Source organism: Enterococcus pallens ATCC BAA-351, from assembly GCF_000407485.1.
Classification (GTDB): Bacteria; Bacillota; Bacilli; order Lactobacillales; family Enterococcaceae; genus Enterococcus_A; species Enterococcus_A pallens.
In genome coordinates, this window is record NZ_ASWD01000002.1 from 1153429 (window position 1) to 1211099 (window position 57671).

Here is a 57671-nt window from a genome sequence, read left to right on the forward strand (position 1 = left end):
TTTGAAAGTCCTCGCTATGGCAACTACTTCTGGGGAACAGGAATAAATAATGCCCACATCATGACCTTGGATGGATTCAATGAGAGTAACAATACGTATCATGTATCTGATCCTAATGCTGGAAAATATTGGGTATCTGGAGCAAAATTTGAAGCAAGCTACAACTTGAAAAAATTTGCTGTAGTCGTTCGTTAACAAATCAAAAAAAGACCTTTTCGCTATATAAAATAACGAAAAGGTCTTTTTTAGTTCGTTTGTATCATATAATAAATAGTCCCGCTGTTTAATCAAAATCCACCATATTTCCACGGAATCTCAGAGGCAGATGGCCCATTTGAACCTTGGGATTAGTTCGTTCTTTGATGGTTACCGCCGATAAAAAGGCTCGCCACTGGCTTTGGATTTCTTTTTCTTCGCTAGTTTCCTTGATAGTCGGGCAGTCGGTATCCTCAATTAGAGTTACTCGCCCATGATCGATCATTGCCAGCAAACGGTGAGTTTCATCATAGATTATCATTTGCTCATTAGGGTAGCGTTCGGCAAAATGCGGACAGATAAACGGCAAAGAATAATGCTTTGGGGCAATCTTACTAAATAGAATCTTACCGACGTACTCGAAACGAACAAAGCCAGTGAACAAATGAACTTCGCCCAATAGGGTTTTAATACTTTTGCGTACAGCCAAAACGGAAGGATGACCAATGTAATTCTCCAATGAATCTTTAGTCCCTAGGGCAATTTCAATGGCATCCAGCAGACAGCGTTCCTTGCCAGTTAAAGTTCCATAAAATCCAGTTTGAATAAATTGAAGATTTTCAGCAGTCAAACGCTGCTGCAAGCGGCGATAGATTTTTTGTGCTCTAGGCTCGTTAGTAGCAATCCATTCTCCCATAAACAAACTCTCCAAAGCTGTTTCGGGTGTGAGAATCAAGGCTGGAAAGGTTTGGCGAGAGAAGGCTTGGTCTACCAAACATAGAAACCCGTAAAAACTGCCATCGTATTCCCAGGTTTCCGCTACCTCTTTCATCTACTCACCACTCCCTTTAGCATGCTCAAAGCGTTCGACATCGAATAACGACAATTGTTCTGCTTTACTTTGGGTATTCAGCTGTTTCAGTGTCTGATATTGTTTGGAAGAAATTAATGATGTAATCACCCATTCAGGATCACGGATTAGTCCTGCGGGCGTTTCATGATTGCAGGCGATAAAATACTGCGCTCTTTTTATAACAATCCCCAGCTTCTTTAAATCACTTAAATGCAGGCGGTAATACTTCCGTGCCTTCACAATATTTTGAGCACTTTTCGGACCAATGCCAGGTACCCGCAGCAGCAGCTCATAGGAAGCCGTTTGGACATCTACTGGAAAACGATCATAATTTTGCACCGCCCAATTGGCCTTAGGATCTAAATATAGATTGAAATTAGGCTTGTCATCTGACAAAATTTCATCTGCTGAGAAACGATAAAAACGCATCAGCCAGTCAGCTTGATACAAACGATGCTCCCGCAGCAAGGGCGGCTCCGTCGTAACAGCCGGCAGCAACGAATCCTGATTCACCGGGATATATGCTGAATAATAAACCCGCTTCAACTCATAGCGCTGATACAAATTTTCGGCAATTTTGACAATTGAACGGTCACTTTCAGGACTAGCCCCGATAATCATTTGCGTAGATTGACCGGCCGGTACAAAGCTCGGACCTTTTCTGACAGCTGGTAAAAAAGCTTCTTCTTTTTTCTTCGTAGTAATTTGCTTCATCGGTTTATACAAAGCGTAAGGATCTTTATCTGGTGCTAACAGTTTTAGACTTTCACGAGAGGGCAGCTCCACATTGACGCTCATCCGATCAGCTAAAAAACCCAGCTCTTCAATCAGCTTCTCATCCGCACCAGGGATAGCTTTCACATGAATGTAGCCGCGAAAGCCTTTTTCCTCCCGCAAAATTTTCAAGGTTTTAATTAGCAGCTCACAGGTGTAATCAACATTTTTAATAATGGCTGAACTGAGAAATAACCCCTCAATATAGTTCCGCATATAAAAATCCATAGTTAAATCTGCTACCTCCTGCGGTGTGAAGGTGGCCCGTGGAATAGCATTAGATTTCCGATTGATACAATAATGACAATCAAAAATACACGCATTAGTAAATAGTAGCTTCAACAATGATACACAGCGACCATCGGGAGTAAATGAGTGGCAAATGCCTGATACAGCAGTACTGCCGACTGAGCCTTCGCGGGTATTGTTGGCCACTCCGCTGCTGGAACACGACACATCATATTTGGCTGATTCAGCGAGAATTTCGATCTTTCTTGTCAGTTCCATAGAACCCCTCCTAATTTATACGAACGTACGTTCTTATTTTAGTTGATAAGCTTAGGATTGTCAAAAATTGCTAGGGTTAAATAAAAAAAATCGAAGAAAATTTAAATTTCTTATTTACATCTCATTTTTCTCAGTGTATACTAATCTTCAATTAGAAGTTGGAGGTCATCCTTATGATGAACAGAAATCACTCACAACTGAATAACAGCTTTTTCTTTAGCTTTTTTAGATAGGTTTGTATTCATCAAGATGGATGCAAACGACCTACGTTTTGTATCTATCTATGATGGCTAAAGAGTTTTGACGTACCACCAGCCACGTAGAAGTAATCGAAGTGGCTGAAGAATTCTATTCTCGTATTCCCATCATCCACTTAGTTTACTGAGTGGATGATTTTTTTATGGAAAAGGAGAAAATAAAAATGAAAAAGAATGTATTGTTAGGATTAAGTTTAGTTAGTTTATTGGTATTAGGTGCTTGTAGTAAAGGTGATGCGGCAGATAACGACGTGAAAAAAGTCGGTGTCCTGCAAACGGTACAGCACGGTTCTTTCGATGAAGCTTACGAAGGATTCAAAGAAGGCTTAGCAGAAAACGGGTATGTTGAAGGAGAAAATTTGGAAATTTCTTACCAAAATGCCCAAAATAACCAAGACAACCTAAAGAGCATGAGCGAAAAATTAATCAAGGATCAGCCAGATTTATTATTAGGGATCGGCACACCTGCTGGGCAATCCATTGCTAACGGAACAACAGATATTCCAGCACTAGTTACTGCTGTGACTGACTTAAAGGCTGCAAAATTAGTAAAAAGCTATGACGAACCAGGTACAAATATGTCTGGGACAACCAACCTTTCACCGATCAAAAAACAAATTGACTTATTGCTGTCCGTTGCACCTGGTGCCAAAAAAGTTGGATTATTGTACAATGCTGGAGAAGTAAACTCACAAATTCAAATTGACGTAGCAACCGAATATCTGGAAGAGCTTGGGTTAGAAATTATGGTTAGAAATGCCACTTCAACCAATGATGTTCAACAAGCAACAACCTCTGTAGCCAGCGAAGTAGATGCGATCTATATTCCAACTGACAGCACCTTTGCTAGTGCAGCTACAGTGGTTGGTGAAGTGGTAAAAGAACATAAAGTTCCTTTAGTAGCAGGTTCAGTGGATCAAGTTAAAGAGGGCGGCTTGGTTACTTTGGGAGTGGATTATGTTTCTTTAGGCAAGCAAACAGGGGAAATGGCTGCCAAAATTTTAGATGGCGAGGCAGAACCTCAAACGATGCCTGTAGAAAGTGCGAAGAACTTAGCATTCTATGTTAACAAGGATATGGCAGAAGCTTTAGGTATTGATCCTGCCAGCATTAAAGAACCAAAATAAGCAAAACTTTATTTTAGAGCAACCAAACTGAAGTTTTTTATTGACAAAAAGTGGCAGCCTCGCGGAATCGAGACTGCCACTTTTTTCATTTTACCAAGGTAAACGGGTATCTACATGCTTGGTTAATTCAATGCTTTCTTGGCGTTTTTCTTTGCGAATAGCTCGACGTTCGTCATAGCCGGCGCAAATATATTTTTCTTCCTCAGATTCGGGCGTAATCTCCGGCAAGGTAATATTTCGCTCCAAACTGGTAAAGGTTAAAAAACTAGTGGCTGCTAAATAGCGCTGGCTTTTTAATAGATCTTCACCAATTACCTTAACAAATACTTCCATCGAGCGCTTGCCGGCACCAGAAACATAGGCCTCTAAACAAACCGAATGCCCTTCAAGTAACGGAAGCAAAAAATCCAAATGGTCCAGTGAAGCCGTGACTAAGCTAGTTCTGGCAAAACGTCCCGCCGCAATCCCAGCAGTCTCATCCATCCAATGCATCAGTTGACCACCATAAAGCGCCTTATGCATATTCATGTGAGGATACATAATTAAATGGGTCTGAACCGACCGTGTTTCTTTACAAGTTGGCATAGCTTTTCCATCCCTTCTGTGTCTTCTTTTTTAGTATACAAGAAAGTCGCCCAATAATGACAATTAGCGAACTAGAAATCGCTGTTTTAACTTTTGGACTTGTCGCGGCAAGCCTACTAGCGTATACATAATGGTGCCAATCCCAGCAATAATTATCGAAATAAGCAAGGCACCTGTTCTTGTTTCTACCATAATAATATTGTTCAGCTGTAAGTAAACAACTAAGCAAAGTAGACCCATTCCACCAGCAGCCAAGGTTAGCTGCTTCAGGTAATTCCTGACATAGTGTAAAGGCTGGATTTGATAATTGTTGCAGATTATTTGATAGCTTTGAATAGTAATGATTAGAAAAGCAGCTCCTGTTGCTAAATTTAAACCATAGCCTTTAGTCAGCCAAACTAGCGGAAATTGCAGCATCAGCTTAATCAGTAGCGCCCTCGTTACCAAAGCAACCGCCGCACGATGCAGCCCCACTGCCTGCATAATCGACAGCAAAATCGAACAAATACTTAGAATGGCAGTGGTCCCAATTGCTACACGCATATAACCAGTCGTTGCAGGATCATACCCGAAAAATACTGTGTACATTGGTCCCGCCAGTAAAAGCATGCCAATCGTTGCTGGGATTAAAAAGGTTAGTGCTAAGCGCAGCACATCTGAAATGCCTACCAGCAGATCCTGTTTTTCTCGCAATTTTGTTAATAAAGGCAGTGAAGTAACCGAAATCGAACCGATAATTGTAATCAGCAATACCGTCAGCTTATTCGGATTAGCGGATGCTTGAGTAAACAGCACCTCAACCTGAGCCAAACTCAACTGATGCGTTAATGAATGCAAAATTCCTTTTAAGGTTACCTGATCAATTAATTGCGCCAAAGAAATCGCTGATCCTACATAGATAAACGGCAGCGATTCACGAATTACCGAAAGAACCAGCGGCCGTTGTTCCTGTAAAAAGCTGTTTGGCCGAAAAACAAAGAATCGCAGCCGAAAATAATTTTTGCGTTTCCCAATAAAAATGAGGTACACAATACTTACCAGCCCACCAACACATGAAGCCATGGTGCTGATGACCACCGCGGAGAAAATACTGCCGTTTAAAATCATGCGAATGTAAAAGGTTCCCATTAAAATGACGATTACGCGGATCAGCTGCTCCAAAACGTGGGACACACTATAAGGAATCACATCACTGACACCTTGAAAATAACCGCGTAGGGCACTTAAAATTGGGATGACCAGCAGCGATGGACATAAGCTGCGAATGGCCCAAACAGCTTCCTGCACATCACTAACGGGACTGATGCGACTCAACAGCGGTGCAAAAACAAACATTAATACTGCTGAAACAATCCCGATGCCTTCCATAATCCCTAATGAACTTTTGAAAAGCAGCTGGATCTTTTGAGGATCGTCCTTTTCAGCGGCAATTTTTTTAGCAATCCCGCTAGGAAAACCAGCAGTCCCTAAAGTTAAGAACAAGGCATAAGGCAAGTAGGCCACGTTGTACAATGCTTGCGCCCGCAGCCCAGCCTCCTGCGATCCCATCATCAGCAGCCAAGGAATCAGATAAATAATTCCTAAAATCTTGCACAACAAATTAGCCGAAGACAGCCAAAAGGTACCCGATAAAAGATTCTTTTTCATATATTCACCTGTCGTTTTCTCAGTTTGTTCTTATTATAAAGGAGAATTTCAGCCGTACCTGATTGGATTAAAACCCTTAATGAATTGTTTACTTTCCAGCAGTAAGTTCGATGCCTGAAAAAAGCACTGCCGCAATGGACAGTGCTTCAATCAACTATTCTACAACTAACGCTTGATCCTTAGCTAAGAAGAAAGGCCGCAGGTAAGCTACTGTGTTGGATAATGGCAACACATCGTCAGAAAGTGAAATATTTAATTCGTTGCGCAGGTATTCCCGTCGTGTTTGAATTCGTGTCCATAGCTCTGGATACTGAGCTTTAATTTCAGCTTGCAGCGCTTCATCAGCTAAGACTACGCATTCCTCAGCGCTGGTTCCTTGATAACCGGCAATGGAAGGAATGATATCAATTTGGAAAATCATACCGCTTTTTACGATTTCTTTAGAGCCTGGATAAACAGGTGAGGACATCCATTCTTCATCTGCCACTAGATGCCCAGGATTTAATTCCCAGCCAAAAATTTCCTTTGGCAGCACTTCTTCAATGGCCTGATAAAGCTCTCCACCCGCTATACCTACTCTCGTTTTCTCCAGCCAAGTCGTCATCGCTTGGAAATAGGGATACACCACTCGGTCTAAATAATCTAGCTGACCTGCTGGCAATTGGTTAGCTTCTTCAATCACAAACCCCGAACGACTGGACAAACCGCCTTTGTAGCCGATTGTCAATGAAAGCGGCTGGCCCTCCTGCACCTCTTTATGGGTAGGATAAAAATTGGCTTTTTCAAAACGGGAACCGGCTGCTGCAATCGTCACGACTGAATTTAACTGGCCTTCACCATTTAAAATCTCACCCAGTTCACTTTCTTTAATGCCAGGTTTTACCGCATTCATAGCTTGCAGGATTCTTGTGGAAGCTAAGTTTGCGCCGTACTCGTAATGAGCCAGCTCGTTGGCATTGTTAACAGTCCGTGCCCCGTGACTGCCATGGATAAACAAATCGCAGGCATTGTGTAATTCAGCCTGACCTGCCGCTGCTTGCAGCGCTTGAATGATGAAATACGGAACATCCAGCATCCGTTTGCCATCAGCCTGTTTAGGGGTGAACATTTTCCAGCCGGCAACACCGATCTTGCTCCCGGTGTTTAGACCGATCTCCGTGAAAATGTCGCTTAACGGTCGTTCATTTTCCATGGGCTGATTAGGCAGTGAAAAATAAGGCGTATGGTACAGCTTCGTATCAATCCGAGCATGCTTAGCCATTTTCAGATTTTCGTTCCCTAAAACTAAAGAGGCTTCGCCAGCTTGGTTGAGAATTAGTAATCCTTCTTCAAAACGTGGATAAAAGCCGGTTAGGTATTCAAAATTGGAGCGATGCTCTTTGTCCGCATAGACCACCAAAAAATCGTACTCCGCAGCCGACAGCTGTTCTAAAATTTTTGCCTGACGCTGCGCCATCGTGTCATCGGTTAAAAAGACCGGGGCAACTTCATGATAAGTCGTTGGTTCTTTAACCGTGGTTAATTTGATTGTTTTCATTTCATCTTCTCCTTAAGTAATCATTAGTTCAACATTGTTTTCGGTCAAAGCGGTTGTAAATTCAGCGGAAGGTGTTTGATCAGTTATCAAGACGTCAATCTCACTTAAATCACAAATTTTGAACAATCCAGTAGTTTCCAGCTTGGTGTGGTCGGCTAGAGCAATCACCTGTTTACTTTGCCGAATCATTTGCCGTTTAACCAAGCCTTCTTCTTCCGTATGGATAAACAAGCCTTCAGCATTGATGGCAAATACACCTAATAATGTATAGTCCACTGAGTATTCGCTGATTTTCTGAACGGTCTCAGCACCATAAATAAAGAGCTGTTGCTTGTGAAGCTTGCCAGGCAGCATCCGGATTTCGCTATTGGCCAGTTGAGCCAGCAACGTTGCATGAGTCAAAGAATTGGTAATCGCCAATATCCCTTTACCTTGCAAGTAAGGAATGGCTGCTTCAACAGTGGTAGACGAATCCAAAATAAGAGCGGAATTGTTCTTAATTTGTTCGGCTGCCAGTCGCCCCATAGAATCCTTTAGCTGCTGATCGCGGCTGGATCGCTCCTGATAGTCGAAAATCAGCGCCTCTCGACTAACCAGCATCGCACCACCATGGATCCGTTTAACGATATTTTTTTGTTCCAGCTTAATTAAATCCCGTCGTATGGTATCCTTAGAAACCTCCAGCTCTGCTGCTAAAGCTTCTAAGGATGCACTGTTTTGCTGTTCTAAAATGCTTTTGATCTTATCTAACCGTTCTTCTATCAACATTGTTGTTCGCTCCTTCCTTTCTACCTTATCACCTTTTGCATAAATCTGCAATATGAAAATGCACATCGTTGCAAAATATTGCAAAAGGTTGTATAAATCTTTTCCTTTGAATATCATTAAAACTATGCTATTCTTATTCATACTATTTTAACGAAGGTGATGAATGTGATGCGTATCTACCAGTCAACCCGTTTCTTAACAGCAAACTGCCGTAACATGATGTGTCCATACGCATCATGTTCTTTGGCGTATACTCAGATTGCCGGATGCAATCTAGCCAGGGGACTTGATGAAAATCAAGTCCCCTTTTTCTTTTATCTAGAAAGGAGTTTTATGATGAATTTTCAACAATGCCGCTATGCTGTAGCGATCGCTAAAGCCGGCAGCTTTAGTCAGGCCGCGAAGGATTTATTTGTTACCCAGTCCAGCCTTTCTACTGCCATCAAGGAGTTGGAAACCTCCCTTGGCATCCGTTTGTTTCATCGTTCCAAATCAGGGGTTCGCTTAACGGAAGAAGGCAGTGAGTTTTTAGTGTCCGCACGCCGTATTTTGGCTCAGGTGGAGCTGCTGGAGAATCAGTATCAGCCCAACAAGAAAAAAGATTTTGTGATCGCTGCTCAGCATTACGATTTTTTGTCCCAGCCCTTCTTGACTGTCTTTCACCAGTTTCAGCAGGAGTGCCAGAGCTTTCATTTGATTGAAACCACGACCCAAAAAATTATTGAAAGTCTGCAAAGCTTCCGCAGCGAGCTGGGAATTTTGTATTTAACCCCTGCTAATAAACGGTCACTGGAGCGGCATTTTGCACAAGAGCAGTTGACTTTTCAGCCGTTGGGAAATTTTGTTACTCGGATTTTCCTGCGCAAGGATCATCCCTTGGCTGAAAAAGCACAGCTGACGATTCAAGATTTGGCTGACTATCCGCAAATTCGTTTTAATCAGGAGGAGTATGAGTTTTCTCACTTTGAAGAGGACCCGCTAGAGATTCCTACTGAGCAGGCAGTAATTTACGCCAACGATCGGGGTACCCTGCTGAATTTATTGTGCGGTTCAGATGCCTATGCTTCAGGCTTGGGGATTGTAGAAGGCTTTGCTAAGGACCAGATTGTCTTGCTTCCCTTGGCCGATTCCGATATCCATACACTGGGGGTCGTCTATCATCAGCAGCGCTCCCTGAGTGACATGGCCGAGCGTTTCATTAAGGAAGTTCAAATCGCTGTGAATCAGTCCACTGTATCTATTGAGAAAATCAATGGGTGACCATCAATAACAACAATTATCCAAATGACCTGGAACTTGGTATAGTTAGAAAAAGTTAAAACAAGGAGGAGAACACGGATGTTAACAGTCAATCATTCAGCAATCACAACTGAATCAATGAACATGGCTTGTCAATGCATGCCGTGTTCTTTAGCGTACCCTTAAAGGAATGAAGCTCATTTCAAAAGGTGCACTAAAGGACTTGATGCCTATTCAAGTCCTTTTTTCTTTGGCTTAGTTGCGAATTTTTTCACAAATTCGCTACATTTAAGCAATGATGCGTCGCTGCTATTCATCCCTTATGAGGGGTTCAAAACAAAAAAAGGAGTGTTTTTACATGTCAAAAAGAGAATTGGTTTTACGTGCACTGCATCAACAGCAAGTCGAAAGAGTCCCGGTCGGTTTTTGGTTTCATTTTATTACCAATGAAGAAGAGCTGCGGCAGCCAGTCCCAGCGGTTATTGAACGCAACATTGCTGGTCATCAAGCGTTTATCGCAGACTTCCAGCCAGATTTCGTTAAATTGATGAGTGACGGTTTCTTCTACTATCCCAATGATCAAATTGCCCAAGCTAAAACGATTGATGACTTGAAAAATATTCAATCCATCGGCAAAGATCATACCTGGATTCAGCAGCAAGTAGACTTAGTGAAGCAGCAAAAGGAACAATTCGTCGAAGATATCGCGGCCTTTTACAATATTTTTGCACCAGCGACTTATTTTAAATGGCAGCTGGCAGGTGGTGAAGCTCAATTTGCGGATTTTTTATTAGAGAATCCTGATTTGACAAAGCAGGTGTTAGCAGTGATTGCTGAGGATATTGCTTATCTAGTCACTGCCATTTTGAGTCAAACCGATATTGATGGCATTTACTTGAGTGTTCAAAATGTGCAGGATCCGCGAATTTCTTCTGATGCTTACGCTCAGTTGGTTCGCAGCTCTGATTTGCTTGTTCTGAAGGCGGCTAATACCGTCTCTGCCAACAACATTTTGCATATTTGCGGTTACGAAGGAGCAACAAACGATTTGTCCCTTTATCAAGATTATCCTTCCGCAGCGGTTAATTGGGCAGTTGGTCCTGAAGAGCTGTCGTTAGCCGAAGGAAAAGAATTATTTGAACGAACTGTCATTGGCGGCTTTGATAATACGGTGAACAGTGTGCTTTATCAAGGCAATCAAACCGATATCCAGCACACCGCCCAAGCCCTGCTGGAGGAGGCTGGTGAGACTGGGGTAATTTTAGGAGCTGATTGCACCGTGCCAAGTGATATTCCGCTGGAGTATTTGCAATGGGTTCGAGAAGTAACCTATCAAAAGGCTGCCAGCACTAGCGATAACTACTAGTTTGATAAAAATGAGCTAACAACAAGGAGGAAGTAAAATGAAGAAAATCATTATTGGTTTAGGCATTGTTTTAGTACTGGCTGGAGGAACCTTTTGGGTCAGGCAAAGCAATCGACCAGAAGCGGCTGATGAAAAGGTGACAACTATAAAAGTTGCTCATACCCAAAATTATGTTCCTTACGATTTCATCAATGAAAAGGGTGAATCCGATGGGTATGAGGTTCAGGTCTTAAAAGCAGTGGATAAAAAGCTGCCTCAATATAAGCTGGAGTACACCGGCACCAGTGACGACGATTTACTGATCGGCTTGGAATCAGGAAAATATGATGTAGGCGTTAAGGGTGCTTGGTACACCGCTGAACGGGCGAAGAAATTCATTCTGCCAGAAGAAAAAATCGGTGCCAGCATCATTGGCTTCACTATTCGCAAAGAAGACGCCGGAACCATCACTGATATCGACTCGTTTGCAAAAACAGGAGGCAAACTTGTACCGATTTCACCGCAAAATGCTCAGTGGAACGTAATCGAAGAATATAACAAGGAGCATGCTGATCAGCCGATTCAGCTGACTGCCGCCGAAGCTTTTAATGTCGCAGATGCCTATGCTTGGGTATTGGAAAAACGCTATGATGCCTTCTTTGATATCAAGCTTTCCTATGAAGAAGCCATCCAAAATGAAGACGGTGCTTATCATCAATATGCTGATCAGCTGACCTATGTGCCTTACAAAGGTATCCCTACCTACCCGCTGCTGCATCGCAATGAACAGAATAAGGAATTTGCTAAAGCCTATGAAGGAGCCATTCGTGAACTGGAAAAAGACGGCACGCTTCAAGCCTTATCGGAGGAATATTTTGGTGAGGATGTTTTCAAATTTATTGATGAGAATAACTAAGGAGGAATTCGATGGTCTCTTTTGATCCGGCACATATCGTTCAAGTATTGCCCGACCTGCTGGTACATTTGCCGGTTACGCTAGCTGTCGCTGGCGTAACTGTGCTTCTAGGAACCCTTTTAGGTGGCTTGGTCGCCTGGGGGCTGCTGACTTCAGATAAACATGTAAGAAAGATTGCCGAGAGCTATGTGTTTGTTTTACGTTGTACTCCGCCAATTGTGCTGCTGTTTATCGTATTTTACGGCTTTCCCCGCTTCCTTAGCTGGTGGCTGGGCATTGAAAGTGACGGCTGGTCTCGCGGTGTCTTCGTAGTTATCGCCATGACTTTATTGTTTGCGGCGATTATTTCTAAAGTTTTCACCTCTGCCTATCTGGCAGTGCCGAAGGGTCAATTGGAGGCGGGGTTGAGTATCGGGCTCTCGCCGTTGCAAACTTTTTACCGTATCTTGTTGCCTCAAGCTGCTAGAATTGCCTTGCCGAATTTTTCAACTGCCCTGCTTAATTTGATGAAGGATGCCGCCTTAGCCTATACGATTGGCTTAGTTGATGTTTTGGGTGGTGCAAACCTTTTAATCAGCCGCAATTTCGGCAATTATTCGCTGGAAACTTATACAGCGGCAGCGATTATTTATTGGGGCTTGGCCTTTGTACTAACCTTAGCCACTCAAGCTGCTGAACAACTGTTATCACCAGCAGGATTCCAGTTTCACCTAGCTCGCAGTCGCTCCAGCAAAAAATAGCTTAATTGTCGTTAGGGACCTTAAAACAGTGGACTGAACGTCGACTCAATTTTTCCAAGGAGAAAATAATAGCTTACTATAAAGGAGGAACGCTTTAAATGGATTGGCAGTTTATCATCGAAACCTTTTTTCTCACTTTAAAGGGTGTGCCTACTACCTTAGCTATCATGGTAGTAGCTTTTGTACTTAGTTTTTTACCAGCCTTACTGCTGGCTCTGGCGCGGATTCATCAGGTAAAGGGCGTTACGGCCTTTTCCATGGTTTATCTGGCCTTCGTGCGGGCAACTCCGCCGATTTTACTTATCTTATTTTTCTACAGCCTGCTGCCTAGTGTCTTAAATGTTTTCATGCAGCACATTGGCAGCTCGGTGAATGTCTTTGAATTTAATCCGATCTTCTATGCCTTTATCGTCTTTGGCTTTTTTACTACGGCCAGCTTATCGGAAGTCTTCCGCTCGGCTTTGATGACGGTGGACAAAGGACAGCTGGAGGCTGGACAGGCGGTTGGGTTAAGTACCTTTCAAACCTACCGCCGGATTATTTTTCCGCAAGCTCTGGTTTCAGCTTTACCGAATTTATGTAATCTGATGATCAATTTAGTTAAAGGAACCTCTTTAGTTTTTGTTATGACGGTACAGGATATTACCGCTATCGCTCGGGTACAAGCGGCTTACGGCTACCACTATTTTGAAGCCTATTTTGTCATTTTCGTGGTGTATTTACTACTGTGCGGAGCTATTCAAGGAGTGTTCTCGTTGCTGCAACGCCGTATTTTCCGACAATCCATTAGAAGTAAGCGAAAGGAGCAAGCCCATGTTAAACGCTACCCATATTCACAAAAGCTTTCAGCAGCAAGCAGTTTTAAAAGACGTTAGCCTGCAGGTAAATCAAGGAGATGTCATTGTAATCCTCGGCCCCAGCGGTTCTGGTAAAACTACTTTTCTCCGCTGCCTGAATGGTTTGGAGCAAGCCGACAGCGGCGAATTGGCTATTGCTGATGCCGCCTACGACTTAGCCAAAATTTCCAGTAAAGATATATTAGCTCTTCGTAAAAAGACCGCCTTTGTTTTTCAGCACTACAATTTGTTTGCCAATAAGACAGCCTTGGAAAATGTGTTAGAAGGCTTAATTATCGCCCGTAAGGTTCCAAAAGGCGAAGCTCTGAAAACGGCCCGGGAAGCGATTGCTAAGGTTGGCCTGTCCAGTCACGAAAATTATTATCCTCATGAATTATCTGGAGGCCAGCAGCAGCGAATCGGCATTGCCCGGGCAATTGCCGTGAAGCCAGACGTTCTGCTGTTTGATGAACCTACCTCCGCCTTAGATCCTGAGCTGATCGGCGACGTTCTGCAGGTGATGCGGCAGCTGGCGGAAGAAGGCATTACCATGGTGGTGGTTACACATGAGATGGGCTTTGCCCGCGACATTGCTAACCATGTAGTTTTTATGGATGAAGGTCGAATCATCGAAGAAGGTGCACCTAAGGAATTCTTTGCAGCACCGAAAGAAGAGCGGACCAAACGCTTTTTAGCCCGAATTAGTTAAAAAAGGAGAAACGCTGGTTGATTTTCAGCGCTTCTCCTTTTTATTATTCTAGCCAGTTTAAAAAGAATTCATTCAATTTGGTGGAAGCAATCGCCGGTCCTTTATCCATGCCTTTTACATAGCCGTTAAAGAAATTCAGCTGTTCTTCCAAAAATTGGTTCAGCTGCGGGATACAGGTTTCTATATCCAGCTCATCGCCTCGCTTTTTTCTCGCTAGCAGGTCATAGATAATTTGCAATAAATCAGCCGACAGGTTTGGCAGGGGCAACATTTCATCAAACAACACGGGCGGCCGTTGATGATACGTCTGAACCCACATGCAGGCCAGTACCGGACGCAGAACATAAAAATACTTCTTGATCCGAACCTGCTCTTTTTTCAAATACTCCCGATAGTTGCCTTCTGCCATATGCAAATAGTGATAAATCAGACGCTGCTCGTTGAGACTATCGGTGCTCAACTGCCGAAGCGCTGCGATAAACGGTGGATTCTCATGGTAAATTAGCGGCGAATTCAGCCACTCCAGCAATGCTGGATTACTTTTTTGCAGCAGCTTCAGGGTTTTGTCTAAATCCCAGCCGCAAATATCCAGCTGTTCATTGATGGGAATTTCTAAATGATCAGCAGTCTTTTCCAGTTTTAGGTACCAATTTTTCGGGCGGCGATAAATGAAGCGAACATCATAATCGCTGTCCTGCGAGGGGAACCCCCAGGCCCGACTGCCGCTTTCCACCGCATATAAAATTTCAATCTGCTCCTGCTGTTCAATTTCCCGCAGAGCTTGTCGGATTTTCTGCTCCATGTTATCCCTCCTTACAGTCTTGGGTCAAAGGCAGATTCCTTGTCCATTTCAAACAATAAATTAGCCAGTAGATTTAAATAATCCGGATTTTCCTTAGTTAATTTCGCTAGCGGCAGCCGCAAAAGATCTCTAGCCAGTTCGTATTCCTTGATGGAAGTACGCAGCTTGTGGGAAATATTTTTCCCCCTGATCAATCGTTGATAATAATGCGGACTGTGATAGGTAAAGCCATAAATCAGGGTCAGGTAGGCTTTGTTCCGAACCTTCAAGAAAGGCGCCACCCCTTTTTTCTGTATTTCCGGCTTCATTACAATGCCTTCCATTTGCTGCTCCAGCGTCATTTGGTCAAAATAGCGCTGTGCTTGGTCTTCTGCATCTGCTGCATTTAGGTCCAACAATAGAAATTCGTCCTTATTTAGGAATTGATAAATTTCTGAAGTAGGCTTGTCCACGACTTCCTCTCTATCCTGATATACTATCTTCAATAAGTCAAAGGCTTTAAAGCTCAGCGGTGCATCCTTGCCGTACAATTCAATTTGCTGCTGGTACAGCTGTAAAGCTTCTTTTTGCTCTGCCAATGGAACTTGGTGTGGCAAAGCCTTCAGTAATTCCCGAAACTGTCGGGTAAGATGATCTCCATATTTTTCGCTTAGCTGTTTCTTTGATAAATGATAACTGTCGGTGGTAAATTCCGTGGCATGCATGTTTTCAGTCAACTGCTGGAACTGTTTTGAAAACTGGCTTTGCTGTAAAAAGGCCAGCTCCACTTCAATCCCCTTAGCTACCGGCCAGTATTCGCGTTGGATTAAGTTTTCACCTAAAGCTCGCCAAGGCAGCAATTCTCCGTCTAGCAGCAGCATGCTTATTTGGTTTTCCTTCATATAAGAAGCAAATTGCTGCTGCAGCTGAGCAAAGACCTGCTCTATTTCGGGCAAATAAATTTTGTAGCCCTTACGAGAGATAGCGTAGCAGTCCTCCAGCTTTTCATGGAGATAGATGTTGGCGCGCGAGCCCATGTACTTAGGCTCCAGCACAACCTGCTGAACGCCTTGCTGACGGTAATAATTCAAAGCTTCCGGCAACGATTCCAGGTCATTTTCTTCTACATTTGCAGCAGCAGGAGCCATGGTTCCTGAAAGATACTGTACCTGATTGTTTGCCATCCGCAGCAGTCGCTTTTGTTCCTTTTCCGTCAGCTTTTCCCAAGATTGCAGCTTAGGACGACCGAAAAGATCTGGTAATTCTTCAGATGACTCATTCACTGAGGCAACTGACACCTTGGCGTTGCCCTTGGCAAAAATCTTTAGCGCGCTTAGCTTGTTGCCATAAACAGCGCCAGTATCAATCCCATGCTTATTTTTTATCCGGAAGCTGTCCTTAGCTGCAATATGTCCAAACACATGAATCGGCAAGTTGTACATGCTTTCGTCTTCCAGCCATTGCAGCTGCTCTTGTACTGGTTTTTCCCGATTCAAGCGGAAGTTGCGCTGATTACGCAAGGCAGCGCTGTCCATTTTCCCTAAAAATTGTTGGTGGCAAGGGGCATGGGTAACGATAAAGGATTGCTTTTCATCACCAATGCGGCGAAGAAATGGCTGACTCTGCTCCACCAACTGGTTAAATTTCATCAGGAGTTTCGGCTGTGCTTTTAGTGTACGAATTGACGTAAAATGCTGATCGATGATTTCTTGCTCGGCTCCTTTAATTTCGCCTTTTAAAAACCGATACACAAAATGCTCGTGGTTGCCTAAAACCAGCTGGAAGTGCTCGCGGTTCTTAAAAAGAAACTCAATCATTTCAGCCGTACGCTCCCCTTTGTCAATCCAATCCCCCAGCAAAATCAGCTCTAGCGGCTCCTTGCTGGAAATTTCCATTTTCGCTTGCTCCACTCGATAGCCTAGCTTTGAGATCAGCTTTTTCAAGTCCGCTACTGACTCGTGAACGTCACCAATCACCGCATAATCTTTTTGGTTGGACAGCAAAGTAGCCAGATAGGCGTCTTTATTTTCTACTTCAACAGTGATCTCCTGAAAATTCTTATGTTTGATTCGGTGCACCGCTGCATAATTCTCCTTCGCCAGCTTAGGCAAAACTTCCTTTTTCAGACGGTCCACATGCTTGGTAATTAATACCTTGGAGCGTTCAGAGGCATAGAATGCTTCGCGGGCATAGTCAAAGACGACTGCTTCTACACGATAATGATTTTTTTCAGCAATTTCCCGTACCTCCTGGCGAAATTCTTCCGCCAAGCCGATGGTATCCACCACTACAAATTCCGCATTCACCGGATAACTGGTTAAAAAGTCCAGCTTGGTCTTCAAATAAGGAAAGGCAATCCCCGAAGCCTCCATCATACTTGCGGCATATTTATCATAGTCCCGTCCCAATAGTTCCCGCCGCATGTCATCTGAAGACAGATGATGGTTATTGGTCCGGAAATTTTTCTCAGCCGCTTGAAAGGACAGCTGCGGCAGCAAAACTTCTTTAGTAAAGGTTGTCTTACCTGATTCCGTTGGTCCAATTAGCAGAAAAATGGTGTGAACCTGAGTAGTTATCTTCATGCTGGTTGCTCCTTTCGTTCAATCCAAGCTCCCTGAGTGGTGGCAATGCCATTCACTTGGTCACCGGTTGTAAAAAATTCTAGTGTAAATCCCTCACCGACAATTTCTGTCAGCCATTGCTTAAATGCGGCTGCTGTCAGCTCAAATTGATGATCCTCGTGACGTTTTTGCTCCTCGGTCATGCCATAAAAACTATTAAAATCCTTATTCGGCGTGGAAAGAATCAACCGATGGAAGGGCAGCTGCAGTAATTGTTGCAGCAGCTGCTTTGCTTCAGCCTGTGACATATGTTCAATCACTTCCATTAATAAAATATCCATTGAAGCGGGTAAGCTGGCCTCTTCCAATGATGCAAACAGCTGGATATTGGTCAGCTCCATGCGTTTACTTCGTTCCTTGGCATAGGTCAAAACCTCTGGGTCAATGTCAATCCCAATGTACTGGTCCACCTTCTCAGCCAACTGAAAATACGCGCCGCCACCGCAGCCAACATCTAAAATAGCCTGCTTTAAATCCAACAACTCCTTCACCTTCTCAATTCGGGAATAGCTAGTCCCCCGATAAGTAAAGGCAATCTGCTCCCGGCTGTTGGCCTCCAGCTGCGTTTGGTATTTCAAAAAGGCTTGCTTGCTGTATAAAAACTTGCGGACAAATAAATTGCGAATATAATAAGGCGCCTCAATTGCCTGCAGCGATTGAATGCCCCGTTGGATCAAGGAATCACTCTCATCCAAAAACGTGCTGCTCTCCTTCGCCAGCAGCAAAAGCAGCACATAGGTCCCATGCAGCAACTGATACAACGAATTCGTCTTCACAGTTAGGCGATAAAATCCATCCAATAGCAGCTCCTCCTGCACGTCAAACTCTGGCAGGACCCGCTGGATAGAATGAAACAGCTCCAGCTTTTTGATTTCCACCATTGAAATGGTCAGCTGATTGTCAGATTCTTCAGTTTCCGGCTCCTTCATGGCTGACTTTAAGAACTCGGTCATTAAGGCTAGGTAAGCCTGCGGAGCCGAATATTGTTTAACATTTAAATAGTGCTGCTGCTCTTCACGAGTAGAGCGAAACGAAAGCTTGGTGCCATAATCTTGAAAATATAAGCAATAGGTTTGGGGTGTTTCGTACCAGCCAAAGCTCGTGCCATTGCGAATACTCCGCAGCAGCAAGCCCCCTTCTGGATGCTTTTTAATTCGTTGGGTAAATTCTGGATATGTGGATGTTACCGTCATGATTGCCATGATTTTTTTCCTCCTGCTTGTTCTCCTGTGGTTTAACTGACTTTATCTTACCTAATCGGCCAAAATAGTTCTTTAAAAAAAGGGTGCGAACTTGATACAATAGGAGATAAATCAGTCTAAGGAGGCGGAGCAATGGCGAAAAAATTTCAGGAGCTGGTGAAGCAGTTCAGCACGCTGCGCAGCTATACCCGCGAATTTCTAATTTATGGGTTTAAAAGTCGGGAAGAAATTACCTTGTCCAGTCCGCGAACCTACGACAACGAACGCCGGCGGTTAGAAAGCCTGCTGCAGGACTATGTCGAAACTCAAACCATTCACAATAAAAAAATTTATCGGTTGGTTCTCCCCGCTAATCAGGCAGATAATCCGCTGCACTGCTTGTGGCAAACCAAATCCTTTACCCGTAATGATATTTTTCTGCATTTTGTGCTGCTGGATATCCTTGCCTCAGAAAACAAATTGACCGTTAACGACATTGTTCAACAGGTAGACAAGTATTTAGCCGTGTTTGAGGATGATTACTTGATTGACAGCTTGACTATCCGCAACAAATTGAATGAATATGCTCAGCTGGGAATTTTAACGAAGGAAAAAGCAGGCAAACAATGGCTGTACGCCTTGGAGAAAGAAATCCGCTTTACTCCTCAGCAGCTGCAGGCCATTCAGTTTTACAAAGAAACGGCACCGATGGGAGTCATTGGTGATCTGCTGCTAAAGCGGATCGACCCGCCAGCCTCTCCTTTTTGCTTCAAGCACAAATACGATAGCCAAACGCTGGACAGCGAACTGCTGCTCTTTGTGCTGCAGGCGATTAAGCAGCAGCAGAGAATCCAGCTAACCAAAGTCAACGGTGTCGAACTAAGTCTCACCCCACTAAAGGTTTATTCCAGCTGTGAAAGCGGCCGCCAATATTTAGTGGGGATTCATTCAGGCCGGCTGTATTCCCTGCGCTTAGATTATTTGGAAAAAGGCCGTTTGTTAGGCTCCGCGGAAAACTATCAACAAGGAGTAGCTAAATTAGCAGCAGCAGAAAAAACGGCCTGGAACTGCTCCTTCACCATGACTCGAACCGTCAATTATCGAATTGTCCTGCATTTGCCGGAGCATTATTTGTATCAGCGACTGCTGCGGGAGAAACGCCAAGGCACGGTGACACCTTTGGGAGATGCGTTGTATGAATTTTCAATTGATTTGATTGATCCTAAGGGGATGGAGCCCTGGCTGCGCACCTGGATTGGACGAATTGTGCAAATCAATTCACTCAATCGAACGTGGGAAAACCAATTTTGGGCCGACTTAACTGAAATGAACCGCCTGTACGGATTGGAGGAGTAGCATGGAGCTTTTTTCAGAAATTCACAGTCTCTATTATCAACTGATGACACAGCTGCTGCAGACGAAAACAGCAGCAGAACAGCGGGAGCTGCTAGAGCAAAACGGCTTTAAGGAAACTCCCTTTGAGATGTCTGCCTATTTAACTGAGGACAAGGACGGCTGGCATCTAACCAAGGACAATCGTCCCATTTTAAAGCATCCACCCAAGGCCTTTCCCCTGACTAAGCTGGAAAAAGCTTGGTTGGCTGCCATTCAACAGGAGCAGAAATTTGCCTGCTTCAGCGAGCCCTTTGATCTTGGAGATTACGAGCCTTTGTTTAACTGGCAGGACGTTCATTATTTTGATCAATTTGTTAGTGAGGACAGCTTTACTGGCGCATACGCGCAAATTATTCGCAAGCTGCTGCAAAGCATCACTAATCAGCAGGTAGTACAGCTAGAATACAAGGCTGCAGGCAAAAAGCAAGCAACCACTCACCTTTTTCAGCCCTTAAAGCTAGAATACTCGGCGAAAAATAATAAATTCCGAGTATTAGGGAAGCGAAAAACGGGTCGCAGCTGGAAAACAGTGACCTTTAATTGTTCAGACATCCAGTCCCTTGAGCCTGCCAAATACCTTCCGATTGAGGGAATGGTTTGGTCGCAGCCTAGACTTTGCAAAATTGTCTGCCACCTGATTGATAAACGAAGTGCTTTAGAACGGGCAACCTTTCATTTCTCCAACTATCGCAAAACAGTGGAACGGATAGGAGATAATCAGTATCGCTTAACGATTTTCTATGAGAAAAAGGATGAAACGGAGCTGTTGATTAATGTACTTTCCTTCGGTGCTCGGATGAAGGTGGTGGAACCAGACAGCTTTATCCAGTTGGTTAAAGAACGGCTGATTCGGCAAAAAAAGCTAAGTCACTTCTAAGATACCTGCGAAAAGGGCAGCGACGGACAAGCGTACTCTAAAGATATTTAGCTACAATGAAGACATCTTAACGGATGGAGGGATTTAGTATGTACGCATGGGAAGCGATTCAAACGGTCGTCGATTATCTTGAGGAGCATTTAGCAGAACCTCAATCTCCTGAGAAGCTGGCAGAAATTGCTGCGCTATCGCCTTTTTATTTTCAACGCTTATTCTCCCGACTGGTGAAGCGTCCAGTCAACGAGTATATTAAGCTGCGCAGATTGGCTAAAGCTTGCGAGAAGTTAGAGGATACAACACAACGGATTTTGGATATCGCACTGGCTAGCGGCTTTAACAGCCATGAACATTTTACCAAAACCTTTAAGCATGCATTTGGAATTACCCCAGAAGAATACCGTAAACATCCGGTTCGGCTGAATCAATTCATGAAGCCGGATTTAGCGATTGGTTATACACAGATTGATGAGCATGTTCCTTTAATTACTGATAGTATTATATTGGAAATTTCTCGCCGCACCTTAAACACTTCCGAACGCTATATTGGTCTTTCTGGAAAAGTAGCTGCAACTCAGCAAATACCGCTGGGAGAAACGACCGGCATCGATACCGCTGGACAATTATGGGATAGCTTTCATCGAAAAAAATCCAAGCTTAAAGGGTTGATAGACAACGAAATCGAATTTGCTGCTTCGACAATGACTGCCAGTGAAGGAGAGACCTTTGACTATTTTGTGGGCGCACTAACACAGTCAAAAACTGTGGCCTACGATGAGTTTGTTCTTTGGGAGCTTCCTGCAGCTGAATACATCGTTTGCTCCTTTGAAGCTGAAAGCTTTAAAGAGCTAACAACCTCAGCTCTTGGAAAAAGTATTAATTATTTATTCAATATCTGGCTACCTAAACATCAGTTGACCACCCAAGCATTTTTAGCCGAAAAGTATTTAAGTGCTTCGGAAGGATGGTACCAAATGGAGCTGTGGGTGATTCCCATTGAATTAATAGAAGAAAGCAGGTGAAAAAATGCAGTGGAGCGACTTATATTCAAAGGAAAATGAACCGACAGAAGAGCAAATCCGCCAATTTGTTGCTGTGCCTTACTGGAATGAATTGACCGTTTATTTGCAACAAACTTATCAAATCCAACCAAAATTATTTTATAGCGGCTGCCGGATGGATGCAGGTAACTGGTTGGGGTGGAATGTAAACTATAAAAAAAGCGGTAAGTCCATCTGTACCCTTTATCCAAAGGAAGGATATTTCGTGGCGCTGATTCCCGTCGGCAGTAAAGAAATTGACGAAGCTGAATTGCTGATGCCCCACTTAACTGCTTATACGCAAAAGATTTTTGGCCAAACTACACTTGGACACTATGGCAAATCACTGGCACTCGAAATTACCAGCGAGTCAATTTTACAGGATGTAAAAGTCTTGACTGCTTTGCGAGTAGATACCAAACTAAACTAAATAGACCAGGATCAGTTCGATATTGACTGGTCCCGGTCTATTTTTTATTTAATAATTACAATCGAACTTCTCAATCATCGCTGATTTTATTCGATTAGCAGCTGCTGTCTATATCTAAAACCAGTCTGCTCCTCTGCCCTTTTTTTCCTAGTTTATTTCACCTAATCCGTCTGCTCCACCTGGGAAAGCTGTTCAGTAAATTGCCAGGTTTCTCCATTGTCGGAGGAACGATACAAACAAGCAAACATCTTCCATTGGTCAATGCCGCTGTTTTTTAGCAGATAGAATTTCGTTTCCAGTTGATTGGTCCCTGTTTGAATGACTTCATTAGGTGACTGGAACAGATCCAATCCACCTGTTTGATAGCCTTCAGGAATCGTCACCACCGCCTCTTTAAAGGAATTGCCGCTGTTGTTGGTGTAAAACAGCTTTTCCCGAGTCGATACAAAGCCTAAGGTCGGATTCACAAAGCTGACATTTTGAACTGGCTGAGGCACACTGGTTCCGTTGCTTCTGCTCCAGGTTTGGCCGAAATCATTGGTAGTGTACATCTCCAATCCTTCCGAGGAGACCTCGGGCGAAGCAGTGGAGTATACCAGCACCCCGCTGCCATTGGCAAAGAACTGCGCCTTACGATAGCGAACCCATGAAGCACGACTGGACACTACGGACTTTTGCCAGGTTTGTCCCTTGTCTTTTGAAGACAGAAACTCGATATCTTCCTGATTTTGCGAATAAATAAACCACGAAAACTCTGGGGAAATATTGTAGGTATTGTCCATCCAATAGCCATAAGGAATTTCCCCGCTAGTCAGCAAATAACTGCCAAATCGCAGCCACTCAGGCTTTAATGGAACAAAGGACCAGTTGAGACCATTATCAGTAGTCAGATACAACTCATCACTTCCAGTCATCAGCTCCAGCTGATTGGTCTGACCTACCTGACGATCCGGTGCCTGTCCTTGCTGCTCGAGTAAGCCCTCAGCATTCACTATAGCAGTGGTACTGCTGGTCTCGTAGGTAGTTTCTTCTCCAGATCTGTGGCCGTAAAGATTTTGATACACGGTGGTTCCTTCATAATAGGCAACACCTGCCAATGCTGCCAGCAGCAGACCCAACATAGAAAGCAAGGCTCCTTGATTAAATGAATGTGCCCTAGAGTAGGTTTGCGGCATCAGTTTGGGCTCACCAGCAAGCAGGAACAGCTGGTTGGTGCCGATCCCTGGAAATTGCGGTTTTCTTCCCAACTGAATTTCCAAATCATCAAGCGTAGTAGTCAGCGACATACATTCTGCTTTTACCAATCGAATTTTTGAAACGGGCGGCTTAGCAGACAAATAATAGTAATCACGTTCCTGAAAAACATACGGTGTATTCAACATCCGCTTCACATGCTTCTCCAGCCAGTGATCGTAGGCATACTGCAGCTGAAATCCGCCAAAAATAGTTTTCAGCAGCAAAACCAGCAGAAACAACACGCCAATTACGCCTACCGCCAACGAAAAATAGTAAAAACCTTCTATTATATAATAGCCAGAGGTAATCGAACGCACCCGCCAGCGAAACATTCGGTAAAATAAAGTGCCTAAACCAAAGCAAATAATACACACGCCAATTAGGTAGCCGAGAATCGCCAGTAAATTCCTTCGCCGATTTTCCTTGTCATAGGCTCTGATTTTCTCCTTAGAGGATAGCAACTCAATAATAAACAATTCTGGATTCATAAATACTCCTAGTCGTAACATATTTTTTCTTATTATCCTATAGAATAAATAGGTTGAACAGAGAGTTAAGGATAATATTAGTACATTGTTAGCTCATGATAAGACTTTGGTTATATTTGTAATTTTAAAAAAACTGCGGCAACTACACGGATAACGGAATCTCAGAAACAGTTATTAGCGGTCGGACTGGTGAACCCTGCTACTGGTACCGTCTAGTAAAACGTTAGTTTGATTTCAACTAAATGTACAACCCTTTAAGGCTGAAAAACAACTCAGTTTTGACGGGTTGTTTTTTTAATTAAAAATTTATTATTTATGTATTTAAATTATCTTTTGTATTTATTGACATTTATGTATATAATAATAAGCAAAGAATGAAAATCTTTTCTTCTATTTGCTTAATAAATACTTATAGATGAAAAGAGACTTAAATGAATACTAGGAGGAAGATCATTGAAAAAGTTTGTTGGTTTATTGGTTATCGCCTCATTTTTTCTAACAGGCTCCGCTTCAGCAATGGCGGAGACCTATAACACAGTAGAAAAACCAAAAGAAGCGATTGAAAATGCCAGTGTATGGAATCGAGACATTGGGGACGGCATTGATACCTTCAAGTACGAAAACGGTAAATGGGTGCCTGTTGAAAGTACTTCAAAAAGAAGAGCTGCAGCCAAAGAAGAATATCTTAAAAAAGTAGTTGCGCCAAATAAAGAAGCACGCAAACAAGCGGAAGAATTGAAGCAGGGTTATATTGAGCAAGCAAAACAGGATGCAGATGTCTTTGCTCAATTATCGGAGGACGAAAGTATGCTGGCTGCTTACACTGACGAACAGGGAACTCACGAGGTAAAAATTCCAAAGGTCCAGCTACCGGAGGAAATTGAAGAACCAGGTACTTTCTTTGTTAGTGATGCTGTGCCGGAGATGTTGGAAGTGTTACCTATTAAAAAAACTAAAGATACTACTACTCCAACAGCTGTGACACTAAAATTCGATCAAGAGAAAGAATTTACAGAGGCTGAAAACAATAAAGTACTAAAAAAAGCCGACCTTTTGAACCGAGTGACCTATTCAGGAAATCCAAGTGAACTGACTCTAACCATTACATCAAAAATGGTTTATGCAGCTATTGATGAAACTGTTTATTATCATGACTTGGCTGCGTTGTTAACCAAAACAACTGTTGATAAAATTTCAGTACTGACAGAAGAACAAGCCAGCTCTCTAAAATTAACCGCAGCACAAAATGATTCAGCAGAGATCGAGCAAATCAATCTTTCCATGTCTGGAAGCTATGAAGTGAAGGTACAAAATCCTACTGGCGATACAGCAACACTTACCTATACTGTTACCGGAAATAATGGAGCATTACGAGTAGATCGTCCTGACCCAACCCCTGTTCCACAACCGATGAAAATCGAGGTTAAGGATCATACGTATCCGGTTGAGGTTGGCAAATATTTAGACGAAGCAGCTTTGCTGAACCTAGCAGCCTACACTGGCGACAAGAGCAAGCTGAAAATTTCTATTGCAACGGAGTATGTGTATGTTACGCCTAATGCGGAAGTGTATCATATTGACCTGCATGAATTACTCAGCAAAGCCAATTTAGACACGATCACTGTCATGACTGAACAGGAAGCGGTCAATCAAGGACTGCGCCGGTCGACTGAAAACAATGATAAAGGCGGAATTGATACCATTGACCGTTCACTGCCGGGCAAATATCATGTAACTTATACCGACGGGCAAGTTTCTGCCACCAGCGTGATTACAATCGGTGAAGTAAAACCTAAGCAGGAACAGATTACTACACCAGTAAATACGCCAAGACAAACAACTACAGCAAAAACCTATCCAACGACTCAGGCAAAAAATCTGCCGAAAACTGGTAGCACCACTTCCAATCTTTTGATGGTATTAGGTGTAGGAATTGTAGCTGCAGCGGCTTTTCTTTACTGGAAAAAAACAGCGAAAAAAGCTTAATGACGAATTCGAAGGACAACTGCCGCAGGTAGTTGTCCTTTTTGTCAATTTTTAGGAAAAAGCAGCACCTGCCAGCTGGCAATGTCCTTGTTCATCGCCAAATCAAAAGCTAATTGAATATCCTCTAGAGTAAACCGATGAGAAACCAGCGTACCTGGCTCCAGGCGTTTTTGTTCAATCAAGGAAAGCGCGGCTGCCCATTCTTTACCAGGAAAAGGTGCCGAATAAGAGCTCCAAAGACCCTTAAGCGTATATTCTCTTTGAAAAATATTATTGAATGCCTGCTGGCGCAGCATCATATTCATAGGCTCCTGCCCATAATAACCAATGGTTCCGCCCTTTTTAGCAATCAGCAAACATTGCTCCACAGCTACAAAAGAGCTGGTGCATTCCACTACAACATCTACACCTTGTCCCTCAGTCAGCTGAGCAATTCGTTCTTCCACCGACTCACGCAGCATATCAATGGTATCCGTCACACCGTGCATTTTAGCTTCCCATAAATTGTTGCGATCACTGTCTAAGCCGATAATTCTTTTCGCGCCGGTTTGTCGCAGCCACTGAACATTCAGCAGGCCAAAGGTATCCAGCCCAAACACTGCAACCGTATCCCCTGTTCGGATATCCAGCTTTTCCACTCCATGAGCAGCTTTGGCGATTGACTCCAGCATGGCCGCCGCCTCAAAAGACACCTGCTCGCCAATTGGCAACACATTTTCTTCAGGAAGGACCACATATTCGGCAAAACACCCATTTTGCTGAAGACCAATTTTTTTCCCTTTTTCACACCAATGACGGTTGCCGGCACGGCAATCCGCACACTCCCCACAGGGAATAAATGGAACTGCAGCTACTCGATCCCCCGCCTTCAGCGAAGAAACCTGGCTGCCAATCTCCTCTACTATCCCAGAAAATGCCTGACCAATGATTTCTGCAGATTGATTCCTGCCCTCACTTTGCAGTTGACGAATATCTGAATCGCAAATACCAGCAGCCTTCACTTTGATAAGCACTTCATTTTCCTGCGGAGCTGGTTGGTCCACCTCCCGCAGGGTAAAGCTGTTAAACTCATTTAATACTGCGGCTTTCACTAAATATACCCTCTTCCTATTCATTTATTACCTTCCATTTAAGGATGAATGGTGACAATCAATTATTTTTAGTGCATTCTTCCATAATCTTACTAAATTTTTTTCATTCATCACATAAATTATTGACTTAGAATGAACAATTTGTCAAAATCTTTTTCAGACAGATCAAATGCCCATAACAGTTTTGCGATTAATTGGCTGCCTACACCCCTTTCTCCATTTAAAATTCGATAAACTGTTGATGGTGCAACCGCCATTCTACTTGCCAATGAGTAGACATCATCCCCGTTTTGCTTCATCATGTGCTTTAGTGCCCGCTTGTTTAATACAATTTTCATTGGTCCACCTCCGTTGCCTTATGTCAATAAGATAAAACAAAGATTGACAAAAGGCAATAGTTTTACTATTTATTATACAATTGCCTTTTGTAATTGTTGCCAATTGGCTATATAGTAATAGTGAAGGAGGGAGATTTCTTATGGATTTTGGGAAAAAATTAAAAGACTTGCGTGAATCGAAGGGATTAGGCGTTAACCAGCTGGCAGTAAAATCTGGCGTAAGTGCCTCAAACATCTCCCGATTTGAAAACGGCCAACGAAAAGGCCCAACTCTTGAAACAGTGAAAAAGCTGTCGAAGGCTTTAGGTGTTTCTATTTCTTACTTTGAAGATGACACACTTCATCCGGCTGAAATCATTGCTGCCCATATTGACGAAAACATCATCGAAGAGCAAATTGAAGAAATCATAGATTATATTGAGTTTATTAAACAAAAGAATGCCAAAAACAAAGAATAAAACCGCCTTTTAATTGCGCTAGAAAAATGAATGAACAGCCAAGAGGTTGTGACATTAGTAAAAACAGATCTGGATTTCACGAACGATATCTAGTAAGAAACACTAAATATTGTAGATTTGCGACGAGGACCTACTGGACCGTAGTCGCAAATACAATATAGTTCGGAATTTCATCTGTTAAAAAGACTAATGTCACACCCTCTTTTTTCTTTGCTCCATTCTCTGGTAAAAAAGTCAAATAACGATTTTCTCATTCACCTTTGCAAACCCCAAAAATCTTTCAATCCGCTCTTTATCTCCAAAATTCCATAAAAAAATCCAGATATCTCATCATTCTTTTTTCGATAATTCTAGTAAAAAATCCTAAATTAATCCAATTGTCATCTAGTAATAACGACAGATAACGACTATTTAATTAAAAATATTAGTTTTATAATTAATTTATAAGTAATACTTTTTTATATTTTAAAAAGCAAACAAAACATTAATTTTGTCTTAAAAACTGTTAATAAACATTTAACTTGCTCTGCCAGTTAGATAAAATTCAATTTGTGTTAGAAAAATATTATTTTCTGGAAAAATGACAAGAATAAAAAGGGGGTGGTTGAGTGAAAAAGAAGGTTGCATTTTTAATTGTTTTATTTTTATTTACCAATGCGTCTTACTTATCTGCCTGGGCCGCAGAAACATCTACTGTCGCTTCCTCCTCCACCGAACAGACCGATCAGCTTATAAACAGCGAAACGGATACTATACCCCCAGTATCTTCGACAGAACAAGAGACGACCTCTTCTGTTCACCGTTCGGAAACTTCGATTAGCGAAGAACCAACGCAGTCATCGTCCGAGATCAGCAGCGAGCCAGAACAGGAAGTTCAAGAAGCACCGAAAATAAGTGTGATGGCAGCCGCTGGGGATGGTACCGAAGCGAACCCTTACCGAGTCACAACCTTTCAAGAATTGAAGGATGCCCTAGCCACCTCAGTAACAGCTGGACAGACACAGTATATTCAGCTGCAAAACGATATTGTTTATAACACTAACTATACGTACATTAAACAAAATACGGTCATAGATGGAAATGGCCATGCGTTTTTATACAACGGAACAGATTATGGTACTGCTCACTTCAGTACTGGAGCAAACAATATAAGTGTCACATACAAAAATTTGACTTTTGGCAACAGTACTTATCCCAACAGTTCTTGGTATGGAATTCTTTATACCTCGAATAGCAATGTTTCATTCACCGTTGAAAATATTAACTACACTATCCAAAGAGGCAGTCAACCTTTTTGGGGAAACAATAATGCTGGGAATACCTTAACCTTCAAAGGGAAAAATAATTTTTATTCCTCTGGTAATTCTTATGGTGGGGAATTCGTTGAAGGCTATCGTTCTGTTACTTTTGCTGAAGGTAGTGACACCACTGTCTACAATGATTCAACTGATGCTACAGCTGTTTTCTACAGTACCAGCCAATCAGTTACCGTAGAGAAACACGCTTCACTAGCCATTGAATCCAGTAAGACCTATCTTTTTTATGGCAGTGCCACTCTAAATGTTCAAGAACAAGGGAATTTCTCCTATAAAAATATTTACGGAGTCAACTCTACATCAAGTACAGCAACTTTATCTACAGGAACGCTGACTGCTAATTTTGCTAAGGACTCAATTGGACATTTCACAACAGATGTTAATGGATTTTCTGGACCCAATCCAACCTTTAATCTGAACTCACCAGATTATATTGTCTTTGATGCAACAAGCTCATCTAAAAAAGTATTAGGTTCCATGAATCCGATATTCAAGAGGCTGGATTCAGATAATGCTTCTTACAGAATCGATTATCTAACGGCCAGCAAACAAAACACATATGTTCCTACAGTGAACACTGGTTCCAGCTATACGATTTCATCAGGAAATATTGGTGACGGTTATTCCGTGGCCTACGCTAAACTTCCTACGATTGACAGCTTATCAGCGACACCAACAACTGGTCCAGATATCAGTACGATGACTGCTCAAATAGATAGTACCCGTCCGGCAGACATGTTAAGCAGCGAAGTTCAATATAAGCTGGCAACTAAGCAGCTTTATAGCGGCACGCTAACTTCGAATACAGCTCAAACTAGTATTCAAAACGCTGGAGCTGCCGAGGGTGTTAAAGAAACAGCCGAGGTTACTCTGCCAGGAGATTCACCACCTGCCGGAGAAGCTTCGAAGTATTCATTTACGAATTTGCCACCAAGCAGCTACTATTTATATGCTCAGGCCAACGATCAGCGCATACCCGGCTATACCTTTAAAAGCTTATGGCAGGAAACCAATGCTGAGGTACCACCCGTTGTTCTAATCCAGTTTTCCAGCGGTACAATGAGCTTCGAAAGTCCGATACCTGGTCAATTTGGTAAACAGCAAAATCTAGACAATTATACGATCCGCAACGCTGGCAATGTACCAACAAAGGTTGACTTAACCAGCATTACTCGCAATTCAGACAGCTCAGCCAAGCTTTCTTTAGTTGAGCAATTTAACACGCATGAGCAAGAGCTGCTCTTATCTCTAATCGCTGAAAAAGCAGGCAGTGGTGCTCGAACCACCTTTGGTCCCTTGGTAGACAAGGACCCGTTAAGTTTAGACACCCTGCAGCTTGATCCTTTCTGGGAAACAGATGCTCTGGCTAACTTGTATCTAGCCGGAGATTACTCGGGACCACTGATTGGACCACAACATTTCAGCTACCGTTTTTCTTTTGCTATTTCAGCTGCGACAAATTAGAAGGAGGCAATCCATGGAAGAAAAAAAGAAACGTAAAAAATGGTTGCTGCTTTTAGCCCTGTTACTGCTGCTTATCGGCGGTTACGGCATCTATCATTTCTTTTTCGCACCTGAGCCGCAAGCCATGTCGGTGATTAGCGGCGACTTTTTACCTGAAGGAAAAGATGCGAAAAAAATGTCGGACAAGGAGCTGGCTGAGCTGGCTCAGCAAAAAGCTGATGAAAGCAACTTTAATATGATGATTGCTTCAGATGCAACCATTAACAGTGATACCCAAAAAGGGCAATTGCCGATCAAAAATCCTGAAAGCAATGCTTATCCGGTCAATGTCGAAATTAAAGACGATCAAACCGGTGAAATTATTTATACCTCAGGGGCGATTATGCCTGGCGAGGAAATCGATCAAGTTCAATTGGACAAGCCGTTAGCCAAAGGAACTCATCAAACTACGGCAACTTTCAGCCTGTATGATGCTCAAACCAAGAAAAAACAGGGAGAAGTCTCAGCAGGCGTCACTATTTTAGTGAACTAATTTTAGGCTACACATTTTAATGTTTATATATAATAGGAGGAAAATAAAATGAAGAAATTACTAGCTATTTTGTTAACCGCAGGCATCGCATTGGGAGCGGCGCCACTTGTTTTTGCCGCAGATGGTACGGAGAGTGCCAGCCAACAAACAATCAAAAGTCAATCAACTGCAGATATTGAGGTCAACGGAACATTAGGTGCCGACAACACCGATCCCGATGCAAAAATCCCAGAGGGTGATGTAAACTGGATCAATGTTACAGTCCCTACTAAAACCATCTTCTACAATACAGCAAGCGATACTAGCATTAAAGCACCAAACTATTCAATCGTTAACAACTCGGGACGTCCCGTTACCGTTTCAGCAAATGGCTTCACTGGCGATAGTGGCAATCCTACATTACCGACAGACTTTAACTTGAAGCTAGACGTAACCGGCGCAGCAGGCGTTACTGCTACAACGGCTTCTACCAACCTAGTTACTAACGGTACACTAGTAACACCATTGAACTCAGAATTAATCACTTTGGCTAACAGCAAAAATCAATTTGCTGCTGCGGATACTGCAGCAACACCTGAGAAAAACAAAGCAACCTTTACTTACTCTGGTAATGCAACAGCTGACGCACAAAAACAGCTAAAATACACCTTGAACCTAAAATTTGATGCAGTGAAATGGAACTAATCGTTTCCTGCTAAACGAGGTGATTGAATGGATACGGATATTCAGATTTACGGTCAATTAGGACTTGATGCTCCTGAAGCTCCTGTTGAATCAGAACAACCACCTGAAACAAGCGAAGAGCTGATTCCCCATTATGTGGTGCAGCAGCGATCGTATCCTAAAACCGGTGATACCAATCAACTATTCTTTTTCTCTTTTTTAGGCCTGCTGCTAGTTATACTGGCAGTGTGGCTGAAGAGAAAGCTAAGTGAGTGAATCGACACAACAAAGCCAAGCAACCATGATCTTTATAGGATCTGGTTTGCTTGGCTTTTTTAGTACTTATTTTTTGTTTTGCGAAAATGTTTGTTCAAAGTTTAAGGCTGCGCCAATCAAATTGGCATCGTTTTGGAACTCGCAGCAGCGAATTTGCGGCATGATTTCCTCTACCTGTTCTTCTTTTAGCAGATTGTTTAATCGACGGGCAATTTCTTCTGCCAATTCCGGTCGTTTTGAAACACCCCCGCCTAAAATAATCAGCTCAGGATCAAGTGTTACTTGAATGTTGTATAAATTATTGGCAATCCTTTGATACATGTCATCTAAATAGTTAGTAGCCAGCTGATCTCCTGCTTCGCTTAATAAAAAGAGCTCCTTGCCTTCAGCTTTTTTACCTGTTTGTTCTCTATAGAAGTTCGCCGCCTTCACTAAGGTGCCATTCTTACTAAAGGTTTGGGTGTCCATACTCTTCATTAACCCAAATTCGCCGCCGAAAAGATTTGTTCCTTTATAAAGCTGCCGTTGAATAAAGATCGCACCGCCGACACCGGTACCTATTACAACAAATACCATGTTTTGGGCATTGCGGCCGGCTCCCAGTTCTACCTCGGCAATCCCGGCACAATTGGCATCATTTTCAATTGCTACTGGCAGGTTCAGGCCGCTTTCCAGTTCGTCAAAAATTGGTCGGTGGTGAATATACTCCACCGCGCTGATGCCCAAGATTTGTCTTTGGGCAACATCAACCGCGCCTGGTGAACTAATGGCTGCTCCTGCAATCGGCTGTTCATAGTGTTGAATCGTTTGGCGAAACTTTTCCAGCAGGTCTTCATAAGTTTGCGGCGTCGGAAATTCATCTACCTGGCTTAACTGGGCGTTATCCCATACTCCGTGCTTAACTGCGGTTCCACCAATATCAAATACTGCTAAGCTCATTCTTTTCACCTAAAATCCATTTTTTTCTGCGGCTGCTTTAAACCACAACCCGCTCTTCTTCACCGAACGTTCATAGGTCGCCAAGTCCATGTAGTAAAAGCCATAACGATTGCGATACCCATTCAGCCATGACCAGCAGTCCACAAAGGTCCAAGCATGATAACCAAAGCAGTTGCTGCCTTCGCTAATCCCCTGATGCAAGTAGTCTAAATGCTCCTGCATAAAGGCAATCCGGTAATCGTCTTCGATCATTCCAGACTCATTCATGAAGCGCTCCTCGTCAGCAACGCCCATTCCATTTTCGCTAACGTACCAAGGAATGTTGTTGTATTTTTCCTTCATTATGATGGCTACATCGTACAGGGCTTGAGGATAAATTTCCCAGCCCCGATAAGGATTGATTTTCTTTTCCGGCCAATCATAAGCTGCGTAAAAATCATGAGGCATTTTGGCTGGGTACGCCACGTTTTCAGGCGCCTGCACTCGCCGCGGCTGATAATAATTTAAGCCAATGAAGTCTACTGTATTTTCTTTAAGCAGGGCGGTATCGCCAGTTTTTACCACTGGAAGCAACGCATTCTCTGCTAAAAGAGTCACCAGCTCCTCTGGAATACTTCCCAGTACAGCTGGATCCAAGAAGCTGCGGGTGTTTAACAGGTCAGAACGCTGGGCTGCCAATTGATCTTCCGCCGAGTTACTTCGGGGATAACTAGGAGAAATATTCAGAATAATACCGATTTCCCCCGCTGGCAGCACTTTTCTAAAAGCTTCCACTGCTCGAGCATGAGCCAGCAAGGTATGATAGCCGACTTGAACTGCCCGCTTAAAATCAACAATCGCCGGATAATGGTATTGGTACAAATACCCGCACTCCACATGGACCATCGGCTCATTAAAAGTTGTCCATTTTTTTACCAGGTCGCCAAATAATTCAAAAGCTGTTTCAGCGTAATAAGCAAAGGCCGCCACTGAATCCCGGTTTTCCCAGCCGCCTTTGTCCATTAGCCACATGGGCAGATCAAAGTGAAACAGGTTAATAATTGGCTCGACGCCATGATCCAGCATTGCTTGAAAATAGCTCCGATAAAAAGTCACTGCTGCTGGATTGACCGTTTTTCCATCAGGTAATAAGCGTGTCCAGGCAATCGAGGTTCGGACCGAATTCATACCGATTGCCTGCATTCGTTGGCAATCAGCTGCATACAGCTCGTACATTTTAGAGGTATCTGCCGGGCCTTGCTGCTGATTGAATTTCTCCGGTGCTTCCGCAAACCAGTAATCCCAGGTGGAGGCTGATTTGCCATGACGTAAGCTTTGGCCCTCTGTTTGGGGCGCCGACATGGCTGCCCCCCATAAAAAATGCTCAGGAAATTTTTTCATTGGTTAACCGATCCTTTATTTGTGTAATATCTGCTCCGATTCCAGCCATTGCTTAAGCGAATCGGAGTACAGATGAATGTATCGTTCATAGACCATATCCAGCTGAATAAGGATAGGAATTTGCGGGGAAATGTTCCCCAGCGATTCTTCGCGGGTAAAGCTGGCCGCAAGCAGCACCACATTCGCATAAGGAATCAGCTGAGAAAACTGATTGGAGGTAATCAATAGGATTGGGACGTCACGCTTCTTCGCAATCTTCATCGCCTCCAGCAGTTCCTCGTCATCGCCTCGCAAGGTTGAAACCACAATTAATTCATCCTTATTGGCAAAATTAGCCGACATTAAAATCGAATTCTCATCAGCTATGACCCGCACATACTTGCCGACTCGGGAAAACTTAAATTGAAAATCGGCTCCGGCATAGGAATTGAACCCTTTGCCGAAGAAATGGATAATTTTGTGCTGATGCAAATAGCCGCAAAAGGCATCGACTACTTCTTTGGAATACGTACTGTCACTGCGAGTTGCCAAGGAATGGTAAGCTGCCGTCACTTTCGAAGACACCGAAAGATCGGTTTCGTCCTTGTCCAGTGACAGCTTGTACAAGAAGATCAGTTCCTTGTAATTGTTCAAGCCGATTTTTTTACAAAATCGAGTTATCGATGCTTTCGAGACTGCCAAATCCTCAGACAGCTGGTCAATGTTCTTGGGAGCCTGCTGCTTACTCAAAAAATAATCGGCAATCACTTGCTCCACCGCTGTAAAATTCAACCGACAGGACTCAATTAAAATGAAAATATCTTCTTGCATATTCTTCTCCTCAGTTCACGATCTGAATCGTCTTTATTTCGCCAGGTTTGACGGTTCCTATGGCAATCTTATCATTTTTTTCGACTGGTAAAATGGGAGTTCCTTTAAGATCTGCAAAGCTATAGCTCATTTCAGCTGGTAACACAATGTATCCACCATCGACTGCCTCCTCAGTGCTTGGATTAAACACTCTCAGATCAAAGCCTGCACCAGCCTTTGATTTTGCCAATGAACTAAACACCAGCTTTTCACTCACCAAGGTAGGCTGTTCTTTGGGTACCAGCTTCTCCGGTAAAGGATTGGAAACAAAATACTTCAGTGTCGAGGTGAAGCGATTCATTTCCTGCAGCTGGTAAAACGGACAGGACAGAGCATAATCCAGATAGTCCTTCGCCAGCTTGGCTGGGCAATACGTTCGATCCAATTGCAGCGCAAATTTGAAGGTCATTTTTTTCTGCAGCTGACTGTCAGGTGTGGCAATGTACTTAAACTCATTCCCAGAAGCAACTCCTGGTCGGCGAAGTAAATCGGGGCGCCCTAAGAAGCCGACTGAACGGAATAACGTCAACGCCATCGTGCCGAAAGCTGCTCCCACAAATTGATATTCCTTCATGCCTTTGGTAAATACCGTCCAGCTGGAGGTTTCATTGTGGCTGTTGACATAGCTCAGCATTGGAAAAATCGCCGTCGGTTCCTCGCGCCAGCCCAGCTCCTGCCAATCTTTAATATGCCGATCCTCTACCTCACGCTTAATTGTGCCAAAGGGCGTATCAGTATAGGAGAAGGTATTTTGATGAGGGGTGTTAATCAATACCCGCATCCGATGATCACAGGCCGTATTGTCAATTTCCAAATGGCACTCAAGCTGACGACTGCCCTTTTTCAAGGAAAGCACCAGCTCATAGTCCACCGATTGGGAGCGCTGCTTATTTTTTCTCCCGCTTAAATCCTTCGCAATATACCAGGTACCAGTAAATTTAAGCTCTGATAAAAGCGGCCGTTCATTCACCTGACAATCGGCATCCGCTAAGCTCAATAGATACTGATCGTCCTCATACGGCGGAGAATAATCATAGGTATCTCCTTCGTCCCCGCTATCCTCAAAGGTCAGAATGTTTTCGTACTGCTGATGGTCCTGTTTAGATATCAACGACAGCTGACCTGCTTCGAAAAACAGCTGGTAGTAGTCATTTTCAATCAAAGGTTTTTCAGCTGATGTTCGGTCTGTGTCTGCCAAGCTGTTTTGTGCTTCAACCACCTGATAGGTTTCAAAGCTTAAGGAAGGCAGCTCTACCTCCAGCGCAATTTGATGAATGAAATAGTATTGCTCGGGGTCCTGATCCTTTTCCAAACGACGGATGGAACCGGCGTATTCTTTTTTCGTTTCCAGTAAATCGTAGGGAATGGACTGACCATCCTTTTCGATGGTGAACTGTTCATAGGTAGTAGACAGCTCACAATGCATCACTTTTTTCACTGACCAAGGAACCGTGTTGAAAATCACTAAGTCATCATTGGCTGCTGCCCCTCGCGACTCCGCAATCTTGCGGGTCAAATAATCGACTAAGGAATAGGACAGCTGATCTGCTTCCACAAAGCGATCCAAAATGATTTGATTGGTTTTGTCGCTGTTGCAGCCGCCTGCTGAATCATGGGCCTGGTTTTTGTTCAACAGCTTCCAAATCCGTTCAAGAATCCCTTTTTTGTACGGAATACCATAGGACTCTGCCATCACCATTAACGGCTCCAGCTGATAAATCATCCGCCGCTCGATCTTGTCATTCAGGTATTTATGATCGTAACGGGAAGAATAAATCGAACGATGAATTTTCGATACCGAGCTGGAAATAAACTCGCCTTCTACTGTTGGCAAGTCGTTTTCCTTAATCGCCTCAAAGAAAGCTTCATAGCTGCTTTCCACCAGCTCAGCCTCAGGAAGTGCCTGATTGTACTGCTGGATTCGTTCCCGCAGGTTAAAATCGACATACCGCTGATCACCGCCTACCGGCAAGACCAACTCATTGCCCGTCGCACCTTCCCCGATGGTCTCCATCAGCTCCTGATAGTCATCGGTATAAATCAAGCCGACACCTACAAAATAGCCGTTCTTAATATTGGAAGCCAGCACCTGCGAGCCATCCTCTGCCTGCCAGTAAAATTCCCGCTTGGTGGTAACATCGTTAGGAACCCCGCGCCAAAAAACGGCTTGATCGATACCAAAGCCATTATAGATTTTCGGCATATCTTTGCTTTGACCAAAGGAATCCGGCAGATAACCAATTTTCATGGCACCACCCAGCTCTTCAGCCAACGCCATCCCCAGCTGCAAATTTCTAACAATTGATTCCCCGCGAACAATCAACTCATCGGTTTGGGTATACCAAGGACCAATTTTCAATTTACCCGCCGTCACTAGCTTTCGCAGCCGCTCCTTTTGTTCTGGGAAGCTTTGCAGGTACTCATCCAGAATACTCATTTGACCATCCAACAGGTATTGATCAATTTTATTTTCCTCTAAAGCCGTCATCACCTCGTCTAAATGATAGGTTAATTGAACAAACGACTCATTATTGGTAAAGTACCATTCAAAATCCCAATGGGTGTGATGGATTACGTGAACTTTTTTCTTCATACTTTCAGTCCTAACCAGCAATTTTTAAATAAAACTGGAGCAGTCGCTGCCCCAGTTTTCCGATTAAAAAGCAATCTGATCGATAATTTCCGTTAATTTTTCCGGATCGGTTTCGTTTAAGACGCCTTCTCTAAAGTTTTGATCAATTAATTTACGGGCAATCAAGCTCAACAGCTTCAAATACTCCGCTGAACCCTCCTCAGGAATCGTTAAGGCAAACGCCACATTTACCGGCTTGCCATCCAGCGCATTCCAGGGAATAGCCTGTTCAAACTTCACCAAAAACATGCCCGGCTTTAAATTAGTGGTGCTTTTGCAATGGGGAATCGCAATGTGATCCTTAAAACCAGTCGTTGCCTCTTTTTCCCGTTCCTTTAGCCCTTCAAGATAAGCCTGCTTATCTTGAACAAAGCCTAATTGATCCGCAAAATCCGCAATCACCTGAAAAGCTTCTTCTTGAGTAGTGGCAGTTTGATCCACTAAAATATGGTCTTTGTTAAATACTTCTGCATTCATCATTTATCATCCTAACTAGTTTAATCGTGAGCTGTCTTAATAATACCTTGCTCAGCCTCGTCTTTTTCCTCTTGTTCAATAATGGCTGTCTCAACATTCTGCTTGCGGGTAAAGCCGATCAGCAATGCCGTAGTTAAAATCCCAGCACTCACACATAAGATCCAAGTAATGAAAGGAATCGGCTGTTCAATGTAGCCAATAAAGGTTCCTAACGGCGAACCAATCCCCCCGTAGAATTTACAGCCGGTTGCTGCAGCCAGTCCGCCAGCCACTGCCGAACCCACCACATTAGAGAAAATCATGCGGATCGGATCAGCCGCTACAAAAGGAATCGCACCTTCTGTAACACCGACAATTCCCATACCAAAGGCTGCCGTTGCGGCCACCTTTTCGTCCTTTGAAAATTTCTTCTTGAAAAGAATTGTTGCCAACCACACACCCAGCGGCGCTACTGAAATCGCTGCTTGTGTCGCCGTTCCCGGCACAAAGTTCGCACCATCAATTCCATATTTAGCCAAAGTATCAGTGAAAATCGCTGTTCCGAATACCAACGCTGTTTTATTAATTGGGCCTCCTAAGTCAAATCCAATCATGGCACCACAGATAGCGCCAATTAAGATCGGTGCCCCTGCGTAGCTGTTGTTCAAATTCGTTAATCCGTCATACATCGCATCCATTCCAATAGCAATTGGGTTGCCAATAATATAGAGCACAATCAAGGTAATAATTGCAGTCGCTACAAATGGAATAATCATAATCGGTACAATCGGCAGTAACAAACGCGGCCATTTGATCTTCTTCAAGCCCTTAACCATGTAGCCAACAATAAATGCCACAACAATCGCCCCAATAAATCCGCCGCCAGCTTCTGTGTTCAGAAATTCCGGATCATTTACCAGGTAAGCCCCAATCATCGCCGGTGCAATCGCTGGCTTATCCGCAATCGAATTGGCAACAAAGCCGGCAAACAATGGAATCATCAGCTTGAAGCCCATTTGACCAACATAGAACAGCTTAGACATCAAGAAGCCCATCTGTGTTTTGGTGTCAAAGCCCCATTCCACGATCCGACCTAAGTCATCCCGCTGAAACGCATACAAGTTGGCAATCGTTAAAATCAGCCCCGCCGCAATAACCATCGGCACCATGTAGGAAATCCCGCTCATGATGTGGGTGAAGAAATTGACCTTGTCTTTGTCATTCCCCACTTGAATCTTTCCAACCTTGGTCCCTTTTTTCCCAAAGACCTCAGCTTCATCAAATGCTCGGTTAATCAACGCTTCCGCATCCTCAATCGCCGGAATTGATTTCGTCACATACAACGGCTTGCCAGTAAAACGAATCGGATCAATCTTAATATCCGAAGCCACTAAGACTAAATCAGCCTGCTCAATATCATCAGCAGTTAGCACATTCTCTGCCCCAATTGCCCCGTTCGTTTCTACCTTTACCTGATACCCCATCTTCTTGGCAGCCTGTTCAATCGACTCCGCCGCCATGTACGTATGAGCAATCCCTGCCGCACAAGCGGTTACCGCAACAATTCTTTTTTCCATGTTGTTTCCCTCCATACTAATGTCTTCTTTAAGAAATTAAACTATTCAGAACAAAAAATAAAGCGGTTTCCCGCTTTCTGGTATTAGTATCGAAGTTTGGATTTGGGGTGGTATTTGTTTCAAGTAAAAGTAAAACAATTCTTTGCTTAGTTTTATCAAAAAAAGATCTATAAAAAAAGATCAAAAGCGCTTTTGCTGCTTCTGATCACCTTAAATCAATTTCTTTTTTTAATAGTCTCCCACTTTAATAAAGACTCCAGTTGATTCTTTACTAAGCTCTCTATAAATCTTTTTAAATAAGTCTACCGATAATTCTTTCATTGATACCCGATACATTGTTGGTAAAAGGCCTTATTATAATAATGCTAAAAAAATTCTTTGCTTTACTGGGTTAATATTTGTCTCGATTGAGTCAAGTTTTTCCTTTGCAAGAACCTTAGCAAAAATCTGTTTCTGTAACATCAACTCATGCGGAAAACGGTAACTCGTGATCATCACTGAGATAACCTCAAACACCTCAGTTAATGCTAAGTAATCCATCGAAAAAAATATTGGCATGCATGCGGGAAAATTTCACGCTTCAATAAGCTTAGATTTTGTATCGAATTCATCATAATTGAGCATTTTTATTAACCGTCTGCTGCTGTTTTTGGTCTTTTATTGCTTCTAATATATTTAGACATATTTTTCCCTCTTTTGGAAATTCCATGTTTTTAGTAAACTCATTAGGATAGATTAAAGTTGTCAAGTTTGCTGCTATTGCTGCGGATGATCCTACTGGACTATCTTCAATTGCAATCGTCTCATGAGTAGCTAAATGCAGCGAAGATAGACACGCTAAATAACTTTCTGGGTCAGGCTTTCCATTAGATACATCTTCAATAGTTACAATTTTATCGAATTGATTTTTGAGTTCTGGCTGATAGTCAAAAAAATAATTTAGCTCTTCTTTACTAGAATTTGAAACAACGGCTAATTTTTGGTCCTGCAGCTTGGCCTGACTAATGATTGATTCAATACCTGGTCGCAGCGGAAGGTTACAATAGCCTGTTTGTTGTGCCATTCTGATTCTCTGATTTAATAGTTTTTTGTCAATCTCCGTCCCTATAATTTTTTCCAAGTTATCAAAAAATAGTTCATCTGATTGTCCGACAGAAAGCTGATAGACCGTTTTCGAATAACTAAGTCGATATTCCTCAGCAATAAAATCACGAACTGCCTCATAAATCAAACTCTCTGTATCGACCATTGTTCCATCAAAATCAAAAATTATTCCTCTCAACATTATTTCTCCTCCTTCTGAAAAACTCCTTCTGATTTATTCAGAAGGAGTTCGCTTTTTAATAATCAAATTGGCGATAGTACCGACGGAAATTTAGATCGTGCCCGGTACGATGTTCAAACTGTATCGCTAAGCGTTCCGTTAAGATCGCTTCTACTATCATTGGTGTAATGTATTTGCGATACTTCTCATCGATCCCCGTCAAAGCAAAATCTTTTGTATCGATAACCGTCCCTCTTTCAGTGTAATCATTAAGAAACTTCTCTACACGATCATCTAAAGGACGAGTTTCATCTTCACCTTTTACTAGGAATACTGAAACATCTTCTTCCACCAGCTCCAATGTCCCATGGAAAAACTCTGCTGAAGTAACTGATTTTGTTCGTATCCATTGCATTTCTTCTAATACACACATAGAGAACAAGTAAATATCGCCCCAAAGAAGTCCTCCACCTACCCAAATCTGATACTCATCTTTGTGATGCTCCTTCGCAATTTTTTGAGCGATTGGATCAAAATCTTTTTTCGCTTGGACAAAAATTTCTGGTAATAAAGCTAATTGGTCAGCAAAGGTATCATAATCTTCAAAATCACCCGCATTTTTTAACAGGCGGAAAATGAAGTAATGTAAATTCAAGTAACTATGCTCTACTTCAGGAGAATGATCATTAATCACATAATCCGATAGTTCAGCCAATTTTGAATCCAGAATTCCGACAAAAGAAACCACTCGAATATTCCGTTCTTTACAGTATTCAATTGCCTTAACGGTCTCTTTTGTATCGCCAGACTTTGAGGCTGTAATAACTAATGACCGCTCTGTTAACTGCTGATTACCGGTCAAGACGATTTCTCCAGCTACTTCTGTGAAAACAGGTATCTTAGAGATACGCTTAATGATCTTTTCATAGGGAAACATGATCGCCACTGAGCCGCCAGAAGATATAAAGAAGATATTTTCATACCCCTCTTTGGAAACAGCATCCGCTACTTCTTCAATTTCTGCCCGGTGTGCTACCGTTTCTTTCGCCAATTGTACATATTTTTCTTCGTCAAACTTTAACATTTTCCGTCCTCCTAAAGTAATTTACTATTTAACATCGCATCGAAATCCGGGAATGGATCGATGGTTAAATCTTGTCTGTTGGCAGTTGCGGTCAAATAGGACCATACTTGCACCAAAACAACAGTTGCTAATGGCAGAATAAATGGATCTAAATCATTCAATTTAAGCGAAAAATCATAAGCTTCCTTAGTATCATTTTCCACCACTGTAATAGTCGTGCCCACATATTGCTCAATATAGTTTCTTAAGCGAAAAGCTCGAGAACTAATGGCTTGTTCATCGATCAAAAAGAACAGGGCATGATTCTTCTGCGCTTCCAAGTATGGACCGTGCATGTATGCTTCCAGTTCATAACCAGCACTAGGCAAGCGAACTGTCTCGGTAAATTTTGTTTCAAACTCCTTAGCAATACCCAAATTGGCTCCATATGCGATACAGACAAACCGATTATACGAAGTGAACTTTGCTTCATTTTCTGAAAAATAAGTTTCAGAGCGCTCAATAATGTCTGGCAGTGCTTGGATCAGTCGATTAAGTTCCTGCTGTTTATCCTTTAATTCAGACTCTGTAATAGATTGGTTTTGATAGCCTATTGCACAAGCAAATAGAAAAAGATTTAAAATAGTACCAGAAAAACCTTTTGTCACATAATCGACCTTTTCCACACCAATATTTAGATCAATCAAGCACTCTGCTTGCTGAACCAATGGCGAATCGGGCTGATTTGTTAAAGCCACGATGGGAATTTGAGAATTCGCTACTTTTTCTAATACATTGATTGTCGAGGTGCTTTTACCACTTTGAGAAATGGCTAAAATGCAATCCGTGGTTTCATCAATGGTCCCATAGTGCTGAAAATTAAAAGGTTCTTCTATACTAACAATGATTCCAGCTGTCTTTTCAATATAATACTTAGCTGCCAAAGCAGCATTGTATGAAGAACCCGTCGCTAAAATAAGAAGGCGTTTTACCTGTTTTGGCAAGTGAGCTGCCAAGCCTGAATAATCAAATTCATCCAAAATCTTATGCAAAACCTGTGGCTCTTCTTTTACATAAGTCATCATTGTTTCTTCCATTATTTACCTCCTTAAAACAATCCAATAAATGCTCCTGCGATCGAGATAGCTGTAATACCTAATAAGATCGGTACTGGTTTTGCCCCTTTCTTAATCGCATAGTAGACGATCCCAAAGGCAGCCAATGGCAGTAAGCCTGGTGCGATTTCACCAAAGATCTCGGTAATACTCATTGCACCTTCACCTGAACCCAATTTGAAAGGAATATCAATCTCGATCATGGACTGGGTCATAGCACCAATAACCATCAACCCAACAACGGTTGCTCCATAAGTCAACGTGTCCATAGCCCCGCTGCTTTCCAATTTGGTTAATAGATCAGTCCCTACCTTATACCCCCAATTATTTGCTAAATAACGTAAGATAAGATGAGGAACATTGAAGATTACTAGGAACAAAATCGGTCCTAGCAGGTTACCCTTTAAAGCAAGCGAAGTCCCCACACCGGTAGCAATCAGACGCAAAGTCCCCCAGAAAAAGGAATCTCCAACCCCCGCTAACGGGCCCATCAAGGACGCTTTTATCCCATTGATGGAAGCAGTGTCAAAATAATTATTTTTGGCATTTTCTTCCTCCATCGCAGTCGTTATCCCTAATATCAGAGTGGAAATATGCGGTGTGGTATTAAAGAATTCCATGTGCCGCTGCAGGGCTTTACTAAGTTCATTACCAGAATACAATTTCTTTAAAATGGGAATCATCGAGTAACAGAAGCCCATATGTGCTTGACGCTCGTAGTTCCAGGAATATTCCATCGTTAGCGACCGCCAAAAAACGCTGTTTAAGTCCTTCTTAGTGATCCTTTCATCGTTAGAAGTCTTCATCATCACTCACTCCTTCCGTAGCAGGTGTCTGAGTCTTTTTCACACTTAAAATAATAATGACCAGGATAAGCCCGAAGATCGCAATCCCAGTTACTGGAATCTCTAAGTAGCCGATCAAAAAGAAGCCTAGGAAGAAGAAATGCGCCACTTTTTTATTCAGTAATAATTCCGCCAGCATTGCAAACCCTAGTGCTGGAATAATCCCTGCTGCAACTTCTAATCCATGCTGCACAAACTCTGGAATCATTTCTAATAACCGTGAAACGGTTTGATTCCCAACTAGAAAGCCGACCATTACAACCAGCGTTTTCAGTAATGAAAGACCAATCCCCGCACCAAAATGATTCAGCTCCAGCTTTCTGATGTTTCCATCTGCAGCAGCTTTATCCGCACCTCGCACGAACAACGGCAAAACAAAAATAAGATAAACATTTTCCAATAATAGCGTTAAAGTCGCGATTGGCATGCCTAAAAGCAAAGCCGTTTCTGTACCAGCTCCGGCTTGGATCGCCAAGCCTGCTCCCAAGATACCAGCTGAGACAGGATCAGGCGGTATGCTCGCACCAACCGAAAACATTCCCATGAAAGCCAACTCTAAAGAAGCTCCCATTATGACACCGGCCTTCAAATCACCTAAGACTAACCCTGCTAAGGAGGCCGTTACTATCGGACGTGATAAAAGACTAGTTCCTAAAGCAAATTCCGATTGCGCAATAAAGGCAATCAAACCTAGCAGGATAGCTGTCGTCAAATTACTCATCTGTTTCTCCTTTCTCTATAAAATATCTGCAATTTTAATCGCTTTGTCTGAAGGGACCATTTGAATAAACACCTCAATACCCTGCGAATCTAACTTCTTCAATAATTCCTTTTCTTCTTCAGTCACATTAATCGCCTTAGAAATATTTTCCTTATCTGCTCCTGCTTTTGTTCCGCCTAAATTTATCCGTTTAATTTCTGGATAAGCCAATGCCAAGTCATAAGCATCTTTAATAGACTCAACAACAATGAACAATTTGTATTTGTCAGTTACACCGCTGTTCAATGAAGTAATGGAGTCTTCAATATTTTTGATGACTAATTTGACTCCTTGAGGTTTCGCTAATTTAATTGTTGTTTTTCGAATTTCATTGACAGGAACATCATCATTAGCAATCAGGATACAATCAGCTCCAATGCTTTGCGTCCATGAAAAAGCGACCTGTCCATGCAGTAATCGATGATCGACACGTGTTAGTAAAATCATGATAATTCTCCTTTCCTTCTTTTAAGAAAGACATTTTCAATCCTCTAAAAAGTAAATGACCCAAGCCGTTAAAACTCCTCCTCCTCCACTACCTGATGAATGACCTTATTACAAAATTGAAGCGCAGCCTTTGAGTTGTCTAAAGATTCTTGAATAACCCTTTCAATGTTGTTCGTTGTCTCCATTTTGGTGACCAGCTCAATAAGAAAAGGTAAATTCAATCCCGCAACTAAATAAAAACCCGGTCGTGAGATATAGCGAATAAACTCATTGTTCACGCTCCCGCCAAAAATATCAGTAACTACGATAATTTCTTGATTCACGTGACGCTCCATTAAATCATCGATTGACTGAGTTAAATCAAAGTTCTCAACTGTATAGCAATCAAGGGACTCTATTGCTGCAGTGTTACCACAAATGAGCTTTAGAGAACTTTCTATTCCCGATGCAAAGCTGCCATGAGAAGCTAATATAATTTTACTTACCAATGTCTTCACCTCGCTTTCATAATTAATAAAAGCAAACGGCGTGCCAACTTCAGTGTCGGACCGTTTGCTTTCGTTAAAATTCATTAAATCCGTCTGTCTTGTCAGTCTTTCTAAATAAAATATCGTCAATACACGCAATCGCTGATTAAGGTATATTGACACTATAATCTTTTTTCATGACACTAAATCCCTTTTTAATCCTTAGTAGCAACTCCTTTTGACACTGATACCATTCTTCACGACCCTGATAGGTTTCAATCGGAACATTGTGGCGCAAACGATCCCTCAAACAACCCATATGCACATCCAAAAAAATGCTTGAGCTATAGCCTCTTCTACCATTTCTGATAAAGTCAGAGTACACTGAGTATTCTCCCCAATCGTAATTGCCAAAGGTCTAGTCACATTATTGATCCTGACGTTGTCAGCTGTCTGTACACCTGGAAACATATACTTGCTAATTAAAATAAAGAAGTATTCCTCTAAAGCTGATCAACCAACTTTAGAGAAATACTTCTATTTATTTACTTTATCAATGTTTTGCATTCATAGTTTTATTCTAGACAGTACAATTTAATGAAGCAAAATTCTCTCTATTGTGCGCTCTTTTGTCACTATTTTGGAACTATCATCACCTTACTATAGCTTTCCTTGCGCTGAACCGTTAAGTCAAAGGCTTCCTGTAGCTGATCTAGTGAAAAACGATGGGAAATTAAACTTTTCACTTCAATTCGCTTTTGCTCTAAGAAATCGATGGTGTGCAGCCATTCTTTCCCAGGGAATGGTGCCGAATACGAATTCCAGAAGCCCTTAATCGAATACTCTCGGCGGAAAATATTTTCAAAAGCCGTTTGCCGCAGGATAACATCCGAATAGGCAATCCCTTGATAACCAATCTTGCCACCCTTTTTGGCCACCATCAGACACTGCTCCTCAGTAATCACTGAACCCGCACATTCTAAAGCAATATCCACTCCCAAGCCATCCGTTAATTCCCGAATACGTTCCTCCAAAGGCTCACGCATGACGTTGATCGTATCAGTCACACCATATTTTTTAGCAGCCTCCAGCTTATTCTGATCAAGGTCGATACCAATAATTTTCTTGGCTCCAGCCAGCCGCAGCCATTGTGCACTTAAGATGCCGATGGTTCCCAAACCAAAGACTGCTACTGTATCTCCCAGCTGAACATCCAAGCCCAGCACACCATGAGCGGCAACAGCCAGCGGTTCAATCATCGCCGCCTCTTCAAAGGAAATCTGTTCCCCAATATTCAGCACATTTCCCTCTGGTACCACCACATATTCCGCAAAGCCGCCATAGCGCTGTGAGCCAATCATCGTATAATGGGTACACAGCTGATACTTTCCTGCTCGACAGTACGGACACTCCTGGCACGGAATCAGCGGTGCCACCGCAACTCGATCGCCAGCCTGCACCTGCTGAACCGCCAGTCCAACTTCTTCAACTACACCTGCAAACTCATGTCCCATCACCATTGGCAGCGCGTATTTCCATTCACTCTGCATCTTATGAATATCCGAGCCGCAAATCCCCGCTGCCTTAACCTTAATCAATACCTCATTCGGCCCAGGGACAGGCTTTTCAATTTCACGTACATTAAACTCATTTAATCCTATCAGTAATCCTGCCTTCATGTCATTGACCTCTTCTATAAGATTCCCGAAACCATCTGCGCAAATTTCAAAATAACCCAATTCAAGAAATTGCCCCCCATATCTAAGGACGACAGCTGTGAAGCGCCCTCTGGAAACTCATAAACCCCGCGCATCATTTCCGTATGCACCGGCGCAAAATTCGTCGCCATCCACAAAGCAAAAGCAATCACGATCGTACCAGAAATCACCGACTGAATAATATTTCCCTTGCGGTTAGCAACAATCAAGGACACATAAAACGGAATCGTCGCCAAATCACCAAAAGGCAGCACCTGATTTCCCGGCAAAATGACTGCTAAAAACAAAGTAATCGGTACCAGCAGCAGACCTGTAGCCAAATTCGCCGGATGACCTGTCGTGACCGCCGCATCCATCCCCAGATAAATCTCCCGATCCCCATAACGCTGCTGCAGGAAATCCCGCGCCGCTTCCGAAATCGGAATCAGACCCTCCATTAGAATCTTTACCATCCGCGGCATCAAGAACATAACCGCTCCCATGTTGATCCCCATCTTCATAATGTCGCCAACACCATAGCCGCCCAAGAACGCAATTACTGCACCAATAATAATGCCCATCATCATCGGTTCGCCAAAAATCCCAAAACGTTTTTGAATCGACTCCGGATCAGCATTCAGCTTGTTAATGCCCGGAATCTTACCAATTAACATCCCCACCGGAATCCCAATCAACCCAAAGGCCGCTGTCGAACCTGTTGGCAGACTAATTCCATCCAAGCCATAAAACTCAGCCACTAATGGTGCCGTCTTATCCGCAATCAATAAACAAGCAATCTCATATAAAATCGCACACAGAATCGCAAAGAACCAATTCCCATTGGTAACAATGTAGCCCGTCGCTCCCGCTGCAATAAAATGCCAATAATTCCACAAATCAATATCCAGCGTCTTAGTCACCTTCAAAAACAGCAGCAGCAAATTCACCAGCACACAAATCGGAATCAAGATCGCCGAAACCGGTGCCGCCCATGCCGCTGAAGCCGCAGACGGCCAGCCCGTATCAATCACCGTTAAATGAAACCCAAACCGTTCAACCATTGCCTGTGCTGCCGGACCAAGATTATCTGACAAAACCCCAATCACCAGATTGATCCCCACAAAACCAATCCCAATCGTTAAACCAGACTTCAACGCCTTGCCAAAGGGAACCTTAAAAATAAGTGCGATGATCAAGATCATAATCGGCAGCATCACCGTAGGCCCCAAGTTCAAAATATACTGCACTACATCATTAACCGCTTTCAATAAAACTCCTCCTTCTTGTCTGAACCGCTCTATTATTGGTAAATATAACCTTTTATTTTCTCTATAGATTTCCCTCCATTTCCTGATTTATATTCCAATCACCCTGGGGTTTTGGGTAGAATTAGGGTATAGGAAATACTCTGAAAAGCGTCATATCGCGTCATTGATCTTTAAAAAAAATAGTCCAATCAAACTGTAATACCGACGCAATTCGCATAGCATTTTTGACTGAAGGTTTACGTCTCCCTTGTTCGATAGAGGAATACGTAGTTCTAGGGATACCAATGAGTTTGGCCGCTTGTTCCTGCGTTAACTGCTTTTCCAAACGAATTTTTAACAACCAATCAGCCATTTTACTCTCCCTTTCAAAATGTGTCATATTGCGTACTTTTATATTACTACGCAATATGACACTCGTCAACACAAATTTACTCTTTTTGACACATTATCGATATTTTATTTTAGCTACGCTTATTGCGTAGTATCATTAATCTATAAAATCATTTAGGAGGTGCAGCTGATGTTCGGATTGAAGCTAACAGAATTGAGGAAACAGCGTGGTTTAACACAAAGTGATATTGCGAAGGCATTAGGTATTGCACGAACAACTTATTCTTCCTATGAACAGGGTCGCAGATCTCCTGACGTAGATATTCAAAATAAGATTGCTGATTATTTCAATGTAAGCTTGGATTATCTTCATGGACGTAAGACAACTGAAAATCATGCGCTCTCTGACAAGCAGCTTAGGGTTGCTTTGCATGTGGATGATGATTTGAGTGAGGAACAGATTGAAGAGATTGTTCATTATATTGAGTTTATGAAGATGAGGAAATGAAGATCCTAAATTTATGTTGAATACGAAAAAGCAAGCATGGACAGAATTCTTTTTTCTGTATGCTTGCTTTTTCGTTATACTATTTGTGGTATTTTCCATAATGGAAAATACCACTTTTACTCTATTTGCTAACTAGATATTAACTTCATCTTGAAGAGTCAAAAAATGGTAAGTAACTTCTTGTTTACCGCATGAATGTACGAATCATTAATCCCACACTAAAAAAGTATGTTCAGCAAGTTCAAAATAATTCTTATCTTAGTTGTTTCAAGTCCATCGTCGTTTATATCGACTTGTCTAGCAAAAGTATCCGCATCTTTGGGATACTAACGCTATCCTTCTTTATTCTCATACACCATTACATCAACCATTAAGGAGTCACATTTAACTTTGTATAAATCTAATAATTGTCTAATATAGTTCATTTTACTCCAATTAGACAAGGAGGTATGAACATATATACCTTCAACTACTTCACTGTTTTTAGTATTTAGTTTATTTGAAAAAATTCCTGCTAGACCGTTCGGACTTTCTATCTTAGATAACTCAATCAATGGATTAAGATTAATATCTGCTATTTGTCTAATTACATTAATAAAGAATTCTTTCCAAGTAGCTATTGCCTGATACTCATCAGTAATAAAACTGTAACCCTTTATCTTGGTGTTGTTCACCATCAAAAACAATCAACTGATTCTCTCGTGAAGAGGGACTGTATTTTGTTTCTGGGTAAGGCCAAACTTTAAGTGCAGTTTTTGATAGTTCCTCTGTTCTCAAAACGATTTCTTCTTCTCCCCATCTTCGTACATTCGCCGGAATTCTATTCAGATTTACAAAATGACTATCTTTAAATCCTTTTTCCATTTTTTGCTTTTCCTCAAAAGACCTATTACTATATTTGGAGTTATAACCAGTAAGTGTTAGATTACCCAGTCGATTCAAATATGTCTGATGGACCTGTAAATAGTTTTGTCCTAACTCGTTCTTCCATTCACGACTTAAGTGCCGCGGCATGATATGCTCTACAGAATACTTCTGATCCTTAACTCCTTGGTAGATTTGCAAAGCTTCCACATGATCAAAATTTTCAATACGTTCAAAAAAGTAAGTTCTAAATGAAGAGTTTATATTATAAAAATCATTTGTACGAAGCTTTTCTAAAATTTCCTGATCATCTGGTAGTTTAGCAGTGTTAGTTTTAGATAATAAGATATAACTCAACACGTCTTTTAAGGTTATATTAGTCTCTCGATCTATTTTATTAATATCTTTATATAAAGTTGCAATCACTTTGTTAAGTGCATTAGAAGGTATTTTAGCTATCATCCTTCTAGCAATATATGTTTCTAAAATACTTAGGATATCTATAATCACATCTTCATCAATTTCATTTCTATTAAAATCATGTAGAATTGCTAGCAAGAATGGACGAATAACTGTTACTTGTAATTCATTGAAACGATTCAGTATACTATCAATTTTTTGATTTTTAGTCGAAGCTTCTAAAATTTGTTGATAAGCAAGTGAGTAATCAGACAATTCATCAAAGAACGATTTCTTACTTTCACATTTCCTTTTATAGAAGGAAACAAATGTCTCATACACCTTAGCAATCGTTAGATATTTACCATTTTTCAAAGTAAGATAATCTCTGAAAAATGCACTTAATTGGAAATGAGTTCGTTCTTCTATTGGCTCCCAATAATTCTCAAAATAAAATTGTTGTTCTTCTTGTTTCTCATTCATTAACAGGAAATTTCTTATTTTGTCTGCATCCGTCAGATCAACTCCGGTTGAGTTTAAACTTTCAAAAATTAATTGTGGGTCATCTTCAGGAGAATTAAGGTTAACAACCATTACTTGTAATTTCTCAATTGAACTCATCAATATATCTAAGTCTATTGAAATTCTCTCTAGCTCAGAATAAAAATATTCATAGTTTGCAGTGATATTAGAATTTTTGATAAAGTACTTTTCATCTTTGAATAATTTTTTGTATGCATTAAAGTCTCTAGGATTGGGTTTCAACTTATACTTATAAATATCTCGACTGAAACTGTCTACTAAATAGGCATCATTAAGGTTATTGGGATTTATTCTCTTACCATATTTTTGTTTATTTTGCATCCAATTTCTCATAGCCAGAAGTAATAAACATGTTGTTGTTAGTCTCTGTTGACCATCGATGATAATAATCTCTTGAGATAAATCTCCTGGTTTTACTACAATACTTCCAAAGAAATGAGTTTTCTTTTGATCCTTTTCTAAAGTAACCAAATCTTCAATTAATTTTTACAATTCTCTTTTTTCCAATCATAGTTACGCTGATATACGGGAATGATTAATTTGGTTGCCCCATGTAAGTATTCAGTTAAGTACCTAACGTTTCCTTCCATGAAATGACCCTCCCTTTTTAATATAATTTTTGCTTATCAACCTAATTTTTCAATGATTACTATTTAATATTGACTTTTGTTAATTAAGTAGGACAGTAATGATTCATTGAGCCAGAAGCAATAAAAAATCTTATATGTTTCTTCCACATAAAATTATGTATAAATCTTCAACCCATCCATAAATTAATTATGAACAGGCTGAAAAAACGATTGTTTAAAAAACTTCACTCTCTTTACTTACAACCTTGAATTTTATATCTGTATCAACAGCTTGGAAATGCTTTTTTCCTGATATAATTTTTCCACGCTCATGAAATCTCAATTGGTCAGAAGAAGAGTCACCTTTTGTTTCAACGATGAAATACAATCTTTGTTCGTTTTCTTCTTCTAGTAACAAAGCCCAATCGGGATTGTAAGGTCCTAATGGAGTTCGAATTTTGAACCAATCAGGTAACTTAATATAGAATTTAACACGTTCGTCTGCTTCTGCTTCTTTAGCAAAATCCTTTTCAACATTGGAGTCAGTTACAACGTAATCATATATGGTCTTATTTTTATTAGTGTCTATTTTTATGCTATTTCCATTTTCGCCCAAGTAAGCATTCAATGTTTCTGTTGTAAAAAGTGATTGTTCATAGACTTCATTTTCTTTCTTCATATATTTTATCCCATCTATTATTAACTGATTTTTATGGGCATTTATAATTTTAGCTGCTTGATTCATATAGCTTAGAGGATTGTTTTTGAATAGCTCTAGATTTTTTGACCCTTTTAAAATTGATACAATTGTTTTCCGCGTAAGTTTCGTTTCATTTTGCAAGAAACTAACAATGTCAGGTAATGCGTAAATATCGCTCTGTTTCCCACTATATTGTGTAAATGTTTCATCTACTATATCTATACCTGACTGTTTTACATCTAACTTAACAAGTTCTTCTTTATAGGTACTGTGTCTGGTTGATATCATGTTAATTCCATCTAAACTTGAGGTCCCTTCTAATACATTATGGATTAATTTATTAGAGTCAAAGTCAATACTATAAGTAGTTTTGGATTTTATTTTATTCCATAACTCCAAGAAATTCTCAGCTAGCGCTTCTTTGTTTACTCGTACCTTGACTTTCTCATCTGCGTCCTTAACATTAATATTACGAATCTTCAATTTTATAACTTCGATTATTTGTGGTACTAAATCAGTAAATTCTTCTGGAACTTCGACCTTACCTTCTTTAACTGCTCGACGCAATTTATCAGTTGCATGTTTTGATGGACTAATATAGTCGTTTTCCTTCATTTCGTTTATTAGAATTTTGGATTTTGCTTTACCTAAAACAGACATTTCTTCAGTTAGCTCATCATAAGAAATAACTATTGTTGCAAAAGCATCATCCTCAAACAAACCAAATGATATTCCGTCTTCTTCATATTCTTTTTGCAGACCTTCGGCAAACTCTTTATAACTTTCATTAGCCATTACAGTTAATGTGTTAACTTCAAAACCTGGAACACGTTGTCCTTTTTGATTAACCGCAATACGAAGCCCACGACCAACCTTTTGTCGTTTTGTAATATCGTCCTTTGTATCAACTAACGTAGCAATTTGAAATACGTTAGGATTATCCCAACCTTCTTTCAATGCAGAATGAGAAAAAATGAATCTTATTTTGTTAGCTTTAGATACATTTCCTTTTTCTTCACTAAACATTGTCAGGAGTCCCTCTTTATTCTTCATGATAATATTATAGGCGCTCTCATCATCAGTTGATTTTCCAGTGGAATTTTTGTACTTCCCCTTTTTATCTTTTGCAAAATAACCATCATGTATCTCTTCAACTGGAACACTTGCATTTGATAGCTCTTTATACTGAGGAAGCCGTATCATTTTTTGATACTCTTCTTCAAAAATTTGAGCATATTTACCTTTAGTTTCTGAGTCACCTTCACCGTAGACACGATAGTTTTCTACCTTGTCTAAAAAGAACAAACTTAATACTTTTATTCCCCTGCAATTTAAAACTAATTCTTTATCTAAATGAGCCTTAATAGTACGTCGTATCTGAATACGTTTAATCTCTAAATCCTCAAAGTTAGCTGATTCTAAAGTGATTTTTTCTGGTGTACCAGAAAAATATACTGCTTCCTGCCCAGGTGTTGTATCGATATCTTGAATAAAACCAACGGATTCATATACTTGTAGCTTTGTTTTAGTATATAAGTCATCACCTTTGGTCATTTTTATAACTTTTTTATTTGCGTCATTCTTTGTTTTTTTGTAAAGCTCAATTTGAGCAGATATTTTTCCATTCCTATTCGTTACAGACTTAAGCTTTAGGTATGCTCTATTACCATCCTCATCTACAGAAACAGAAGCTACCTCAATCTGTTTTACAAGTTGTTGGTCATACGCCTCTACTGCACCTAAACGATAAATCGTAGGATAAGATTTGTCCTTATGAGTAGCAGAATAACGAAAACTAACTGATGGGTGAAGATTGGCTAAGGAACGCTTAGCTTTCTCAGTATTGTCTACTACTTGAGGTTCATCAATGATTAGGATTGGACGAGTTTCCGAAATTAAATCAATTGGACGTTGTCCAGACAATTGGTCATTTTCTCTGTAAATAACATTAATATTACCTTTGTTATCAATTTTTTCTCCAGCTTCTTTGTTAAAACTATCCATCGTAATAACCATGATGTCTACCGTATTCGCTGATGCGAACTGTCTTATGCGATCCAATCTTTTACTATCATAAGCAAATAGTTCATATATTAATCCATGAAATTGTGCAGTAAAGTATGCCTTGGTCATTTCATAAGTTTTAATCACACCTTCTTTAATTGCAACTGATGGTACGACAATCACAAATTTAGAGAATCCGTACTTCTGATTTAATTCGAGAATTGTCTTGAAGTAAACGAAAGTTTTACCAGTACCAGTTTCCATCTCAATATTAAACTGTGGGAAAGCATCATTGCTCCCTAACAAATTTTCAGAAGGAGCAATCTTATTTTTTATTTGAACTTTTTGCACGTTCTTCAACATACTGTCACTATTAATAAATAGTTTGTTCGCAATGCCTATTCCATCATCTGCAAAAAAGCTGCCTTGCGTTCCATTATTAAGCGAGATAGTAAACTCTGAATTCTTTATTATCTGCCCTTCAAAAATTTCAACAGCTGCATTTACAGCATTCGTTTGGTATGCAAGCTGGTCAAATTTAATTTTCATGCCTTCATACCCCCTACACTGTAAATAGATTTTCGTCTTGGAATCCAGCTTCATTTAATATCTCGAAGCTATTAAGCTTTTCAGCATCATTAGAAAAACCATTGTCTAAAAAGACAATACTTGCTAAGTTTTTTGATACAGAACTATTTTTACTAACAATCTTTTGCGCAATTCCTCGAGAAATATCAGTTCCTAATACTATATACAGTGCTCCGAAAGCTATTGTATAAATAGAACAATTGCTCAGAGTCTCTTTCTCAATAGGAACAGTTAATTCAATACCTTGCTTCAGCAATATTTCGTAAACAACAACATCATCTGTTCGACCTTCAATGAAATTATTTTCTAATAAGGTTATTTCATTGCTGGTCCCTTCGTTTGTTGAATTCCAACGGCGGATATTAGATTTGTCTAATGAGAACACTTTAAAACCGATATCTAAGGATTCAGGATTGACAACTTGTCCATCTAACATCCCTTGATTACGATATTTTTCTTCTAAATCATTCTTGATTTTATCTCCAGCACGATGAATGCGCTCTTCACCAATATCACAAATTGTTCGATAACCATCTTTGTAGGCTTCTGACTTTTCATCAAGCTTTTCTGGTAGTTGAACCATAATAAACTTCCTATTTCCACCATCTTCACTATTTAGTTCCATGGTTGCATGGGCCGTTGTAGCTGATCCAGAAAAGAAGTCAAGTATCACTGAATCTTTATTGGTACCCATATTGATTAACTCCACTGCTTTTGGTGCCTGAAAGTATTTTTCTTTTGTATCGAACAATTTATTAAATATGCTTTGACCTTTATCTGTAAAATATTTTTTGTCATTTAAAAAAGTTTTAACTTGTGTTTTAGCAATAATATTATCCTTGTTCGCATAAGACTTTCTATAAATTTTCCATATACCATTAACATTTTTAGCAACTAAAAACTCAACTTCATTTTGTGCTTTTTCTTTCCCCCAAGTCCAACATCCTTCGTATCCATCATTCCAAAGTGGAAAAATTTCTTTATATTTTTCTCGACTTTCTAAAGTAACATTTCCGTCTAAATCTATATATATAGGATAGAATAAATTAGGACGATTGTGTTTCCCAAATTCTCTATGCGTGTTTCTCAATTCTATGAGTCTATAATTTCCATAAGCATCTTCTTCAGGATAATCATTTTCTATTCTATCCTGATTTTTTTCAATAGATAAACTACCTTTGAGTAGCTTACTTTTAGAAAAAATCAATATATACTCTGAAGCAGTTCCCATATACATGTCTTGTGAGCGGCCTTTAGGATTATTCATATAAGTTATTTGCCCTATAAAATTGTTTTCACCAAATATCTCATCACAAGTTTTTCTCAAATTGGCTAATTCGTTATCATCAATACTTATAAAGATCACTCCATCATCTGTCAGAAGATTTCTAGCTAACTTTAGCCTAGGATAAAGCATATTCAACCAGTCCGTATGGAAGCGACCATTGCTTTCTGAATTAGTGGTCAACTTGTAGCCTTCCTCGTTCAATTGTTTTGTCTTTGTTAAATAATTCTCTACACCATCTTTAAAATCATCTTTATAAACAAAGTCATTTCCGGTATTGTAAGGCGGGTCGATGTATATAACTTTTATTTTGCCTGCATATGATTTTTGAAGCAATTTTAATACTTCAAGATTATCTCCTTCAATATACAAATTTTCGGTGCTATCCCAGTTCTTAGACTTTTCTTGTGCAGGCCTCAAAGTTCCCATTGATGGAATATTTGCTAATCGCATCGCATTATTCTTACCATTCCATGTAAAGTTGTAACGTTCTGGTCGATCATCAACTTCTTCCGCCAGTAGTGTATGCAACTTATCAAAATCAATTTTATCTTCATCAATTACTATTTCAGGAAAAATTTCTTTCAACTTATTTATTGATTCAATTCTCAAATCAGGTGTTTTTCCATCCATTTCCTTTGGCATTTTTATTCCTCCATCATATTGATCTTAGTAAACTTTCTTGTTCTTCTTTCTTATTCTTCAATTTTAACAAAATAGGAATCTTTTTGTTTAACTGTTTTTCCTCTTTAGCTCTATTTTCCAGTTTTGCAATTTCTTGACTTAACCTCTCCAAGTCGTCTTTTAACTGTGCATCTATCGACGTTTTATAAACACCAAACTCTTCCTCAACAACAGTTGCTGATACAGCATTATTAATCCCTTCGTAAAAAACTTTGAAGTTTAAAGAAGGTAGA

General features: G+C 41.3%; 51 protein-coding genes (2 of these 51 only partly in view). 19 read left to right on the forward strand and 32 right to left on the reverse strand.

Annotated features, from left to right (window positions below; all coding sequences use genetic code 11):
- Nucleotides 1-195: the end of a C39 family peptidase gene (locus I588_RS11980; protein ID WP_010756292.1), read on the forward strand. 1047 nt of this gene lie to the left of the window's left edge; 195 of the gene's 1242 nt are visible here — the last part of the coding sequence; the start codon falls outside the window, past its left edge; its stop codon occupies nucleotides 193-195.
- An 88-nt stretch (nucleotides 196-283) separates the two neighbouring features.
- Here the strand turns inward: I588_RS11980 and I588_RS11985 are convergent, their stop codons facing one another.
- Both I588_RS11985 and I588_RS11990 read right to left on the reverse strand, forming a co-directional pair.
- A complete protein-coding gene (locus I588_RS11985) occupies nucleotides 284-1027 on the reverse strand; it encodes a TIGR03915 family putative DNA repair protein (RefSeq protein WP_010756291.1) in 744 nt (247 codons plus the stop codon).
- Entirely contained in the window at nucleotides 1028-2329 is a 1302-nt protein-coding gene (locus I588_RS11990; RefSeq protein ID WP_010756290.1) for a putative DNA modification/repair radical SAM protein, read from the reverse strand.
- A 421-nt stretch (nucleotides 2330-2750) separates the two neighbouring features.
- Here I588_RS11990 and I588_RS11995 point away from each other — a divergent pair, with 421 nt between their 5' ends.
- A complete protein-coding gene (locus I588_RS11995) occupies nucleotides 2751-3713 on the forward strand; it encodes an ABC transporter substrate-binding protein (RefSeq protein WP_010756289.1) in 963 nt (320 codons plus the stop codon).
- A gap of 90 nt (nucleotides 3714-3803) precedes the next feature.
- Here I588_RS11995 and I588_RS12000 read toward each other — a convergent pair whose 3' ends face one another.
- From I588_RS12000 to I588_RS12015, 4 genes are all read right to left on the reverse strand, one after another.
- Nucleotides 3804-4298: an acyl-CoA thioesterase gene (locus I588_RS12000; RefSeq protein ID WP_010756288.1), complete on the reverse strand. Its 495-nt coding sequence runs from the start codon at nucleotides 4296-4298 to the stop codon at nucleotides 3804-3806.
- A 63-nt stretch (nucleotides 4299-4361) separates the two neighbouring features.
- A complete protein-coding gene (locus I588_RS12005; RefSeq protein ID WP_010756287.1) occupies nucleotides 4362-5945 on the reverse strand; it encodes a polysaccharide biosynthesis protein in 1584 nt (527 codons plus the stop codon).
- 154 nt (nucleotides 5946-6099) lie between these two features.
- Nucleotides 6100-7482: a M24 family metallopeptidase gene (locus I588_RS12010; RefSeq protein WP_010756286.1), complete on the reverse strand. Its 1383-nt coding sequence runs from the start codon at nucleotides 7480-7482 to the stop codon at nucleotides 6100-6102.
- A 12-nt stretch (nucleotides 7483-7494) separates the two neighbouring features.
- Nucleotides 7495-8250, reverse strand: a complete 756-nt coding sequence (locus tag I588_RS12015; protein ID WP_010756285.1) for a DeoR/GlpR family DNA-binding transcription regulator — start codon at nucleotides 8248-8250, stop codon at nucleotides 7495-7497.
- 336 nt (nucleotides 8251-8586) lie between these two features.
- Here I588_RS12015 and I588_RS12020 point away from each other — a divergent pair, with 336 nt between their 5' ends.
- The 6 genes from I588_RS12020 to I588_RS12045 all read left to right on the forward strand — a co-directional run bounded on the left by I588_RS12020 (nucleotide 8587) and on the right by I588_RS12045 (nucleotide 14035).
- The gene (locus I588_RS12020) at nucleotides 8587-9510 is read left to right on the forward strand and encodes a LysR family transcriptional regulator (RefSeq protein ID WP_010756284.1); all 924 of its coding nucleotides are present in this window, start codon (nucleotides 8587-8589) and stop codon (nucleotides 9508-9510) included.
- A 337-nt stretch (nucleotides 9511-9847) separates the two neighbouring features.
- Nucleotides 9848-10855 carry a uroporphyrinogen decarboxylase family protein gene (locus I588_RS12025; protein ID WP_010756283.1) on the forward strand — a complete coding sequence of 336 codons (1008 nt, stop codon included), beginning with the start codon at nucleotides 9848-9850 and terminating at the stop codon, nucleotides 10853-10855.
- 37 nt (nucleotides 10856-10892) lie between these two features.
- The gene (locus I588_RS12030) at nucleotides 10893-11750 is read left to right on the forward strand and encodes a transporter substrate-binding domain-containing protein (RefSeq protein WP_010756282.1); all 858 of its coding nucleotides are present in this window, start codon (nucleotides 10893-10895) and stop codon (nucleotides 11748-11750) included.
- 11 nt (nucleotides 11751-11761) lie between these two features.
- Nucleotides 11762-12490: an amino acid ABC transporter permease gene (locus I588_RS12035; protein WP_010756281.1), complete on the forward strand. Its 729-nt coding sequence runs from the start codon at nucleotides 11762-11764 to the stop codon at nucleotides 12488-12490.
- A gap of 98 nt (nucleotides 12491-12588) precedes the next feature.
- On the forward strand, nucleotides 12589-13365 hold the full coding sequence (locus I588_RS12040; protein ID WP_010756280.1) for an amino acid ABC transporter permease: 777 nt from the start codon (nucleotides 12589-12591) through the stop codon (nucleotides 13363-13365).
- A complete protein-coding gene (locus tag I588_RS12045) occupies nucleotides 13304-14035 on the forward strand; it encodes an amino acid ABC transporter ATP-binding protein (RefSeq protein ID WP_010756279.1) in 732 nt (243 codons plus the stop codon). Before I588_RS12040 ends, I588_RS12045 begins: the two co-directional genes overlap by 62 nt.
- Before the next feature lie 43 nt (nucleotides 14036-14078).
- Here the strand turns inward: I588_RS12045 and I588_RS12050 are convergent, their stop codons facing one another.
- Genes I588_RS12050 through I588_RS12060 form a run of 3 tightly spaced genes read right to left on the reverse strand, consistent with a single transcriptional unit; the run spans nucleotide 14079 to nucleotide 18639 of the window.
- On the reverse strand, nucleotides 14079-14837 hold the full coding sequence (locus I588_RS12050; protein WP_010756278.1) for a nucleotidyltransferase domain-containing protein: 759 nt from the start codon (nucleotides 14835-14837) through the stop codon (nucleotides 14079-14081).
- Between the two features lie 11 nt (nucleotides 14838-14848).
- A complete protein-coding gene (locus tag I588_RS12055) occupies nucleotides 14849-17398 on the reverse strand; it encodes a metallophosphoesterase (protein WP_010756277.1) in 2550 nt (849 codons plus the stop codon).
- Nucleotides 17395-18639 carry a class I SAM-dependent methyltransferase gene (locus I588_RS12060; RefSeq protein WP_010756276.1) on the reverse strand — a complete coding sequence of 415 codons (1245 nt, stop codon included), beginning with the start codon at nucleotides 18637-18639 and terminating at the stop codon, nucleotides 17395-17397. The genes I588_RS12055 and I588_RS12060 overlap by 4 nt, the downstream gene beginning before the upstream one ends.
- A gap of 132 nt (nucleotides 18640-18771) precedes the next feature.
- Between I588_RS12060 and I588_RS12065 the strand changes: the two genes are divergently transcribed.
- The 4 genes from I588_RS12065 to I588_RS12080 all read left to right on the forward strand — a co-directional run bounded on the left by I588_RS12065 (nucleotide 18772) and on the right by I588_RS12080 (nucleotide 22357).
- Nucleotides 18772-19974 carry a WYL domain-containing protein gene (locus tag I588_RS12065; protein WP_010756275.1) on the forward strand — a complete coding sequence of 401 codons (1203 nt, stop codon included), beginning with the start codon at nucleotides 18772-18774 and terminating at the stop codon, nucleotides 19972-19974.
- A gap of 1 nt (nucleotide 19975) precedes the next feature.
- Nucleotides 19976-20890, forward strand: a complete 915-nt coding sequence (locus I588_RS12070) for a WYL domain-containing protein (protein ID WP_010756274.1) — start codon at nucleotides 19976-19978, stop codon at nucleotides 20888-20890.
- Between the two features lie 89 nt (nucleotides 20891-20979).
- Nucleotides 20980-21909: an AraC family transcriptional regulator gene (locus I588_RS12075; RefSeq protein ID WP_010756273.1), complete on the forward strand. Its 930-nt coding sequence runs from the start codon at nucleotides 20980-20982 to the stop codon at nucleotides 21907-21909.
- 4 nt (nucleotides 21910-21913) lie between these two features.
- Nucleotides 21914-22357: a DUF3788 domain-containing protein gene (locus tag I588_RS12080; protein ID WP_010756272.1), complete on the forward strand. Its 444-nt coding sequence runs from the start codon at nucleotides 21914-21916 to the stop codon at nucleotides 22355-22357.
- 161 nt (nucleotides 22358-22518) lie between these two features.
- Here I588_RS12080 and I588_RS27585 read toward each other — a convergent pair whose 3' ends face one another.
- The gene (locus I588_RS27585; protein ID WP_010756271.1) at nucleotides 22519-24081 is read right to left on the reverse strand and encodes a WD40/YVTN/BNR-like repeat-containing protein; all 1563 of its coding nucleotides are present in this window, start codon (nucleotides 24079-24081) and stop codon (nucleotides 22519-22521) included.
- Between the two features lie 453 nt (nucleotides 24082-24534).
- On the opposite strand from I588_RS27585, the gene I588_RS12090 reads away from it, so the two are divergent.
- Nucleotides 24535-26067: an LPXTG cell wall anchor domain-containing protein gene (locus I588_RS12090; protein ID WP_010756270.1), complete on the forward strand. Its 1533-nt coding sequence runs from the start codon at nucleotides 24535-24537 to the stop codon at nucleotides 26065-26067.
- A gap of 44 nt (nucleotides 26068-26111) precedes the next feature.
- On the opposite strand, the gene I588_RS12095 is transcribed toward I588_RS12090, so the two are convergent.
- Together I588_RS12095 and I588_RS12100 are read right to left on the reverse strand one after the other, a co-directional pair.
- Complete coding sequence (locus I588_RS12095) at nucleotides 26112-27182, reverse strand: galactitol-1-phosphate 5-dehydrogenase (protein ID WP_245569572.1); 1071 nt, start codon at nucleotides 27180-27182, stop codon at nucleotides 26112-26114.
- A gap of 95 nt (nucleotides 27183-27277) precedes the next feature.
- On the reverse strand, nucleotides 27278-27496 hold the full coding sequence (locus tag I588_RS12100) for a helix-turn-helix domain-containing protein (RefSeq protein ID WP_010756268.1): 219 nt from the start codon (nucleotides 27494-27496) through the stop codon (nucleotides 27278-27280).
- 140 nt (nucleotides 27497-27636) lie between these two features.
- Between I588_RS12100 and I588_RS12105 the strand changes: the two genes are divergently transcribed.
- From I588_RS12105 to I588_RS12125, 5 genes are all read left to right on the forward strand, one after another.
- Complete coding sequence (locus I588_RS12105) at nucleotides 27637-27954, forward strand: helix-turn-helix domain-containing protein (RefSeq protein ID WP_010756267.1); 318 nt, start codon at nucleotides 27637-27639, stop codon at nucleotides 27952-27954.
- Between the two features lie 608 nt (nucleotides 27955-28562).
- Entirely contained in the window at nucleotides 28563-30734 is a 2172-nt protein-coding gene (locus tag I588_RS12110; protein ID WP_010756266.1) for a hypothetical protein, read from the forward strand.
- A 13-nt stretch (nucleotides 30735-30747) separates the two neighbouring features.
- Nucleotides 30748-31266, forward strand: a complete 519-nt coding sequence (locus I588_RS12115; protein WP_010756265.1) for a hypothetical protein — start codon at nucleotides 30748-30750, stop codon at nucleotides 31264-31266.
- A 48-nt stretch (nucleotides 31267-31314) separates the two neighbouring features.
- Complete coding sequence (locus tag I588_RS12120; RefSeq protein ID WP_010756264.1) at nucleotides 31315-31950, forward strand: hypothetical protein; 636 nt, start codon at nucleotides 31315-31317, stop codon at nucleotides 31948-31950.
- Nucleotides 31951-31977: 27 nt separating this feature from the next.
- On the forward strand, nucleotides 31978-32205 hold the full coding sequence (locus I588_RS12125; RefSeq protein WP_010756263.1) for an LPXTG cell wall anchor domain-containing protein: 228 nt from the start codon (nucleotides 31978-31980) through the stop codon (nucleotides 32203-32205).
- A 66-nt stretch (nucleotides 32206-32271) separates the two neighbouring features.
- Here the strand turns inward: I588_RS12125 and I588_RS12130 are convergent, their stop codons facing one another.
- The 16 genes from I588_RS12130 to I588_RS12210 form a co-directional block, all read right to left on the reverse strand.
- Nucleotides 32272-33144 carry an ROK family protein gene (locus I588_RS12130; protein ID WP_010756262.1) on the reverse strand — a complete coding sequence of 291 codons (873 nt, stop codon included), beginning with the start codon at nucleotides 33142-33144 and terminating at the stop codon, nucleotides 32272-32274.
- 9 nt (nucleotides 33145-33153) lie between these two features.
- Nucleotides 33154-34524: a glycoside hydrolase family 1 protein gene (locus I588_RS12135; protein ID WP_010756261.1), complete on the reverse strand. Its 1371-nt coding sequence runs from the start codon at nucleotides 34522-34524 to the stop codon at nucleotides 33154-33156.
- A gap of 15 nt (nucleotides 34525-34539) precedes the next feature.
- The gene (locus I588_RS12140) at nucleotides 34540-35334 is read right to left on the reverse strand and encodes a MurR/RpiR family transcriptional regulator (RefSeq protein WP_010756260.1); all 795 of its coding nucleotides are present in this window, start codon (nucleotides 35332-35334) and stop codon (nucleotides 34540-34542) included.
- Between the two features lie 10 nt (nucleotides 35335-35344).
- The gene (locus tag I588_RS12145) at nucleotides 35345-37966 is read right to left on the reverse strand and encodes a glycoside hydrolase family 38 N-terminal domain-containing protein (RefSeq protein WP_010756259.1); all 2622 of its coding nucleotides are present in this window, start codon (nucleotides 37964-37966) and stop codon (nucleotides 35345-35347) included.
- Nucleotides 37967-38029: 63 nt separating this feature from the next.
- Nucleotides 38030-38482 carry a PTS sugar transporter subunit IIA gene (locus tag I588_RS12150; RefSeq protein ID WP_034692865.1) on the reverse strand — a complete coding sequence of 151 codons (453 nt, stop codon included), beginning with the start codon at nucleotides 38480-38482 and terminating at the stop codon, nucleotides 38030-38032.
- A 20-nt stretch (nucleotides 38483-38502) separates the two neighbouring features.
- Entirely contained in the window at nucleotides 38503-40038 is a 1536-nt protein-coding gene (locus I588_RS12155) for a PTS fructose transporter subunit IIC (RefSeq protein ID WP_010756257.1), read from the reverse strand.
- Between the two features lie 610 nt (nucleotides 40039-40648).
- Entirely contained in the window at nucleotides 40649-41323 is a 675-nt protein-coding gene (locus I588_RS12165; protein WP_010756256.1) for an HAD family hydrolase, read from the reverse strand.
- A 55-nt stretch (nucleotides 41324-41378) separates the two neighbouring features.
- Nucleotides 41379-42386 (reverse strand): SIS domain-containing protein, encoded by a 1008-nt coding sequence (locus I588_RS12170; RefSeq protein WP_010756255.1) that lies wholly within the window; start codon nucleotides 42384-42386, stop codon nucleotides 41379-41381.
- Nucleotides 42387-42397: 11 nt separating this feature from the next.
- On the reverse strand, nucleotides 42398-43462 hold the full coding sequence (locus tag I588_RS12175; RefSeq protein WP_010756254.1) for an SIS domain-containing protein: 1065 nt from the start codon (nucleotides 43460-43462) through the stop codon (nucleotides 42398-42400).
- A gap of 11 nt (nucleotides 43463-43473) precedes the next feature.
- Complete coding sequence (locus tag I588_RS12180; RefSeq protein WP_010756253.1) at nucleotides 43474-44286, reverse strand: PTS system mannose/fructose/sorbose family transporter subunit IID; 813 nt, start codon at nucleotides 44284-44286, stop codon at nucleotides 43474-43476.
- Nucleotides 44273-45046 carry a PTS mannose/fructose/sorbose/N-acetylgalactosamine transporter subunit IIC gene (locus tag I588_RS12185; RefSeq protein WP_010756252.1) on the reverse strand — a complete coding sequence of 258 codons (774 nt, stop codon included), beginning with the start codon at nucleotides 45044-45046 and terminating at the stop codon, nucleotides 44273-44275. Before I588_RS12185 ends, I588_RS12180 begins: the two co-directional genes overlap by 14 nt.
- Before the next feature lie 15 nt (nucleotides 45047-45061).
- Nucleotides 45062-45532, reverse strand: coding sequence for a PTS sugar transporter subunit IIB (locus tag I588_RS12190; RefSeq protein WP_010756251.1), 471 nt, complete (start codon nucleotides 45530-45532; stop codon nucleotides 45062-45064).
- 68 nt (nucleotides 45533-45600) lie between these two features.
- Nucleotides 45601-46020 carry a PTS sugar transporter subunit IIA gene (locus tag I588_RS12195; protein ID WP_034692955.1) on the reverse strand — a complete coding sequence of 140 codons (420 nt, stop codon included), beginning with the start codon at nucleotides 46018-46020 and terminating at the stop codon, nucleotides 45601-45603.
- 614 nt (nucleotides 46021-46634) lie between these two features.
- Nucleotides 46635-47678, reverse strand: a complete 1044-nt coding sequence (locus tag I588_RS12200) for a galactitol-1-phosphate 5-dehydrogenase (RefSeq protein WP_010756248.1) — start codon at nucleotides 47676-47678, stop codon at nucleotides 46635-46637.
- Between the two features lie 14 nt (nucleotides 47679-47692).
- Entirely contained in the window at nucleotides 47693-48964 is a 1272-nt protein-coding gene (locus I588_RS12205) for a PTS galactitol transporter subunit IIC (RefSeq protein WP_010756247.1), read from the reverse strand.
- 160 nt (nucleotides 48965-49124) lie between these two features.
- A complete protein-coding gene (locus I588_RS12210) occupies nucleotides 49125-49316 on the reverse strand; it encodes a helix-turn-helix transcriptional regulator (protein ID WP_010756246.1) in 192 nt (63 codons plus the stop codon).
- 168 nt (nucleotides 49317-49484) lie between these two features.
- On the opposite strand from I588_RS12210, the gene I588_RS12215 reads away from it, so the two are divergent.
- Entirely contained in the window at nucleotides 49485-49802 is a 318-nt protein-coding gene (locus I588_RS12215) for a helix-turn-helix domain-containing protein (protein ID WP_010756245.1), read from the forward strand.
- Nucleotides 49803-50435: 633 nt separating this feature from the next.
- On the opposite strand, the gene I588_RS26445 is transcribed toward I588_RS12215, so the two are convergent.
- The 4 genes from I588_RS26445 to I588_RS12240 form a co-directional block, all read right to left on the reverse strand.
- Nucleotides 50436-52088: a DUF262 domain-containing protein gene (locus tag I588_RS26445; protein WP_345917509.1), complete on the reverse strand. Its 1653-nt coding sequence runs from the start codon at nucleotides 52086-52088 to the stop codon at nucleotides 50436-50438.
- Between the two features lie 324 nt (nucleotides 52089-52412).
- Nucleotides 52413-55430 (reverse strand): restriction endonuclease, encoded by a 3018-nt coding sequence (locus I588_RS12230; RefSeq protein ID WP_010756241.1) that lies wholly within the window; start codon nucleotides 55428-55430, stop codon nucleotides 52413-52415.
- 13 nt (nucleotides 55431-55443) lie between these two features.
- Nucleotides 55444-57399, reverse strand: coding sequence for a site-specific DNA-methyltransferase (locus I588_RS12235; RefSeq protein WP_010756240.1), 1956 nt, complete (start codon nucleotides 57397-57399; stop codon nucleotides 55444-55446).
- Nucleotides 57400-57412: 13 nt separating this feature from the next.
- On the reverse strand, nucleotides 57413-57671 hold the final stretch of the coding sequence (locus tag I588_RS12240; protein WP_010756239.1) for a DUF4391 domain-containing protein. The gene runs 458 nt beyond the window's last position; the window shows 259 of its 717 coding nt (coding positions 459-717); its start codon lies beyond the right edge, outside the window — the gene reads right to left on this strand; the stop codon is at nucleotides 57413-57415.

Excerpts from the sequence above, each read along its gene's own strand:
- I588_RS11985 (WP_010756291.1), bottom strand. The coding sequence starts at position 1,027 with ATGAAAGAGGTAGCGGAAACCTGGGAATACGATGGCAGTTTTTACGGG.
- I588_RS11990 (WP_010756290.1), bottom strand. The coding sequence starts at position 2,329 with ATGGAACTGACAAGAAAGATCGAAATTCTCGCTGAATCAGCCAAATAT.
- I588_RS11995 (WP_010756289.1), top strand. The coding sequence starts at position 2,751 with ATGAAAAAGAATGTATTGTTAGGATTAAGTTTAGTTAGTTTATTGGTA.
- I588_RS12000 (WP_010756288.1), bottom strand. The coding sequence starts at position 4,298 with ATGCCAACTTGTAAAGAAACACGGTCGGTTCAGACCCATTTAATTATG.
- I588_RS12005 (WP_010756287.1), bottom strand. The coding sequence starts at position 5,945 with ATGAAAAAGAATCTTTTATCGGGTACCTTTTGGCTGTCTTCGGCTAAT.
- I588_RS12010 (WP_010756286.1), bottom strand. The coding sequence starts at position 7,482 with ATGAAAACAATCAAATTAACCACGGTTAAAGAACCAACGACTTATCAT.
- I588_RS12015 (WP_010756285.1), bottom strand. The coding sequence starts at position 8,250 with ATGTTGATAGAAGAACGGTTAGATAAGATCAAAAGCATTTTAGAACAG.
- I588_RS12020 (WP_010756284.1), top strand. The coding sequence starts at position 8,587 with ATGAATTTTCAACAATGCCGCTATGCTGTAGCGATCGCTAAAGCCGGC.
- I588_RS12025 (WP_010756283.1), top strand. The coding sequence starts at position 9,848 with ATGTCAAAAAGAGAATTGGTTTTACGTGCACTGCATCAACAGCAAGTC.
- I588_RS12030 (WP_010756282.1), top strand. The coding sequence starts at position 10,893 with ATGAAGAAAATCATTATTGGTTTAGGCATTGTTTTAGTACTGGCTGGA.
- I588_RS12035 (WP_010756281.1), top strand. The coding sequence starts at position 11,762 with ATGGTCTCTTTTGATCCGGCACATATCGTTCAAGTATTGCCCGACCTG.
- I588_RS12040 (WP_010756280.1), top strand. The coding sequence starts at position 12,589 with ATGGATTGGCAGTTTATCATCGAAACCTTTTTTCTCACTTTAAAGGGT.
- I588_RS12045 (WP_010756279.1), top strand. The coding sequence starts at position 13,304 with ATGTTAAACGCTACCCATATTCACAAAAGCTTTCAGCAGCAAGCAGTT.
- I588_RS12050 (WP_010756278.1), bottom strand. The coding sequence starts at position 14,837 with ATGGAGCAGAAAATCCGACAAGCTCTGCGGGAAATTGAACAGCAGGAG.
- I588_RS12055 (WP_010756277.1), bottom strand. The coding sequence starts at position 17,398 with ATGAAGATAACTACTCAGGTTCACACCATTTTTCTGCTAATTGGACCA.
- I588_RS12060 (WP_010756276.1), bottom strand. The coding sequence starts at position 18,639 with ATGGCAATCATGACGGTAACATCCACATATCCAGAATTTACCCAACGA.
- I588_RS12065 (WP_010756275.1), top strand. The coding sequence starts at position 18,772 with ATGGCGAAAAAATTTCAGGAGCTGGTGAAGCAGTTCAGCACGCTGCGC.
- I588_RS12070 (WP_010756274.1), top strand. The coding sequence starts at position 19,976 with ATGGAGCTTTTTTCAGAAATTCACAGTCTCTATTATCAACTGATGACA.
- I588_RS12075 (WP_010756273.1), top strand. The coding sequence starts at position 20,980 with ATGTACGCATGGGAAGCGATTCAAACGGTCGTCGATTATCTTGAGGAG.
- I588_RS12080 (WP_010756272.1), top strand. The coding sequence starts at position 21,914 with ATGCAGTGGAGCGACTTATATTCAAAGGAAAATGAACCGACAGAAGAG.
- I588_RS27585 (WP_010756271.1), bottom strand. The coding sequence starts at position 24,081 with ATGAATCCAGAATTGTTTATTATTGAGTTGCTATCCTCTAAGGAGAAA.
- I588_RS12095 (WP_245569572.1), bottom strand. The coding sequence starts at position 27,182 with ATGAATAGGAAGAGGGTATATTTAGTGAAAGCCGCAGTATTAAATGAG.
- I588_RS12100 (WP_010756268.1), bottom strand. The coding sequence starts at position 27,496 with ATGAAAATTGTATTAAACAAGCGGGCACTAAAGCACATGATGAAGCAA.
- I588_RS12105 (WP_010756267.1), top strand. The coding sequence starts at position 27,637 with ATGGATTTTGGGAAAAAATTAAAAGACTTGCGTGAATCGAAGGGATTA.
- I588_RS12115 (WP_010756265.1), top strand. The coding sequence starts at position 30,748 with ATGGAAGAAAAAAAGAAACGTAAAAAATGGTTGCTGCTTTTAGCCCTG.
- I588_RS12120 (WP_010756264.1), top strand. The coding sequence starts at position 31,315 with ATGAAGAAATTACTAGCTATTTTGTTAACCGCAGGCATCGCATTGGGA.
- I588_RS12125 (WP_010756263.1), top strand. The coding sequence starts at position 31,978 with ATGGATACGGATATTCAGATTTACGGTCAATTAGGACTTGATGCTCCT.
- I588_RS12130 (WP_010756262.1), bottom strand. The coding sequence starts at position 33,144 with ATGAGCTTAGCAGTATTTGATATTGGTGGAACCGCAGTTAAGCACGGA.
- I588_RS12135 (WP_010756261.1), bottom strand. The coding sequence starts at position 34,524 with ATGAAAAAATTTCCTGAGCATTTTTTATGGGGGGCAGCCATGTCGGCG.
- I588_RS12140 (WP_010756260.1), bottom strand. The coding sequence starts at position 35,334 with ATGCAAGAAGATATTTTCATTTTAATTGAGTCCTGTCGGTTGAATTTT.
- I588_RS12145 (WP_010756259.1), bottom strand. The coding sequence starts at position 37,966 with ATGAAGAAAAAAGTTCACGTAATCCATCACACCCATTGGGATTTTGAA.
- I588_RS12150 (WP_034692865.1), bottom strand. The coding sequence starts at position 38,482 with ATGAATGCAGAAGTATTTAACAAAGACCATATTTTAGTGGATCAAACT.
- I588_RS12155 (WP_010756257.1), bottom strand. The coding sequence starts at position 40,038 with ATGGAAAAAAGAATTGTTGCGGTAACCGCTTGTGCGGCAGGGATTGCT.
- I588_RS12165 (WP_010756256.1), bottom strand. The coding sequence starts at position 41,323 with ATGTTGAGAGGAATAATTTTTGATTTTGATGGAACAATGGTCGATACA.
- I588_RS12170 (WP_010756255.1), bottom strand. The coding sequence starts at position 42,386 with ATGTTAAAGTTTGACGAAGAAAAATATGTACAATTGGCGAAAGAAACG.
- I588_RS12175 (WP_010756254.1), bottom strand. The coding sequence starts at position 43,462 with ATGGAAGAAACAATGATGACTTATGTAAAAGAAGAGCCACAGGTTTTG.
- I588_RS12180 (WP_010756253.1), bottom strand. The coding sequence starts at position 44,286 with ATGAAGACTTCTAACGATGAAAGGATCACTAAGAAGGACTTAAACAGC.
- I588_RS12185 (WP_010756252.1), bottom strand. The coding sequence starts at position 45,046 with ATGAGTAATTTGACGACAGCTATCCTGCTAGGTTTGATTGCCTTTATT.
- I588_RS12190 (WP_010756251.1), bottom strand. The coding sequence starts at position 45,532 with ATGATTTTACTAACACGTGTCGATCATCGATTACTGCATGGACAGGTC.
- I588_RS12200 (WP_010756248.1), bottom strand. The coding sequence starts at position 47,678 with ATGAAGGCAGGATTACTGATAGGATTAAATGAGTTTAATGTACGTGAA.
- I588_RS12210 (WP_010756246.1), bottom strand. The coding sequence starts at position 49,316 with ATGGCTGATTGGTTGTTAAAAATTCGTTTGGAAAAGCAGTTAACGCAG.
- I588_RS12215 (WP_010756245.1), top strand. The coding sequence starts at position 49,485 with ATGTTCGGATTGAAGCTAACAGAATTGAGGAAACAGCGTGGTTTAACA.
- I588_RS12230 (WP_010756241.1), bottom strand. The coding sequence starts at position 55,430 with ATGAAAATTAAATTTGACCAGCTTGCATACCAAACGAATGCTGTAAAT.
- I588_RS12235 (WP_010756240.1), bottom strand. The coding sequence starts at position 57,399 with ATGCCAAAGGAAATGGATGGAAAAACACCTGATTTGAGAATTGAATCA.